Here is a 56,550-nt window from a genome sequence, read left to right as displayed (position 1 = left end):
GGGCAGGAAGAAGGCGACCGGGATGGCGACGACGATGCCAAAGATCGGCCCGAAGATCAGCGAGACCACCGCGAAGACGACGATGGCGGTGATGGCATAGGCAAGGATCATCGTATAGGGCGGAACGGCATCGCGCCCGAAGACCTGCGCCGCCTCGCTGGCGAGCGCGATATCACGTTCGGTGGCCCGCAACAGCGGCGCAGGCCAACGCACCGGCGCGCCCCAGACGAGCAGTCCCGCCGTCACCGCGCCGAGGGCGACCGTAAAGATCTGCAGAATGCTGATATTCATGGTTTCCCCCTTTGAGCAATTCCAGTAAAAGTGCGAAGCGGTTTTCCCAGGCAAAACGCAAAGCCCTTTTGACGGGAATTGCGTAAAATCAAAAGCTTAGAGCGGTTTTGCGCTTCCGCGGAAACCTGAACCGCTCTAGACGAACATATCGAGTTTCTTGATCTCGCCGTCTTCGCCGAACTCGACGAGCTCGGCGACGAAGCTCGGCAGGTAGCCGGTAAAGGCGTGCACCGCCTGTCCGCCGGCGCGGCCGACGAGATTGAAGATCGGCTCGACGATGACGAGGCCGGTATCCGGATCGATGCCGATCACCTCTGATATCTCGGTCACGGCGCGCCGCCCGTTCTCCAGGCGGTTCAATTGCACGACGAGCTCGACGGCCGCGACGATCTGCTGGCGGATCGCCATGACGGGCAGCGAGCTCTGGCCCTGCAGCACCATCACCTCCAGGCGGGTCATCATGTCCTGCGGCGTGTTGGCATGCGCCGTCGTCATCGAGCCGGCATGGCCGGTGTTCATCGCCTGCAGCATGTCGATCGCCTCGGCGCCGCGGCACTCGCCGACGATGATGCGGTCGGGTCGCATGCGCAGCGCATTGCGGACGAGGTCGCGAATGGTCACGCTGGTCTCGGATTCGGCCGTCTTCGGCCGCGATTGCAGATAGACGACATGGATGCCGTCCAGTTGCAGTTCGGACGTATCTTCGACGGCGACGACGCGCTCGCCGATGGGGATGAATTGTGACAGGCTGTTCAGGAGCGTCGTCTTACCGGAGCCGGTGCCGCCGGAGACGACGATATTCTTGCGGGAGCGGACGGCCGCCTCGAGGAAGGCGCGCATCGGCTCGCTGAGTGCGCCGGCGGTCACCAGCTTGCTGATGTCGAGCCGCGACTTGCCGCCAAATTTGCGGATGGTGAGGCAGGCGCCTCTCACCGCCAGCGGCGGAATGACGGCGTTGACGCGTGAACCGTCAGGCATGCGGAAATCCGCCATTGCCTCGCTTTCGTTGATCGAGCGGTTGGAATCGACGGCGATACGCTCGATCACCTTCATCAATTGCCGTTCATTCGCGAAGGCAAAAGGGTAGCGCTCCAGCAGACCGAATTTCTCGACATAGATTTCGTCGTAACGCGTCACCATGATTTCCGAGATGACATCGAGATCCATCAGTTCGGAGATCGTACCCCAGCGGTACATCAGCTCCTCGATGTTGGAGCGCAGGTGGCTGTGGGCGATTTCATAGCGATCGCCGGCGTTGAAGAGCGCCTGCCGGGCCTGGAATGCGGTTCCGAAGCGCGTGTCGAGCTGGGCGAAATCCGAGCGGGTGGATTCAAAGTTCAGCTTCAGCTGCAGGGCCGAGATCAGCGCCTTGCCGACGTCGAACAGGCGGCGATTGTCCTGCTCCTCGCGCGCGAGGCTTGCGATGTTCGACGAAGCATCGCGTCGCCCCGTACGGGCAATGCGTTTTGCCAGCCACCGATAAACGGCGTTTTTGATGACGAGGATGACCAGATCCTGAGGCGCATTGTCGAGCGCCTCCTTGATGAACATGTCGAGGCGTTCGCGGATGCGGCTTCGCGTCTCCTCGCGGCCGAAATCGGAGGACTTCACCAGACGATCGTATTGCGTGTCCTTCAGCAGGCGCTCGTGGATTTCCATCTGCAGCGCGAGCACGCGCTCCTGGTCGGGAAACTGCGTGACCGCTTCGGGGGCGGCGGTCGGCTCGACGAGTTCGATGGTGACGTTCGGCACCCAGATCGACATGCCGGCCGATATAGCAACGGGCATGCCGGCCCGAAGCGGCTGGTCGTCGACGCGCGTCGGGTTGCGGCCATGATGCTGCACCGACCATCCCTGGCCCGACTTCCGCAGCACGAATTGCGGCGAGGAGACGTGGCTGCCCCGCAGGCGAACGACGCCCGCGCCGGCGGGTAGCGTCAGCGTGCTGCTTTCGCCGACGAAATAGGTCTCGTTCGCCGAGAGCGGGATCACCTCCCGGCCGCTGCCATCCTCATAGGAAATCTTCAACAGCATGGCTTACTTCTCCCGCAACGCCTACATGCGCGTCCAGTTGATGCTCGGCAGTTCCTCGACACTGTTGTCGGCCGGATTGCGCAGCACGAGGTTCAGGCTGCCATTCGCCTGGCCCATGGCGAAGATCAGCATTTCGGCTTCCGCAGGCGTCACCTCGACGGTCACATGATTGTAGCTGCTGTTGGCCTTGGTGACGGCGCCTTCCGGCGTCGTTGCCGCGCCAACCGCCAGAACCTTGACGTTCTGCAGGAAGGTGCGGGTGACGACGCGGGTACGGGAGCTGATGCCGAGCTTATAGTCCTGTGCCTGCTTGCGATAGGCGTTGACGTCGTTCTCGTCAGCGCCGGGATATTGGGTGAGATAGTTCTTCAGCATCTGCTCCACGGGAGACTGCGGCTGGGTCGGGGCCGTTGGTTGTCCGGCCACAACAGGCGCCTGGCCGGGAGCGGCCGGTGTTTGGCCAGGGGTTCCAGGCTGGGCCGCGGCGGGAGGCGCCACGGGCTCGACCGGTTCGTCGACGGTGCCAAGGATATCGACATAGCTGCCCGGTTCGACGAAATGGCCGACTGCCTCGGCCGCGTTGACGGGTAGGGTGAGAGCGCGCTTGCCGGGCGCAATCATCGTCGTCAGGCGCCCGCCGTCGGTATCGTCGAAATACTGGAAGAGCAGCACGGAGCCTGCCGGAATATCGGCCGCAGCCGTCCTATCCTTCAGCCATTCCTGATAGGCGCTCGCCGCAGGCACGGCGAGTTTTGCCAGCGCCCCGAAGCTTTCCGGCAGCATGACCGGTTCGGCGAGCATGTCGGGCGTGATCGCCTGACCTCTCGTCACCTTCCGGTCGGGCTGGAGGCGCATGAAGGCATAAGCCACCTGCTCGTTCTTGACGCTCTCGGTCCAGAAGTAGAGCAGAACGCCCGTGATGAGCCCGACGATGACAGCCGCGATGAGCTTCCAGTTCATGGTGTTATTCCCCCACAAAGGGTTGCCTGATTTGAATGACCTCGACGGTACCGCCGTCGCTTTTGCTGCTTGTATAGAGAACATTCGCCTCGACGCTGCCGCGCCGGCCATAAAGGGCAGTAACGCCGCCACGCTGCACCGGCGGCGCCTCGATGGTGAAGCCGTCGCGGATGAGAAGATCGGCACGCGCATCCGACCAGCGCGTGGCCGACAGCGTGCCCTTAGAGACGACCGTGCGCGACATGTGGCCCGTGTCGTGGTCGCCGATATCGCTCAGCACCTCGACACCGGCCGGCGGGCGCAGCGATGGCGGCAGCTTGCTGACATCGGCGGGGGCCGCGAAGGCTGGCAACGTCGCAGCGACGTCGTCGAAGCGGGTCATCAGCACCTCGGTCATCGGCGCATCGGCGGGACGGCGGATCAGGATCGACACACCGGGGATGGGCGCCCGCGCCGAAGGGTGCGCCGGATCCTGCCGGCTGAGATAGTCAAGCGCGGCCTCGCCGTCGCCGTCAAAGAAACGCACGACCACGGCGAGATCGTCGCGGATGCGGCTCGTTTTCGGGACGATCAGCATGTTGGCGGCGATAACGGCAGTCAGTTCTTCCCTGTCGCTGCTCTTCGGCATTGCCGGTCGGGTATTGGCGGCCAGCACGCGCAGCCATTCGTCGGTGATATCGGAAATGCTGCGATCGCTCTGGTAGGGCGTAAATTCCAGCGGCTGGCCGTTAATGACGAGATCGCGCGGCGAGCGCTCCGGCGCGCCGAGAATGCCGGCCAGCATGGAATTCAGCGTCGCCCTGAAGTCCTTATAAACCTCGGCATGGCCCGGTTTGGCCATGATCGCGGCAGCAAGCCCAACGACGAGGGCGATGCCGGCGAGATGCAAGGAAATGCGCGCGCCCTTTCTCATCTCACTTCGCCCCCGGAAAGACGCCGTCGAAAAGGTCGCCGGAATCGTCGGCGACGTCGCGGATTTCGCGGCGGAGCGTCGGATCGTAGCCTCGGCGCGTGGTGTCGTTGTTATGGGAGGCAAAGAGCGTCGAATCGTCCACCGTGAACGCATCCTTCCAGCGGATGCTCCTGATGGTGTCGAGATCGTCGGAATCCCTGAACTTGTAGACGCGGTCGGCCGTCGCAGTGACGAGCTGCGGCTTTTCATTGGCGAGGTCGCCGACGATATCGCCGAAGTCGCGACCGTCGCTCTTGATGGTATTCTGCACGTCGTCCCAGACAAAGGTGCGCTGGGGATCGCCATCCCCCTCATGTGACGGCGTGCGCGAACAGTTCATGGCGTCCTGCCCCGGCAGGGCCGGCAAAGCCGGGATCGGGAAGACGTTCGAGAAGTCGGAGGTGCAGTTGAGCCCATTCGCCTCGGCGAAGGCGGCGTTGCGCATGGCGAGCATTGTTCCCACCTTTTTGGTGGAAATCCTGTTCGCGTGGATGACGAAAATCACGATCAGCAGGATGACCGGCGCGGCGAGCACGAATTCGATCGAGGCAAGACCGCGCCTGTCGCGGTGCAGCTTCATGAGCCAGCCGCCGGCCGGAGCGGAGCCGGCATGCTCAGTGTGTGTTGACGGCAGCCCAGGCATTGGCTCCTCCCTTGTCGAAGACGCGCGTCAGGCCGGTAAAACTGTCGGCGGCCGGGCTCTGCTTGATGGTGTTCGAAACCTCGCCGATATCGTCGGCAAGTGTCGCCGGGGCAAGCGATGCGAGCCAGTCCTGTGTGTAGAGATCGAAGGCCGAGTAGTTGTGAACCCAGCTCTGCGCCAGCGCATAGGCAGACGGCGTCTTGTCCTTGAACAGGCGAACCTGGAGCCTGGCACGCGGCGCGCGTGAAACAATTGCCAGTGTCTGGTAATCGGTAAGCTGGTCGCCTCCGAAGGGCGTGAAGTTGAAGGGGATGCGTCCCTTCAGCCAATAGGGCTTCGGCAAGGAGATTACAGGCAGGCCACCTATGGCGGAAATTGCACCACCTGCAGGGCCGCAGACCTGGTTCCAGATCATGTCGAACTTGCGGGTGAAGTCGTTCTCATCCTTTGTCTGCGAGTCGGAATAGCGCGGCGGCACGTCGATCGGCAGTTGGAAGGGATTGGTGATGCCGAAGCCGACGCCGAAGACCTTGTCCGCGATCCAGAAGCTGGCATCGAGCGCCAGTTCCTGCCACCAGCTCAGATCGCCGGCATACTGCTCGACAATCGCCTTGAACGGAACCTTGCTCAGATAGGCCGGGCCGAAGGCTTCATAGAAGATGTAGAACTCCACCAGCTGATTGTCGATGCCGCTCTTGTGATTGACCCAGTCGCGGATGTGGCTGCCGTCGACACCACCCGCCGTCAGCGGACCCTTGCCGTTGGGGAAGCCGCGATTGGCGAACTCACCGCGCATGAGGAGCGGGTCCTGTCCCTGAGTGCCATAAGACATGGCGAGGCACATTTCGGTATAGGCAGCGGCTGGATTGACGCCATCGCGATCGACCGGCAGGTTGCCGCCGGCGCCTTCTCCAGCCTGGCCGCAGGACTCGCACGGGGGATGGAAGACGACGTGATCCGACTTGTTCAGGCGCACCAGATGCAGGGCTTCGTTGCCGACCCGCTGCGGAAAGCTCTCGACGAGATAGTCGTTGAGATCGTTCATCGCATCGATGATCTCGCTGGACTTTTTGATGAGACCCAACGGATTATACTTGTATTCGGTGATGCCCACATAGGCGAGCGCCTTGGTGGCTTCCGTCGCCCGGAACCCCTGAAACGCCAGGCAAGCGCCATAGATGATGCCGCCGACGATCGGGACCTTTTGCCAGCCGGGGCAATAGGGCATCGGCGGGAGCGGCGGCAAAAGCGACGCCGGTCCGAAGCCTTCCGTGAAGGAATATTCGGCGAGTTTTGCCAGAATGGCGGCCGAACGCAGGGCCAGTTCCGCCGTGGTGAGCTGGAAGGCGACCGAGGTCGCCATGACGACGGTTGCCTGCGAGGAGGCGACGTTGTTCATCGCCATGATGTTGAGATAGCGTGCCTCCCAGTCGGCATGGACGAGCGCGGCAGCGTCGGCGGTATCCTGCGTGCGCTGCTTGTCGTAGATCATCTGCCCGGTGTTCAGGATCCAGACGATCATCAGCGCAAGCGCGATCGTCATGTAGAGGATGATCGGCGAAAGGAAGCCGCGTTGGTCGCGGTGCAGGCGTTTGATGAACGTCGGTGTCATAGCAGGTTCACCTCCGCGGTCGAGATCGTGTAATAGCGGCCGTCCTTCCTCTGGCCGCGGGCAAAGACCCAACCGGCATATTCGAGCAGTAGGAAGCGCGCTTCCACCTTTGCGGTAACAGGCACGTTCGGCGAGCGGTTGATGGCGGCATAGAGCGCCATCGGCGCCCGATCGACGGTGACGGTGACGTTCTGCGGATCAAACATGTAACGGGCCTGGTTGCGCATCGCGCGCCAGTTCTTCGAAAGGCCCGAGGCATCGGCAAGGTTCTTCAGCGCCTCTTCCGGCGGCTGGCAGGCGCCGACGCATTTCAGCTGATCGTAGGGCGCGGCCGGGATCAGCGCCAGGCGGGCGGCGAGATCGGCCTTGCCGGCGGCAGCATCGTCATCGCAAGTCTTCGCGTCGATTAGGCTCCGGATGGTGATCGGCAGGGCCGGGCAGAAATAGACGCGGGCGCTGCGGGCCGCCGCATAGGCGGCGTAATGGGTGAAGAGGTGGTTTTTCGCCAGGATCGTGAATTGGAAGACCACGAACATGAAGAAGACGAAGATCGGCGTGACGAGCACGAAATCCATCATCGTCGTGCTGCCTGAGCTATCGCCGTGCAGTTCCGATATCCGGCGCCGGCGGGCGGAAAGCCGCGGCAGCAACAGCATCGAAGCGAAGAGTATGAGGGCGATCGTAAAGGTACCGAGAAGAGCGCCATGATCCTGCGGAATCCAGAAGGTCCGTGAGTGCAGGATAGAACTCCAGAAGGCACCGTCGAAAGTGGGGCGTTCGAGTTCGGAGCGCATTGCCGTTACCTCACGAGGGCAAGAGGGGTGAAATCCGGTATGAATAGGCACCACAGAAGTCCGAGAGCGGCGGCAACGCCGAAGCGGACGGAATGATGTGTTTCGCGCGGCTTCAGCACTGAAGCGGCATCGCGGAAACCTGCAGGCAGGAGCAGGGCGAACAGTCCGACCGTTCGTGCCAGCACGTTCCACTGAACCCGCCGCGCCATCGAGAAGACGGCGATCATGCCGCCGACCATCAGCGATGCGAGTGTCACGTCGATGGCGGGCCAGAGGCCGAGAATGGCGCCGAGCGCCGCCATCAGCTTGACATCGCCGCCTCCGCAGCTTCCGGCTGCGAAGGCGATGATGAAAATCAGGCCTGAAGCAAGCAGGCCGGCGAAAGCAAGGCCAATCCCTGCCAGACCGCCGCTGATGGCTGCCAGCATGAAGCCGGTAAGCAAGCAGGGATAGGTCACGGCGTTCGGGATGTGACCATGGCGGTGATCGAGCACCGCCGCGGTCGTGGCGCAGGCGACGGCAAGAGCCGCCGCTGCAGGCATCTGGGTCAGATCGTAGGTCATATCCATGACACGGATCCGCTTATTGGCCCGGCTCAGGAATTCTCTCGGCGTCCGAGAGAGCCGTGTTCTTTTCGTTGAACCATTCGCCGATCTGTTTGCCGAATGCGAGCAGGAGCAGCATCAGCGGAATGACGATCAGCGCGACGGCCAGGACGATCTGGGCCATGTCGCCGCGTTCGTCCTTATGAAGTGCAATTGCGAGAGTCTTGAGTTTTCCAAACATCTGCGTATTCCTCGTTCCTAGGTTTGTTTCGGATCGAAGACCTTGGCGAAGATGAAGCAAGAATACGCTATCGTTTCGAACCGGCACGTTGCTCGTTTCAACGACGTTTTCTGCTTCGGTTTATCTTCCCCGGTGGCCAACGCTTGTTGAGCAACACCATTAAGACCCAAGAGTGCGCCCAAGGCCAGCCCTCCGTCAAGCAAACGAAACGAAGGGTTCCAATTGTCTTGGAGGCCCCGCCTGATGAAACCGAGTTGACGATGGGAATTCCTAGTTAACCATCTGAATATTCTAAAGTTTCACCCCGGTAATCGCCACGTGCGGCGGATTTGTCGACCAGCGTCTACTGCCCCATAATTGGTCAATTCTTTCAAAGCGATAGAATAGACGGAGCGACGCAGCCGCATCTCCGCTCGGCGCGGGACACACCCATGGCGTTGATTGGCGATCTGGATTAAGCTTCGCGGACGTATTGGGCATGACCCTTCAGTCGTTCCGGAGAAAGAACTATGGAAACGATGAGCAGCGTCTTGATACTTGCATTGGTCCTCATTCCACTGATGATGTTCTTCCCGACGGCAGTTCAGATGATGGTAACGCTGTTTGGAATGAGCACTGTTCTTGTCGGGATGCCGCTCTGATGAAAGCCGTTTCCGACGATGCCGCCGAACAGGCGACCTTGCAGGTCCTGACAAGGGCATTGGACAAGCTCTTGGGACCGATCCGTTTCCTTCTCGAGGACCCGAGTGTTTCCGAAATCCTGATCAATGGAACCTCCGACATCTTTGTCGAAAGGCGAGGAAAGCTGGAGCGCGCCGATACGCGTTTTGCCAGCCGCGAGGATCTGGAATCGGCTGCGCGCAGCATCGCGCAATTCTCGGGCAAGCGGCTGACGCCGGAAGAGCCGAGTATCGAGGCTCGCCTGCCGGATGGTTCGCGCGTCCAGATGATCCAGCCGCCGGCCGCCCGCACCGGGCTCTGCATCTCCATCCGCCGCTTTCTGAAAGAACATCGCAGCATCCGCGATCTCGTCACCCAGGGCAGCCTGACGGAGGAGTCGCTGTCGCTGCTGCAGGCGGCCGTCGGGCTTCAGAAGAACGTGATCATCTCCGGCGGCACCGGCACCGGCAAGACGACGATGCTGAACGCGCTGTCGGAAGCCTTTGCCGATCATGAGCGCGTCATCGTCATCGAAGACACCTCGGAACTGCAGATCCGCAAGGAACATGTCGTCTATCTCGAAGTGACGAAGCCCGACCGTTTCGGCCGCGGCGGCGCCAGCATTCGCGACCTGTTCCGCTCGTCGCTGCGCATGCGGCCCGACCGCATCATCGTCGGCGAGTGCCGCGGCGGCGAGGCGCTCGACATGATCCAGGCGATGACGTCGGGCCATAGCGGCAGCCTTTCGACGGTACATGCCAACACACCTTACGACGCCCTGCACCGGCTGGAGACCTTAGCGCTGATGTCCGACATCGACATGCCACTCCGGCCGCTCCGCGCCCAGATCGCTTCGGCAGTCGACGTCGTCGTGCAGATCGCCCGCTTCAAGCGCACCGGCAGACGCCGGGTGATCGAGATTTCCGAGATCAAGGGCCTGAACAATGACGGCCAGTACATCGTCGAGAGCATCTACAAACTTGAGGGCGACGGCCACTCCAATTCCGATGGCGCATTGCTATGGACCGGTGTCGTCCCGAGCTTCGCCACCGATGCGATCGAAGAGCTGCAAGGCGCCGAGCGCTCGGAGTGGATGAAGGCTGAAGCCGCCGCGCGGGCAACGGCTTGAACTCATTGGCGGACGCCACTTGGGAACTGTCTGCCCGACATGGCGCATTCGAGGGAAGGCAAACCTAGTTGCCTTCCCCGGTGTTTACTGGCGCTTCTTGCGCCAGGGCGCGTTCTTCTGCCAGTCGCCGGCCATGATGCTCCCGTAGGGGATCACCTCGTCGACCACTTCGGCGAGACCATAATGCTCGATCTGCGCCCGCACGTTCGCAGCACTCTTGTAGGCACTCGGCAGTTCCGACACGTCGGCGAAACCAGAGAAGAACCGCGCATCGAGACCGCTTGTTTCCTTCTCCAGAATGGCCGCGACGTTGTTCGGGCTGAGCCCTCGCGAATCCGCTCCATACTCCGCAGATAGCTGCCTCAAATGCGCGCTGCGCGAAAAGTTGCGACCGGCGCCATGCGGCGAGAAGCCGAGGCCATGGGCGGCGTTCGAGCCACGAACGATCAGGATCGGTTCCGCCATATTGAGCGGAATGATGGTTAGATCGGTCGCGTCATGCGCCCAGTTATCAAAGGCAGGGGTCGCACCCTTTCCGTGGTAGAACAGCCCATCCGACTTCCGGAAGACGAAATTGTGTTCGTTCCAGAAGCGGTCCGCGACCTTGGCCGAGAGCTTTTCCGCCGCCATGTCGTGAAGGACATAGTGGTTTTCCCTGGTCCACTGGCGGATTGTCTGCAACGCCGACCAGTAGAGGTCACCTTCCTCGGTATCGGCCGGAATCCAGGCATTTTCCCTATGCGTCTCAGGCGAGATGCGTTCCCGAAACCGGTTGGCGACCTTCATGCCCTTGTCGTAGAGGCGCGCCCCCGGTGCTCGCGATCCATGATGGGTCACAAGCGCGGTTTCGCCGGTCGACTTCATCGTCCCGACATAGGCGAAATGATTGCCGTCGCCCTGGGTCGCGAAATGCTCGATACCAGCGCTCAGCACGCCGTCGCGCAGATAAGGATTCTGCTCGAAGGCCGAAAGCGTCGCCTCGGAAGGCTTCAGCTGCGCGCCGCGCGGCCGGCCGCCGGGACCGAAATGCGTCACGGCATGCACGGCATCCAGAAGCGACTTCGGATCCACACCGGGAAAGATCGAGATCGCCATGGAGCAGCAGATGTCGGCCGAATGCATTCCGGGATGGATTGCTTCCGACGCCACCACTCCGCCGACTGGGATCGTTCCGACCGGGCCCGCCGGGCAAGCGTCCGGCATGATCGCTGCGGCCCGGACAACGGGTGTGCGCACCAGCGCCCGCATCGTCGCGTTGACCTTCTCGACATTGTCCTGCTCAAAGGCATTCTCGGCGCGGATGTTGGAATAGATCTCGATATCGTTATCGGCCCTCAAGGCAAGCGTCGGCCCGGGCTGGAAAGCTTTTGCCGCTTCCAGGGCATCTGTCACCGAGCCACCCTTGCTCAAAACCGCATTGGCCGCGTCGAGAGCCGGGCGAAACCACTTCCCCTGGCTCATGCCGGCATCGATCAAATCCTGTCCGCTCATTACCGCTATCATTGTCTTTTCTGCGTCTGCAGTCCTTCTTGTTCAGTTGCTTCTCTTCACACCACCTGGGCGACGAGCGTTGCCGGAGATCTATCTCGCCGCACGCATTCCATGATCATGGCGCGATGCGGCCCCTGTAGTCACCGGCAGCATTCGCCCAGGGCCTTACCATTGTCCCGGCGACGAGATTTGGCAGGACAGTTTACTGAGCTACACGCTCCTTTCGGAAGCGTGGGATGATTTGAACACCCGACCTGCCCGTCGGAAATCCGATGGGCCGCTCTTCCTTGTAGTCCTGCCGGCATTCGCCGAGTTATTCCGTCCCTGCGGAACAGGGATAGTGCATGCCATGCAGCGGCGACGAGGGTGGACGAAACCGGATGGCCCCGCTCGTGCCAGAGAGCGTATGCCCAGGAGGAGTCGAACCTGCCAGACCATCCAACGTGGCGGCTGTAGTTCCGTCCGGCATTCGCCACTGCAATTCCCACTATGGCGACAAATATCCGGGAAACAGCTTGCTCTACCAACTGAGCTACAGGACCAGGCCCTGGCGAGACTCGAACTCGCGACACAGATGTAGTTCCCCATGCATTCGCCATGTCATTCCATTCGTCCGTGACGACGAGGTGTGGTGAAACACCCTGCTCTATCCGCTGAGCTACGGGTCCATGAACTGAAGGACCCGACGGGATTCGAACCCGCGACCTGGAGATTAACGATCTGTAGTTTCATCCGGCATTCGTCACGGCCTCCCGCGCCATTCACGGCGGCGCGAGGGTATTACTTCCTGTGAGCCCGTCAGAGCTCGATTGCCTCGATGGCTTTCACCCAGCCATCCGCTCCCTTGCTATTGGCCGCGAAAGCCGTGATCACCCCATAGACGGCATCCGAGAAGCCACCGATGTTGAGCACGTCCTCCCGCGTCGGCGCCTGTGTGGTGGCATGGGGCTGGATGTCGAGGCAGACCAGCTTTGCAGCCGGGTTGACCCGCTTGATCCTGGCCCATTCCGTCATGACAGCCGTCGGCTGACCGCTCCGGCGCGCATCCACCCAGGACTCATTGTCCGAGATGAACACCACGAGATCGACCTTGGCCTTCTCGTTTGCCAGCCTCTTCAGCGGTGCGGAGCAATTGGTTCCGCCGCCGCCGATTTTCGCCAGCTTACCGGCATTGGTCATCACCGAATCCCGCTTGTTGAGGCTGACATGCACCACGTCATTCTCGAACGGCAGCACCCGCGCCTTCGGGTTGCGCTGCAGGAACGCCGCGGTCATCAGACCGGCAACATCGATGCAACGAACCGAGGACGTCGCGCCCTTCCGGTAACCGGTCACGGGCGAGCCCATGGAACCCGACACGTCGGGGCAGAGCACGACATTGCCCATCAGGGACGGCACGTTGGCGATGGCAATATCCATCGCGTCCTGAAGTGCATCCCGTACGACATCCGGAATCTGACCATCGACCATCTTCCACGCCATCATCAACTGATAGGGGAAGACCTTTGCCTTGCGGATTTCCTCCGGATCGGCAAGCCGCGCCGCCAGCGCCTCGGCAAAACCCTCGACTTCGAACACGCCGTTGCGTGCAAAGGTGTTGAGGTTCTGCCGTACCATCTGCCAGCCGCCCTTGCGGGCGATCTCGACCCAATGCTCCCGCGTCAGCGGCAGCGAGGTCAGCATCTGGAACGGGACATCAGGCACTGGCACCGTCTGGTCACGTCGGAATGCTTCCAATGCCTTGACGAGTTCAGGCAGTGCCGCATAGTCGTGCGGCTTGCCGATCGCCCAGGCATAAAGCGCCTTGCGGTCCTCTGTAGCCGGCTTCGGATGCACCATGCGGATCACGTCGGCGAGCGAAGGATCGTTTCCAACCATCGCACGCAGGATCTGCTCGGTGCTGGCCCGTTCAAGCCATCCCTGCACCGCCTTCTTCGGGCGTGTGCCGAGCGACTTACGCCCCGTGGCGCCAGAGCGCATGACCTGCACGAAGCCGCGCAGCATCTTGCCGCTCTTCACCACCCGCGGGAACACAAGGGCGAAGGCATCGCTCTGAAGGCTGGAGAGCATGGCAAGCAACGTCACCGGCATGTCCTTCATGTGACCCTTTTCAGCGGCGTAAACAGCCACCTTGGCGAGAAATTCCGGCTCGACCTGAAGGGCAAGCGTCTTTACCGCTTCGAGCTGCTCAGCCCCATCCGCATAGAAGGTGCCGTTGAAGGTGCCGGTAACAGCATATTGCGCCAGCGCCTCGCGCGGCGTCAGCTGGTAGGCCGGGGCCGCTTCATGATTTTTCGTATCCGTTCCCGGAAGCAGTTTCCCGAGGTAGGTTTTGAAGATTGCCTTGTTGACCATGACAGCACCTCTTGTTTGGTTCTGTCAGATACAATTCAAGACGCGTGCCAGTTTGGAAAAAGGAGTGAGAGACACACGAAATTTTCGCTCATCTCCCTGTTTTAAAAAGAGAAATTTTTATGCCTCATCGGAGGCAATCATGAATTGCGAAAATCCGCATCCCAATTATATTATCGCAGATTATAGTTTTTTATAATTTTGGATAAGACATGAAGCGCCGCGTCGCCATCAGCATATTGGGAACCACCCTGGATGCAGGGAAATGGGAAAATCGCTGGAGTCGCTGGCGGCCTAGCGTCGCGCTCTGCCAGCAACCGGGCCTCTTCATAGACCGGCTGGAACTGATCCACGACAACCACTCGCAAGCTCTCTGTCACCGCATCGTTGCCGACATCGAAACCGTGGCGCCGGCGACGGAGGTGAGGAGCAACGTCATCAACTTCCGGGACCCGTGGGATTTTTCGGAGGTCTATACGAGCCTCAGGGACTTTGCCCGCAACTACAACTTCGACCCCGAAACGGAAGATTATCTCGTCAATATCACCACCGGCACCCACGTCGCACAGATCTGCTGGTTCCTGCTAACCGAAGCCCGCATCATTCCCGGCCAGCTGTTGCAGCTCTCGCCGCCGCGCGACCGCGAGCCCGAGCAGGATTTCGCCGGCACGCATCGGATCATCGACCTCGACCTTTCCCGTTATGACGAGATCGCCAAGCGCTTCGCTTCCGAGCGAGAAGACGCCGCCTCTTTCCTGAAATCGGGGATTTCGACCCGCAGCACCGCCTTCAACAGAATGATCGACGAGATCGAAAGGGTGGTGATCCGCTCGACAGCGCCCGTTCTCCTGACCGGGCCAACCGGTGCCGGCAAATCGCAACTCGCCCGCAGGATCTACGAGTTGAAGAAGAGCCAGCGCAAGGTCAGTGGTCCGTTCATCGAGGTCAACTGCGCGACGCTACGCGGCGACCAGGCCATGTCCACCCTGTTCGGCCATGTGAAAGGAGCGTTTACCGGCGCTGCCGGCGAGCGTGCCGGCTTGCTCAAGTCCGCCGACAAAGGCGTGCTGTTCCTCGACGAGATTGGCGAACTTGGCCTTGACGAACAGGCCATGTGCCTGCGCGCAATCGAGGAAAAGAGGTTCCTGCCAGTGGGCGCTGATCGGGAGGCGTCCGCGGACTTTCAGCTGCTTGCCGGTACCAATCGCGATCTTGGCGAGGATGTTCGAAAGGGAAGGTTCCGCGAAGATCTGTATGCCCGCCTGAACCTCTGGACGTTCCAACTGCCGGCCCTGCGCGAGCGCAAGGAGGACATCGAGCCCAATCTCGACTTCGAGCTCAGGCGCTATCTGGAACGAGAAGGCGAAAATGTTACTTTCAACAAGGAAGCACGCCAACGCTATCTTGCTTTCGCAACTGGCCCGCAAGCCGTCTGGAGTGCCAATTTTCGCGACCTGTCGGCCTCGGTGACACGCATGGCGACGCTCGCGCCGCATGGGCGCATCACGACTGACGTCGTTGATGATGAAGTCCGTCGGCTGAATGCGTTTTGGCGCAGCTCAAGTGACGACGGCAGGGTAGATCTGATCATTGAAGAAGTACTGGGTGCAGAGATTGCTGCTGGCCTCGATCACTTTGACGCAGCACAGCTTGCCACTGTTCTTCATACCTGCCGCCAACATGCCACGGCAAGCGCGGCGGGCAGAGCCTTGTTTGCGATCTCGCGATTGGGGAAAAAGAGCAGCAACGACGCCGATCGCCTGAGTAAATATCTGGCGCGCTTCAGTCTCAGATTCGAAGACATCAAGAGACCCGGATAAGGGCTATGTCCTGGGCGCGAACGCCGGATGGCCTTTATGCGCCATCCTTTTCGGCGCTCGCCGCCATATGCGCGAGATCCTCCCAGAGACTTTCGGCGAAGCTGCGCAGGACCGTCAGCTCGAAGCTGTCATCGCCGGTCCGGACGATCTGCACGGAGAGATGGCCGACCATCGACATCACAGAATGGCCTTCCGGGAAGACGGACGGATCGAGATCGACGGCAGTGCCTTTCGACAGAAGCACCCGAGAAGAGTGGCCGGAAACGCCTATGCGGACACGCCCGTGGCTCTGGTCCATGACGTAGGCCTTTCCCGTCAGCGCTGCTGCGAGAGTCTCAAGGCCGGCAGGGACGAGCGGTTCGTCGCCGGCGACGAACCATTGGCGGAAGCCCGCCTTGCGGATCGAGCTTGTCGCAAAGCCTACCTTTGCCAATTCCGCAGCGAGCGCGGATGGCTCGATTGCGCCGAGCACATGCAGGAGATGGCCCTCCGGCAGGGCTTCCAGTCGGATGCCTGCCTCCGAGATGCCGGTATATCTAGTCCCGGCCAGAACCGGCTTGTGTTGCGGAAGATCAGGCATGGAGCTTCTCGTTTTCAGGATCGATGAAGACGGGATGGCACAGCACCGCATCGGTGAATTCGTTGCGCAGGCCGTTCCAGACCGTCACTTTTTCGCCGATGCGCTCCGGCCCGCGCCTGACGAGCGCCAGGCCGATCGTATGGCCGAGCCCCGGCGAAAAAGCGCTTGATGTCACGTAACCCTGGTCGTTTTCGAGCGTCGCGGCAACGCCGTCGGCAAGAATATGCGAGCCGGTGCGGAAGCCTCTTGCCGGATCGAGCGGCTTGACGCCGACGAGGCGCGGCCGTTCCGGATCCTGCAGGCCTTCACGGGCGAGCATCGCCTTGCCGATGAAATCCGGCTTGGTTGTTGAAACCATGCGTCCGAAACCGAGGTCGCCAGGTGTCACCGTGCCGTTGATTTCGGCGTGGGTAACATGACCCTTCTCGATGCGCATGACGCCAAGCGCTTCGGCGCCATAGGCGCAGATGCCATGCTTCTCGCCCGCCGCCATGATGGCGTCGGCAACGCCTTCGCCGTAGCCGGCTGGCACTGCCAACTCGTAAGCGAGTTCGCCGGAGAAGGAGATGCGGAAGAGCCGGCCTTCGAGCCTGCCGCCGAAGAGAGAGACCTTGCGGGCGCTCATAAAGGGGAAGGCGGCATCCGATATATCTTCATCGACGATCTCAGAGAGGATGGCGCGCGATTTCGGCCCGGCAACGGCCATCTGCGCCCATTGATCGGTCGAGGAGGCGAAGCAGACATCGAGCTCCGGCCAGAGCGTCTGGGCGCAGAATTCGAGATGGGTGAGCACGCCAGCGGCAAGTGCCGTCGTCGTCGTCATGAAGAAATGGTCGTCGCCGAACCGGCTGGTGGTGCCGTCGTCATAGATGAAGCCGTCCTCTCGCAGCATGATGCCGTAGCGCGCCTTGCCGACTGCGAGCTTGGCGAAGCCGTTGCAATAGATGCGATCGAGGAAGCTCGCGGCATCCTTCCCGACGATTTCGATTTTGCCGAGCGTGGAGACATCGCAGAGGCCGGCATTCTTCCGGATATTCAAAACTTCGCGGTCGACGCTTTCGCGCCACGTCGTCTCACCGGCGCGTGGGAACCAGGAGGAGCGATACCAGAGGCCGGTTTCGACGAAGACGGCGCCGTTCTTCTGAGCCCAGCCGTGCAGTGGCGATTTGCGCGCCGGCTGAAAATGTTTGCCGCGCGAGGCTCCGGTCAAAGCGCCGAAGGAAACCGGCGTATAAAAGGGCCGGAAGGTCGTCGTTCCCACCTCGGCGGGCGACACGCCGCGCGCCTCGGCGAGAATGCCGATAGCATTGATGTTGGAAAGCTTGCCCTGGTCAGTCGCCATGCCTGATGTGGTGTAGCGCTTGGCGAGTTCGACATGGCCGTAGCCTTCGCGCACGGCGAGACCGAGATCCTTGAGGTGCACATCGTTCTGATAATCGACGAAAGCCTTGCCCTTCGAGCCCTTGACCGACCAGAGCGGCTTGTCGCACTGAGCTGCCTCGGCGGCCGAAGCAAACGCCGGTTCCGCGGCGAAACCGATCGCCTTCAATGCGAGTGATGCCTTTGCGGCGCCATCGCCGAGACAGGTCGCGGTTTGCGCAAGGCCGGCGGCCGCGCCGGCAACGGCAAGACCGTCCCGTGCAGCCGGCGCCAGAAATGCCAACGCCTCGTCCGACCATTGCGGCTTGCCGCCGCGATGGCAGGCGAGATGGATGATCGGGCTCCAGCCGCCCGACATGGCAAGCGCGTCCGCTTCGATCCGGCGAACACCGCTTGCAGTCTCGACGCTGACGCCGCGCAGGCGTTTGCCGCCATGCGCATCGATGATGCGGGCGCCCTTCAGCACCTCGGCGCGGCCCTGCCAACTCCTGGTCCCATCGGCGCGGCTGTCGACGATCGCAGCGACGGCGAGGCCGGCAGCTTCCAGGTCGGCGGCGGTGTGGTAGCCGGCGTCGTTGGTGGTGAAGATCACCGTGCTTTGGCCTGGTGCGACGGCCTGCCGGTTGAGATAGCTGCGCATGGCGCCTGCCATCATCACACCGGGAATGTCGTTGCCGCCGAAGACGAGCGGCCGTTCCTCGGCCCCCGTCGCAAGGATCGCCTGGCGGGCGACGATGCGCCACAGCCGTTCGACCGGGCGATCCGGATCAGGCATCGCCACATGCTTCTGCACGCGTTCGACCGCGCCGAAGACATTGTCGTCGTACCAGCCGAACACCGTCATGCGCGGCAGGCGACGCACATTCTCCAACCCCTCCAGCTCGGCAAGCAGCTCGCTCAGAAGAGCGCTCGCTGGTTTGCCGTCGATAGTGCCGGTCTCAGAGAGCAGGCTACCGCCGAATTCGGGGCCTTCATCGGCGAGGATGACGCGGGCGCCGGCGCGGCCGGCGGTCAGCGCTGCGGCAAGACCGGCAGGGCCGGCGCCGATGACAAGCAGATCGCAATGCGCCCAGCATTTCTCATAGGTGTCGGGATCGGCCTCATAGGAGGCCCTGCCGAGGCCCGCTGCCTTGCGGATTATCGGCTCATAGAGTTTTTCCCAGAGGCCGGCCGGCCACATGAAAGTCTTGTAGTAGAAGCCGGCGCTGAGGAAGGGCGAAAGCAACCCGTTGACCGCACCGATATCGAAGCCGAGTGACGGCCAGCGGTTTTGGCTTTTTGCCGTCAGCCCCTGGTAAAGCTCGATCATCGTCGCGCGTGTGTTCGGTTCGGTGCGCCCGCCGCTGCCTGTCGTCACCAGCGCATTCGGTTCGGCAGCGCCCGCCGTCAGGATGCCGCGCGGGCGGTGATATTTAAAGCTGCGGCCGACGAGCTTGATACCGTTGGCAAGCAGCGCCGAAGCGAGTGTGTCGCCCGGATGGCCTTCGAGCGCCCTGCCGTCGAAGGTGAAGCCGAGCATGTTGGCACGGTCGATGCGGCCGCCGGAGGAAAGACGGAAGCTCGTCATGCCGGTTCTCCGCCGAGCTTGGACAGGGCGGCATCCCTGACGCCGTGGACCGCGTGAGTGACGGTATCGCGTTCGACGATAAGCCAGCGACGGCATCCCGACGAGTGGTGCCAGTATTCGCTATGCCGACCGCGCGGATTGTCGCGCAGATAGACATAATCGAACCAGGCATCCGCACCGGCATCCGGCGCCGGACGGGCAAGGTTCGCATCGCCGCGGATCGAGAATTCTTCTTTGGGCCGGGCGCCGCAATGGGGACATGAAATCAGGCTTGCCATGGTCGAATGTCCTCAGTGCAGATTGGGCTGGGCGCCAACGCCCTTTTCGTCGATCGGATAGCCGCGCGCGAAACGGTCGAGCCGGAAGGCCCGGGCAGTCTGATGCGGCGTGTTGCGGGCGATCAGATGGGCGTAGCAGAAGCCGGAGGCGGGCGTCGCCTTGAAGCCGCCGTAGCACCAGCCGGTATTGAGATAGAGATTGTCGATATGGGTTCGGTCGATGATCGGCGAGCCGTCCATGCTCATATCCATGACGCCGCCCCAGGAGCGCAGATAACGAACGCGCGACAATGATGGGATCATCGCGAGCCCGGCTTCGGCCACATGCTCGACCGAAGCAAGATTGCCGCGCTGGGCATAGGAATTGTAGCCATCGATATCGCCGCCAAAGACGAGGCCGCCCTTGTCCGACTGGGAGACGTAGAAATGCCCGGCGCCGAAGGTGACGACCGTGTCGATGAACGGCTTCAGCCCTTCGGAGACGAAGGCCTGCAGCACATGGCTTTCGATCGGGAGGCGCAACCCGGCCATATCGGCGACGACGGTGGAGTTGCCGGCCGCTGCCAGCGCCAGCTTGCCGCACCCGATAAAGCCCTTGCTGGTCTCGACACCGGTGACCTCACCGTTTTCAGTGCGGATGCCGGTGACTTCGCAATTGGTGATGATATCGACGCCGCGGCTGTCTGCGCCGCGGGCATATCCCCAGGCGACCGCATCGTGGCGCACAGTGCCACCGCGCGGGTGGAAGAGGCCGCCCATGATCGGGAAACGCGCATTGTCGAAATCGAGGAAGGGCAATTTCCGGCGCACCGCCTGCCGGTCGAGAAGCTCGGCATCGACGCCATGCAGCCGCATGGCGTTGCCGCGGCGCGTATAGGCGTCGCGCTGGGCGTCGGAATGGAAGAGGTTGAGCACGCCGCGCTGCGAGACCATGGCGTTGAAATTGAAATCCTGCTCCAGCCCCTCCCAGAGCTTCATCGACAGCTCGTAGAAGGGATTGTTGCCAGGCAGCAGGTAATTCGAGCGGATGATCGTCGTGTTCCGGCCGATATTGCCGGAGCCGAGATAACCCTTTTCGAGGACGGCGACATTGGTGACGCCGAATTCCTTGGCAAGGTAATAGGCCGTGGCAAGACCGTGACCGCCGCCGCCGACGATGATGACGTCGTAACGTGGCTTCGGCGCCGGATCGCGCCAGGCAGGCGCCCAATCTTTATTGCCGCGAAGGCCGTTCAAAAAAATCGAAAGAGCGGAATAGCGCATGGGTCACCCGGAATGAACAGGCCCATGATGCCAGAATGAGGTGAGCAGACTTGCACGATAGGGACTAAAATCGCTAAGAAAGAGACATGTCATCAATTGACAGCAAAAATATCCAGACGATCGGCTTCATCCTTATTCCAGGATTTGCGCTGATGTCCTATGCCTCGGCGACGGAGCCGTTGCGCGCGGCAAATCTTCTGGCCGGCCGCGAGATCTATCGGCTGCAGATCTTCTCGCCGGATGGCGCGCCAGCGCTCTCCTCCTCGGGCGTCCGCGTCCCTGCAGAACCTCTCCCCATCAGGGGCTCAGGGCTCGGAACGGCGTTCGTCTGCGCCGGCGGTTCACCGCGCGACTGGCGCTATCCTGGTGTGCTCGCCTGCTTGCGGCAGCTGTCGCGCGAAGGCGTGAGGATCGGCGGCATCTCGGGCGGCCCGTATCTGATGGCCGCCGCCGGACTGCTTGGCGGCCGCGACTTCACCATCCACTGGGAACATGCGGCGACCCTTCTCGAGGCGTTTCCAGAGCTCACGCCGCGCCAGGCGCGCTTCATGATCGACGGCAACCGCATCACCTGCGGCGGCGGCATCGCACCGCTCGACATGATGCATGTGCTGATCGGCGAGCGCATGGGACCGGACTTCGCCCGCCGGGTCAGCGACTGGTATCTTCATACAGAGGTCAACGAGCCTGCAGCGCCGCAGCGCGCCTCGCTGGCCGAGCGTTATGGCGTCCACCATCCCGGCCTGCTCAACGTTCTCGAACGCATGGAGGAAACGATCGAGATGCCGCTCGAGCGCGCCGCCATGGCGCGCATCGCCGGCGTCACCACCCGGCATCTCGACCGGCTCTTCTCGGTGCATCTCGGTATCACCTATCTCGATCAGTACCGCAGGATCAGGCTGCAGCATGCCCATCGCCTGCTGAAGCAGAGCCCGCTTTCCATCTCGGAAATCTCGGTCGCTACTGGTTTTTCCAGCCTCAGCCACTTTTCCCGCATGTTCCGCAGCGTCTACGGCATCGCTCCGCGTGATGCGCGGCGGGATTAGGTTTTCTTCACGGTTGAGGAAATTTCACTATGACGATAGCATCGCCCCGTGAACATACGATGGGGCGTCAGGGGAAAATTGATGAAAACCAAGGGTGAAGCAGCAGAGAAGCAGGAACACGCGCCCGGTGGACGCGCACCTTTTTCCCAGGACCCGCACGCCGTCCGGGAGCCGAAGGAAAACAACCTCGAAATGGCGATCGGCCATGAGGTGCGCGCCTACCGCAAGAAGCTCGGGATCACGGTGACCGATCTGGCGGCCGCGACCGGCATTTCGCTCGGCATGCTGTCGAAGATCGAGAACGGCAATATTTCGCCGTCGCTGACGACGCTGCAATCGCTGTCGCGGGCGCTCGGCGTGCCGCTGACAGCCTTCTTCCGCCGCTTTGAGGAGGCGCGCAATGCCGTCTTCGTCAAGGCGGGGCAGGGGGTCGAGCTCGAACGGCGCGGCACGCGCGCCGGCCATCAATATAATCTGCTCGGCCATATCGACAACAATACCAGCGGTGTCATCGTCGAGCCCTATCTCATCACGCTGACCGCCGATTCCGACATCTTCCCGACCTTCCAGCACGAGGGAATGGAGTTTCTCTATATGCTCGAGGGCGAGGTCATTTACCGCCACGGCGACCAGCTTTTCCAGATGCAGCCGGGCGACAGCCTGTTCTTCGATGCCGATGCGCCACATGGGCCGGAGCAGCTTATGAAGCTGCCGAGCAAGTACCTCTCGATCATCAGTTATCCCCAGCAGAGCTCCAAGGGCTGACTTGCCTTAGAAGAAAAGTTTATTCCTCCCAGTTGATGTCGATAAACAGACCTGCTAGTCCTTTCTCAACACGAAAGGAGCGCGGCTATGTGCGGCATTGTTGGACTGTTCCTCAAGGACAAGAGCCTTGAGTCCCAGCTGGGAAACCTGCTCTCGGATATGCTGATAACCATGACGGATCGCGGACCGGACTCGGCCGGCATCGCCATCTATGGGGGGTCTGCCGAGGGCAAGGCAAAAATCACCATCCAGTCCGGCAATCCAGGCGTGGATTTCGAAGGCCTCGCGGCTGACCTCGAGAAGGGCGGCATCAGAGCCCACGTGTGGGTCAAGAGCACGCACGCGGTCGTCGAGTTGGAAGCCTCCAAGCTTGATAATGTGCGCAAGGCGCTCGAAGAAATCCGCCCGGCAGTCCGTATCATGGGATCGGGTGAAAGCGTCGAAATCTACAAGGAGATCGGTCTTCCGAAAGACGTCGTTGCCCGGTTCGGCGTCCGCTCGATGAAGGGAACCCATGGCATCGGCCATACCCGCATGGCAACCGAATCCGCGGTCACCACGCTCGGGGCCCATCCATTCTCGACCGGCGCCGACCAGTGCCTCGTGCACAATGGCTCGCTGTCCAACCACAACAACCTGCGCCGCGAGCTGGTCCGCGAAGGCATGACCTTCGAGACACAGAACGATTCCGAAGTCGCCGCCGCCTATCTCACGGCCGAAATGGCCAAAGGCAAGGATCTCGGCCAGGCGCTGACGGGCGCCCTCGACGATCTCGACGGTTTCTTCACCTTCGTTGTCGGTACCAAGTCCGGCTTCGGCGTGGTGCGCGACCCTATCGCTTGCAAGCCCGCCGTCATGGCCGAGACGGACCAGTATGTCGCCTTCGGTTCGGAATACCGTGCGCTGGTCAACCTTCCGGGCATCGAGAATGCTCGCGTCTGGGAGCCGGAGCCGGCAACCGTCTACTTCTGGGATCACGACAAAGCCGCCTGAGGGACGCCTGAAAAGCAGAAGCCAGCTCAGACCGCCTCTCGGACCAACGAGGAATAAATGCCCACATTCGATCTTTCCAGCACGCCTCTTCGCGAACTGAACAGCGCGCTGCACGCCCTTTCCAAAGGTGCCAACGACACTGAATTCGAAGTCATCAACCCGCGCGGCAGCCATGCCGTTGCCGTTGGCATCGACAGCCCCGTTACGGTCGCCGTCAGAGGATCGGTTGGCTATTACTGCGCCGGCATGAATGACGGCGGCAGGGTGACGGTTCATGGTTCGGCCGGTCCGGGCGTTGCCGAAAACATGATGTCCGGCACCGTCGTCATCGAGGGCGACGCCAGCCAGTATGCCGGCGCCACCGGCCGAGGCGGCCTGCTCGTCATCAAGGGCAATGCGGCGTCGCGCTGCGGCATTTCGATGAAGGGGATCGACATCGTCGTTCATGGCAGCATCGGCCACATGTCGGCCTTCATGGGCCAGTCCGGCCATCTCGTCGTGCTAGGCGACGCCGGCGATGCGCTGGGAGATTCGCTCTACGAGGCCAAGCTGTTCGTCCGCGGCGAGGTGAAGAGCCTTGGCTCCGACTGCATCGAGAAAGAGATGCGGCCGGAACATCTGGACAAGCTAGCCGAACTGCTCGAGCGCGCTGGGGTCACGGGCGTCAGGCCCGAAGAGTTCAAGCGCTATGGCTCCGCCCGCAAGCTCTACAATTTCAACATCGACAACGCCGACGCGTACTGAGGCGAGGGAACCCTATGAGCTATCACAACCCTTATACCCCGCCACGCAAGTCCGCGACCTTCGATGACTATACGCTCGCCGAAATCCGCCGCGCGGCCGCGACCGGTATCTATGACATCCGCGGCGCCGGCACCAAGCGCAAGGTTCCGCATTTCGACGATCTGCTGTTTCTCGGCGCCTCGATCTCGCGTTATCCGCTCGAAGGCTACCGCGAGAAGTGCGACACGACAGTGGTGCTCGGCTCACGTTTTGCCAAGAAACCCATCACGCTGAAGACGCCGATCACCATTGCCGGCATGAGCTTTGGCGCGCTTTCCGGCAATGCCAAGGAAGCGCTCGGTCGCGGCGCCACGATCGCTGGCACATCGACCACGACAGGCGACGGCGGCATGACGGATGAGGAACGCGGCCATTCGCAAACGCTGGTCTACCAATATCTGCCCTCCCGCTACGGCATGAATCCGAAGGACCTGCGCCGCGCCGACGCGATCGAAGTCGTCGTCGGCCAGGGCGCCAAACCCGGCGGCGGTGGCATGCTGCTCGGCCAGAAGATCTCCGACCGCGTCGCCAATATGCGCAACCTGCCAAAGGGTATCGACCAGCGCTCTGCCTGCCGCCATCCTGATTGGACCGGCCCCGATGATCTGGAAATCAAGATCATGGAACTGCGCGAGATCACCGACTGGGAAAAGCCGATCTACGTCAAGGTCGGCGGCGCGCGTCCGTATTACGACACCGCTCTTGCCGTGAAAGCAGGTGCTGACGTCGTCGTGCTCGACGGCATGCAGGGCGGCACGGCGGCAACGCAGGACGTCTTCATCGAGAATGTCGGCATGCCAACACTCGCCTGCATTCGTCCGGCTGTCCAGGCGCTGCAGGACCTCGGCATGCATCGAAAGGTGCAGCTCATTGTTTCCGGCGGCATCCGCTCCGGTGCCGACGTTGCCAAGGCGCTGGCGCTCGGCGCCGATGCGGTGGCGATCGGCACGGCGGCGCTCGTCGCCATCGGCGATAACGATCCGCACTGGGAAGAGGAATATCAGAAGCTCGGCACCACTGCCGGCGCCTATGACGATTGGCATGAAGGCAAGGATCCGGCCGGCATCACCACCCAGGATCCGGAGCTTGCAAAACGCCTCGACCCGGTTGCGGCCGGCCGCCGCCTCGCCAACTACCTCAAGGTCATGACGCTGGAGGCCCAGACCATCGCGCGTGCCTGCGGCAAGAACCACCTGCACAACCTCGAGCCGGAAGACCTCGTCGCACTGACGATCGAGGCATCGGCCATGGCGCAGGTGCCGCTTGCCGGCACCAACTGGATTCCCGGCAAGGGAGGCTTCTGATTTCTACCGGCCGGGCAAGCGTCCCGGCCGTTTCATATCCATAACCAAAGTGTCTCCAAGAAATCCAAAGGGGAACGAGAATGACACTGGACCTTGCTGCTTTTGCCAGAGACAAAGGCATCAAATATTTCATGATCAGCTATACCGACCTGTTCGGCGGCCAACGCGCCAAGCTGGTTCCCGCCGAAGCCATCGCCGACATGCAGAAAGATGGCGCGGGCTTTGCGGGCTTTGCAACCTGGCTCGATCTGACGCCTGCCCACCCGGACCTGTTTGCGGTTCCCGATGCTTCCTCCGTCATCCAGCTACCCTGGAAGAAAGACGTCGCGTGGGTCGCGGCCGACTGCGTCATGGACGACCAACCTGTCGAACAGGCACCGCGTGTGGTGCTGAAACGACTGGTCGCCGAAGCTGCGAAAGAAGGGCTCCGGGTGAAAACCGGCGTCGAGCCCGAATTCTTTCTGATCTCCGCTGATGGTTCGGTGATTTCAGACCAGTTCGATACCGCCGAGAAGCCTTGCTACGATCAGCAGGCGGTGATGCGTCGGTATGACGTGATCGCCGAGATCTGCGACTACATGCTCGAACTCGGCTGGAAGCCCTATCAGAACGACCACGAGGACGCGAACGGCCAGTTCGAGATGAACTGGGAATATGACGATGTTCTGAAGACGGCGGACAAGCACTCCTTCTTCAAGTTCATGGTCAAGTCGGTCGCCGAAAAGCACGGCCTTCGCGCCACCTTCATGCCGAAGCCGTTCAAAGGCCTGACCGGAAACGGGTGCCATGCCCATATTTCGGTCTGGGACATCGATGGCAAGGTCAACGCCTTCGCAGACAAGGAAATGGCCTTCGGGCTCTCCGCTCAGGGTAAAACCTTCCTCGGCGGCATCATGAAGCACGCCTCGGCGCTGGCCGCGATCACCAACCCGACGGTCAATTCCTACAAGCGCATCAATGCGCCGCGCACCACATCGGGCGCCACCTGGTCACCAAACACCGTGACGTGGACGGGCAACAACCGCACCCACATGGTGCGCGTGCCGGGGCCGGGACGCTTCGAGCTGCGCCTACCGGACGGTGCGGTCAACCCCTACCTGCTACAGGCGATCATCATCGCGGCCGGCCTCGACGGCATCCGCAGCCAGGCGGATCCCGGCCGCCATTACGATATCGACATGTACGCCGAGGGCCACCTGGTGAAGGACGCGCCGCGCCTGCCACTCAACCTGCTTGACGCGCTGCGCGCCTATGATGCCGACGAGGGCTTGAAGGCGGCGATCGGAGCCGAGTTTTCCGCCGCCTATCTCAAGCTCAAGCATCGGGAATGGAATGCCTATTGCTCGCATTTCACCCAGTGGGAACGCGACAGCACGCTGGATATCTGAGCGCCCGGACCGATGTCTTCGACAACCGACATGCCGGGTTGGACAGCTCCCGGCGTGATCGGATTCTCTGCACCTAAAAGGGCCAAGGAAGAGACAGCATGAAGAACTTCGTACTCACCGTATCCTGCAAATCGACGCGCGGCATCGTGGCGGCGATTTCGAGCTATCTGGCCGACAAGGGCTGCAACATCATCGACAGTTCGCAGTTCGACGATCTCGATACCGGCAAGTTCTTCATGCGCGTCAGCTTCATTTCCGAAGAAGGCCTTTCCGGCGCCGAGATCGGTGCTGATTTTTCAGCCGTCGCCGCCCCCTTCGAAATGGATTACGAATTCCACGACAGCGAAAAGCGCATGAAGGTGCTGCTGATGGTGTCGCGCTTCGGCCATTGTCTCAACGACCTGCTCTACCGCTGGAAGATCGGCGCATTGCCGATCGACATCGTCGGCGTCGTCTCCAACCATTTCGACTACCAGAAGGTCGTGGTCAACCACGACATCCCGTTCCACCACATCCCGGTCACCAAGGCCAACAAGGTGCAGGCCGAGGCCCGCATCATGGAAGTCGCCGAGCAGACCGGTACCGAACTGATCGTGCTCGCCCGCTACATGCAGATCCTGTCGGACGAGATGTGCCAGAAGATGTCGGGCAAAATCATCAACATCCACCATTCCTTCCTGCCGAGCTTCAAGGGCGCCAACCCCTACAAGCAGGCCTACGGCCGCGGCGTCAAGCTGATCGGGGCGACGGCGCATTATGTCACCGCCGATCTCGACGAAGGCCCGATCATCGAGCAGGACACGGCGCGCATCACCCATGCGCAGTCGCCCGACGACTATGTCTCGATCGGCCGCGACGTCGAAAGCCAGGTGCTGGCGCGTGCCATCCACGCCCATATCCATCACCGCACCTTCATCAACGGCAACCGCACCGTGGTCTTCCCGGCAAGCCCCGGAAGCTACGCATCCGAACGCATGGGTTGAGCGCGGCCCGACCTCGCATCTCTTTTGCTGGCGCATGACAATCTCCCGTTGCCTGCCAGCGGCAAGTACTTGATTATCGCGTCCAATAGATAATCGAATCATGCTGCGGGGGGTGTCATGACCGACGAGGCGCTTGTTGATCGCATGGCGCTGCCGCGTCCCGACGTCACCGTCGCGGACGCGGAAGAGATTCTCCTTGCCCATTACAGCCTATCCGGCACGCTCACCGAACTCGGCAGCCAGCAGGATCGAAACTATCGCGTCGACACCGATCGCGGCCGCTATGTCCTGAAGATCTGCCATGCCGCCTACGAGACCCGGGAACTCGAAGCGCAGAATGCGGCGATTCATCACCTGAAAAGTAAGCAGGACGCGCCGCGTGTCCCGGATGTGATCGCCACCAATGAAGGGCGGGAGATCGTCGTCCTAACCGTGCGCGGGCAGGGCTATCAGGTCCGATTGCTGCGATATCTCGAAGGCCGAGGGCTGGCGGAACTGAGATATGTGGCGCCGGCTTCGGTCGCAGCGCTCGGCGCGCTTTGCGCAAGGCTGGCGCAGGCGCTTGCCGATTTCAACCATCCCGGTCTCGACCGCAGCCTGCAATGGGATCTTCGGCGCGCCGGACCGGTCGCCGTGCAGCTGCTTTCCGCCATCACCGATAGCGCCGCGCGCGACCGCATCGCCAAGACCATGGTGATGGCCGTTCGCCGCATCCAGCCCCTAGCGCCGTCGCTTCGGCTGCAGGCCGTGCATCACGACGTCACCGGCGACAATGTCGTCGGCCATCGCGACGCCCATGGCCACACGCTCCCCGACGGGGTGATCGATTTCGGCGACATCATTCGCGGCTGGCTGGTCGGCGACCTCGCCGTCACATGCGCTTCGCTGCTGCATCAGGCCGACGGCGACCCTTTTCACATCCTGCCCGCCGTCACCGCCTATCAGGCGATCTATCCGCTGACGGACGAGGAATTGAAGGCGCTCTGGCCATTGGTCGTCGCCCGCGCGGTCATTCTCGTCGCCAGCAGCGAGCAGCAGATTTCGATCGATCCCGAGAATGACTACGTCCGCGGCAATCTCCACCACGAGTGGGCGATCTTCGATACGGCGATGTCCGTCCCCTTCGAACTCATGGAAGCGGCGATCCTCAAGGCGGCGGGCGCCGATGTCGCCGCTCCGGAAACATCGGGATGGCTGCCGTTGCTGCCCGACATCGATCCAGACGGGATCGCCTATGTCGATCTCGGGGTGCGAAGCCCACATTTTTCCGCCGGCAACTGGCTGAATGCCGACATGGACTGGCGGCTGCTTGCGCGTGCCGCAAGCGAAAACGGCACGGCGGCGACGCGCTACGGTGAATATCGCCTTTCCCGCGCCGGCCTCGGCACCGCCAAGGCGCAGGCGACCTGCGCCCTGCATGTCGACATATGCCTTGCCGCGGGAAGCGCGATTACCGCCCCCTTTGCCGGCCGCATTGGTTGGAAGGATCAGCATCTGACACTCGCCGGCGAAAACATGACCTTGCATCTCGACGGGCTCCACGCTGCGATCGAGGATGGGGCCGAGGTCGCCGCCGGCGATCCGCTCGGTGCGGTTTTCGGCGAAGCATCCTCGCTCGGCGGGTTACGGGTGCAGCTTTGCAGCATCGCAGGCCTCGAGCCGCCGCTCTTTGCCACGCCGCGCGAGGCGGCGGCCTGGTTGGTGCTCTGCCCCTCGCCCTCTCCGCTTCTCGGCCGGGATGCAGATGCGCCGCAGCCGGCGACTGCCGAGTTGTTCGCCAGGCGACAGGCGCATCTCGCGGCGCCGCAGAAGAACTATTACGCGGCCCCGCCTCAGATCGAACGTGGTTGGAGGGAGCATTTGTTCGATGTCGAGGGCCGCGCCTATCTCGACATGGTCAACAACGTGACCATTCTCGGCCATGGGCATCCGAGACTCGCGGCGGCGGTCAACGCGCAATGGCTGCGGCTCAACACCAATTCCCGTTTTCACTATGCCGTGATCACCGAGTTTTCCGAACGTCTCGCGGCGCTCGCGCCGGACGGGCTCGACGCGGTCTTCCTCGTCAACAGCGGCTCGGAGGCGAACGATCTGGCAATCCGGCTGGCGCAGGCCCATAGCGGCGCGCGCAACATGCTCTGCCTGCTCGAGGCCTATCATGGCTGGTCGGCGGCGAGTGACGCCGTCTCCACCTCGATCGCCGACAATCCGCGGGCGCTGAGCACCCGGCCGGATTGGGTGCACGCCGTCGTGTCGCCGAATACCTATCGCGGCGAGTTCCGCGGCCCCGATACGGCGGTGAGCTATCTCGACGCTGCTGCGCCGGTGCTGGAAGCGATTGACGCCGGCGGCAAAGGCCTTGCCGGCTTCATCTGCGAATCAGTCTACGGCAATGCCGGCGGCATTCCGCTGCCGGAAGGTTATCTCAGGGAGATTTACGCACAGGTGCGCGCCCGCGGCGGCCTATGCATCGCCGATGAAGTGCAGGTCGGTTATGGCAGGCTCGGGCATTATTTCTGGGGCTTTGAGCAGCAAGGGGTCGTGCCCGATATCATCACCGTCGCCAAGGGCATGGGCAACGGCCATCCGCTCGGCGCCGTCATCACCACGCGCGAGATCGCACAATCGCTGCAGAAGGAGGGCACGTTCTTTTCCTCCACCGGCGGCAGCCCGGTCAGCTGCATCGCCGGCATGACGGTGCTCGACATCATGGCCGAGGAAAAGTTGCAGGAAAATGCCCGGACGGTCGGCGATCATCTGAAAGCGCGGCTTGCGGCGCTGATCGACCGCCATCCGATCGCCGGCGCCGTACACGGCATGGGGCTTTATCTCGGCCTCGAATTCGTCCGCGACAGAACGACGCTCACGCCGGCGACGGAAGAGACGGCTGCGATCTGCGACCGGCTTCTCGAACTCGGCGTCATCATGCAGCCGACCGGCGATCACCAAAATGTGCTGAAGATCAAACCGCCGCTCTGCCTCAGCATCGAAAGTGCGGATTTCTTCGCCGACATGCTGGAAAAGGTGCTTGACGAAGGCTGGTGAAGCAGGACTTGCGGCGTTAACTAAATCGGTCATTTCGCGGCATTTCGATTTTTGATGATGAGGCCTATTGCCTGAATCAGGCGAGCTTCCTATCTCTGCCGCGATGATCGATCGATTGTGATTCTGTCATGCGAATTTTACGAAGAGCTGATATGTTTCTTTCTGCAAGTTCGGCTGAGACGGAATGAATTTTTTCGGATCGTCGATATTTTGACACGTTTCGGAATATGTTTCTGACAGGCTATCGGGTAATCTCTACTAAGTTAGTAGATATTGAAGACAGCCATCACCGGCCCCGGGCTTTTCCGGGACCCTTCAAGCGCAACGCCAACGCAAGGAACGAGACATGACAGACATCGATATTCTCGCCGATCTCCTTGGGCGATCTGTGCTTGGCAATGACCGTCCGGGCGCCCTCTCCCGCCCGAACTGTCGAATGTGACGTTCGTCCTCCTTTCAACGGTACCAGACAAGTCAATTCGCCATGGCTGTGCATGTCGCGCGGCAGGAGTTCTATCTATGAAGAAGCAAGTTATCGAATATGCAGGCGTTCCCGTTGGGATCGTCATTCCCGATGAAGACCGGCTGAAGTTCATCGCCGTGAAATTCCATGTTCACGACCTCGACGAGCAGCGTTTCCGTTCGCCCGACGAGGTGCGGCTGGCCATCCATGACCTGATGACCCGCCGTCATCCGAAGCCGCTTCATGCCTGACGGCATGAGGCCGCCCCCGACTTTCGCGGCTTTTCCCGATGTTCGACCGGTCCTGCCACAGGGGCCGGTCTTGTTTTTTGAGGGCAATTGCAGTCCTATCGGCCGGCTTGCCGCCACCAGGATCAGCCCTTGCCCGATCTTCTCAATATGCTCACCGACATCGAAGGCGTTTCCGTCGGCCATGCCACCGACCTCGTGCTCGGTTCCGGCGTCACCGCAATCGTCTTCGACGAACCGGCCGTCGCCTCCGGTACGGTGCTCGGGGGCGCGCCGGGCGGGCGTGATACGAGCCTGCTCGACCCGTCAACCGAGTACACATATGCCAACGACCAAAACCATTGCCGAGCGCATCATAGAAATCCCACCTCTCGCAGCATAACGCTGTCTCCTACTGTATAATTTCTTGAATCGGAATTATGCAGCAATTCAAAGTGCTGCGGAAATTCGTGAACAACTGTAGCGGCGAAAATCGAGACCGCAATGCGGCCCCGATTTCCCACCCTACCGATCGGCCGCTATGCCCCAATTGTAAACGCAGCGGTCGAGACCAATGGCGATTTCGAGCACGAGGACGTCGTGATCGATGGCCGCTCCCTTCTTGGGCTGAGAGCGGTAGCGCTGCGGAAAATCCGTCCGCCGCGAGATCGAGCAAACCTCCATCCACTTGTCGCCATTGTCGACTTCGATATCCATCGTCACCTCGGAATAGGCAGGCAGCCTGTCCGATGGCACGACCCGGGTCGGCAAATAGATCAGCGACGCGATCATGCGGCGCACCGGCTCTAGGCAGGCTGCGTGATAGTCGTTGCCGCTATCGGCCGTGAAGGCGCATTGGAATTCGAGCTGCCAGAATTCCTTCAGCCGCATGTGTTTCGTCGGCTGCTCCTGCTCGCGTCGATAGGACCTGCCCGCCTGCCAGACGCAGAGCGGCAGCCGCGTCTTCGAGTGATTTCCGAGAATATGCTGCATATAGACATAGGTCGACGGCGTGGTCTCCGGCCTCAGCACCAGCGCGGTATCGCCGGCCGAAAGCTGCTCCTGGACCCAGATGTCTGCATTGGAATAGGCGCTTGAAACCAAAGCCCGCGGCATCAGCGCCGGCGCCTCGACCCTTCTGACATCCCAGGCCGGATTGACGGATCTGAGAAAGCTGCGGATCTCTTCGGAGAAGAAGCTGATCATATGATCGCGCAGATGGATTTCGCGCTCCTCCCAATGGACGAGCGAATTGACATGATAAAGATTGAGCACGGTGCCTGTCTCCCTGGCAACCTTGATTGGCGTGGTGAAGGGGCTTTACGTCCAGCAGCGCGCCGGACGCTGACAGCGCCCGCACGTCACAGCAGGACGCAGAGACCTCGTCCGCCAAGAGCGCGCACGACCGCAGCCTGCAAGCAGGTGCTGATGGGACGGGAGAAGGGCGCGCGCTTCATGCTCATGATGAATTCTCTACGTGCACCGCACATCATTGTCAAAACCGAAGAAGATGGGACAAAAGCAATCGGCTGTGGATGATCTGTTTTTATTGCCCCCTGTCCTTCTTTTCGTCACAAACCTTCTCGATGCGCTACAATCAAGTGAACGGCTCATTCGACCATCCAAACGATAGAGACAGCAACATTGATGACCAAGACGACACCCAGGCTGCTTGCCGCCGCCCTCTCATCCGCCTTCCTGCTCGGCGGTTTCACGCTGGCTGCGGCGGGCCAGGCAAGTTTCGTCGTGGATGTGCAGTCCGGCCAGGTCCTTGAAGCCTCCAATCAGGACGAGCTGAACTATCCTGCCTCGCTGACCAAGATGATGACGCTCTATCTCGCGTTCCAGGCCCTCCATGAAGGGCGCCTGACGTGGGATCAGAAGCTCACCATGTCGGAAAATGCCGAGAGCAAGGAGCCCTTCAAGCTTGCCGTCGGCGCCGGACGCAAGGTGACGCTCCGTGAAGCTGTGGAATCGATTGTCGTGCTCTCCGCCAATGATGCGGCTGTTGCAATCGCCGAACAGCTCGGCGGTTCCGAAGACGTCTTTGCCAAGGCGATGACCGACAAGGCGCATCAGCTCGGCATGAAGGATACGGTTTTCAGGAATCCTTCGGGCCTTCCCGATCCCGAGCAGGTCACCACGGCGCGTGATATGGCCACCCTCGGCGTTTCGCTGATGCGGGATTTCCCGGAGGAGTTCAAACTCTTCTCCATGCGCGGCTTCCAGTTCCGCGGCATGAAGCTGCGCGGCCACAACAATCTTATGTATCGCTATGACGGGGTCGACGGCATCAAGACCGGTTACACCGATGCATCGGGCTATAATGTCGTGACATCAGCCCTGAAGGACGGCCGCCGCGTGGTCGGTGTCGTCATGGGCGAAAAGACCGCGAGCATCCGCGACGACAAGATGGCAGGCCTGCTGGACAGCTATCTGCCCTCGTCGACATCAGCTACCGCCACAGCAGCCAGCCAGCCGGGAGCAACGATGACCGATACTCAGCCTACGAAATAAGCGCCGTCCCGGCCTATCTGAAAGCCACTTCCAGATGTTGCCGGTCTTGCGAGATCACCCTGCAATTCGTCTCGAACCCTTCCCCCTTGATGGCGAGGATGAATTCGGGAGGGATGCCCGTCGTATTCGAGACTGAAAGGCCGGCACTCTCCGAACCGATGGATTTGACGGTGCAGTCGATTGTCGAGCGTCGTTCGTTGAACATGATCGAACCCGCCTTCAGCACCCGCCGTCGAGCGCCGATGGCGTGATCGGCGTGGATAGCGCTCCACGATACGCAACGATTCCGCCCGCCGTGCTTTGCCTGATACATTGCCGCATCCGCCTGGGCGAGCAGCGTCTCGATGTCCTTGCTGACGATCGAAAGAGCCGATGTTCCGAGGCTGGCCGTGACTTTCAGAGCACCATGATCGCCGACAATGGGCTGAGAGGCGATGGCAGCCCGGAGCTTTTCGGCGACCGCGACCGCACCGTCCCGATCGACATGCGGAAGCACGATGGCGAATTCCTCGCCTCCGATACGGCCAAACAGATCGCCGACGCGAAGGGTGGACCTGCAGATCGATGCGACCGCCCTGAGAACCTCGTCGCCCGCGGCATGCCCATGCGTGTCGTTCACCTGCTTGAAATGATCGATATCGAAGACGATGCACGACAGGTCATGCTGGTGCCGCAATGCGAGCGAAATCAGCTGATCGGCTTCCTGCTTGAAGGCGCGCCGCGTCATCGCCTCGGTCAGGCCGTCGGTGGCGGCAGACTGCATGAGCTCGATGCGATCCATCGCCGCTCCCGCCAGTTCTTCAAGAATGCCAAGGTCTCTGTTGCCGAAGGATCTCGGCAGACGATCGATCGCGCATACCGTTCCGATCATATGCCCGGCCTTCGTTCTGAGCGGCACGCCGGCATAAAAGCGGATATGCTCTTCACCCGTCACCGAAGGATGTTTTAAAAAGCGAAAATCCTTGGTGGCATCCTGCACGATCACAGGCTCGTCACAATCCACCACGCAGCGGCAGAACGTATCTTCGAGCGATACCTCGTCCGCTGACAGGCCGGAACAGGCCTTGTACCATTGCCGGTGCGCATCGATCAGCGATACGATGCCGATGTCGACGGAAAAGATCTGCTTTATCAGGCGCACGATCCGCTCGAAGCCTTCATCCCTCGGCGTGTCGAGGAGATCGAACTGCTGCAGCGCCGCCAGCCGATCATTTTCGCGCTGGATAGCCTCCGGTGACGATTTCCCGAATACTCGTGCAACCACCATGCCTCATTCTCCTGAAATGGGACCCCATGATGGGTTCCACAAATTCATGAAGAATTTGAATACGATGGCGGCCTCGCAGCCACGGGGTAAAATATTTTTAAACTCGACAACCCTCGATATTAACGCGGCGATCGTGGAATTCGAGTTCAGATTGTGCGCAGCGTCCAGCTGACGATCTCGGAGGCGACCGTGGAGAAAGCGCGGTCGAGCCCCTTGACGAAGCCGTCATTGCCGCCGCCAGCCGGCGCCATGGCGCTAAACACCTTCTGAGCGCGCACCGAGCCGTTCCGGTCATTGAGGATCTTGGCAGAGATTTCGACCACCGCCTGGTTTCCCTTGGAGGCGTCGATCTCGAAGGAGCGGATATCGGTGACGACCTGGTAGTCGATTGCCAGTCCCTGCCCCGGCATGCCGACACCGCCGAGCTTGCCGGAGTTCTCGAAGGCCTCCACCAGCTTGGACTGCACCATGCGCGGCAGCTTGTCTCCCCATTGCGCCCGCGAGAGATACTGTATTTCCGAGGAGGACACGCGGATGACGATCTGCTCGCTGTCGAGCGCCCTCAGCGCCGTCGGGCCGGCGATCAGGATCTGGCGGGATTTGGCCGCAGGTCCATCGCCGTCCACGGCGGCGGACAGGTCGTAGGTGTCGTTCTTGGCCGACGTGCCGCATCCGGAAAGGATCAGCGCTGTCAGCGGCAGCGCGATCACCGTTCCCCTGATCCATGAACGGCGCGACAACAGATGCGATGCGACCATTAGGCTACCTCTGACTTCCCCTGTTAGCGCCGCGTCCGGCCGTCATACTGCTTCACCGTGTCCCCGCCGAAGATCAGGCGTTGCGGGTTGCGGTCGAAGTTGGTGATCGTATCGTTCAGATTGCTCACGGTTCCGCGCATATCGTTGACGAGCGTCTGTACGTCGCGCAGGCCGCCGCTCGAGAACTTCTGCAGATTGTCGGCAATCGGCCCGATGCGCGAATTCAGATTGTCGGCGACCTTCTTAAACGATTCGAGCGTATCGCGCGCCTCGGTAAACAGCGACTGCGTGTTGTCGGTGCCGAGAAGCGCGTCGACCTTGATGAGAATGCCGTCGATGCGGGTCGAGGCCGAGTTCAGCTTGTTGGCAAGCTGCGACACGTCCTGGATCGTCTGGTCGATATCTTTCTGGCGTGCCGAAACCGTGTTGGCGACGTCGCGGATCGAGGCGACGGCGGCGCGCGCATCCTTGGTCGCCTGCGAGATATCGTCGACCGAGCCCTTGATCTTGGCCGGGTCGATCTGGGCGACGAGCGTGTCGACGCGGTCGAGCGTTGCCTGCGCCTGCTTGCCGAAATCGTTGAAGGTCGTGGCCGTCTCGTCGAACTTCTGGATCGCGCCCTTGAGGTCGCCGGAAGCGTCGGCGACATTGGCGGTGATCTTCTCGGCATTGGAGACGATATTGTTGATCTTCTCAGCGTCCACCGCTTTGACCAGCGATTCCACAGCCTGCAGCGTCGAGTCGACACGGCCGGAGACTGCCTTCACCGTATTGGAGAGTTCGCCGACGCTCTGCAGGAACGAATCGATATTGTCGGAATTCTTGGCGAGCGCATCCGAGAAGGTCTCGGCATTCTTGAAGGTCTCGGTCAGCGGCCCGCGCGAATCCTGGATGAAGCCCTGAAGATCGCCGACCGCATCGTTGGCGCGGTCGAGGATCTTGTCAGCGGTCGCCAGAAGATTAGTGACGCTCGACTGGTCGGCGACGATGACGGCGCGTTTGCCGTTGTCGATCGCATGTTGGAGAATGCTTTCCTCGCCCTTGCGGCCGCCAGACAGTTCGATATAGGCAGCGCCCGTCAGGCCCTGGATTTCAAGGGCAGCCTTGGTCGAGGGATAGATCGGCGCATCGGTGCGCACCTGGGTGAAAGCCAGCGAATATTGCGGATCGTCGGCATCGATCGACAGCGTCTGCACCGAGCCCACCTGGATACCGTTGAAGCGCACCGGCGAGCCGACGCTGAGGCCGTTGGCGGAGCCCGGAATGCGCACGATCAGCTCCGTCATCGGGCCGCCGCGGCCATATTCGGCCATCCAGTAGACGAAGCCGAAGGCCGCCGCGATCACCAGCAGCGTGAAAAAACCGACAATCGTATAATTGGCTTTGGTTTCCATCTTATCCGGTCACTTCCCGCTCACGCCGTGCTGCGCGCCATCGCCCTGCGGCACGATCGCCCGCGCCCGCTTGCCCTTGAAGTAGGCCTGCACCCAGGGATCGTCATAAGCCAGCATATCGTCGATTGTGCCTTCCACCATTACTCGCTTCTTTCCGAGCACGGCAATACGGTCGCAGACTGAAAACAGGCTGTCGAGGTCATGCGTCACCATATACACGGTCAGTCCCAGACTATCGCGCAGGTTGGCGATCAGTTCATCGAATTCGGCCGCGCCGATGGGATCGAGACCCGAGGTCGGCTCGTCCAGGAAGACGAGTTCCGGATCGAGTGCCAGCGCGCGGGCAAGGGCTGCGCGCTTGATCATGCCGCCCGACAGTTCGGATGGGTACTTATCGGCGGCGTCAGCCGCCAGCCCCACCATGCGGATCTTCAGATGCGCCAATTCGTCCATCAGCGAGCGCGGCAGGTCGAGATATTCGCGCATCGGGACCTGGATGTTTTCCTTCACCGTCAGCGACGAGAACAGCGCGCCCTGCTGGAACAGCACGCCGAGCCGCATGTCGAGCGCATTGCGCTGCGGTTCGTCGAGTTCGTCGAAATCCTGGCCGAGAATTTTGATCGTGCCGGAGCGGCGCGGCAAAAGCCGCAGCACCGTGCGCATCAGCACCGATTTGCCGGTGCCCGAGGCGCCGACGAATCCGAGGATCTCGCCGCGATAGATATCGAGGTTCAGATTGTCGAGCACCACTTTCGAACCGAAAGCAACGGTGACGTCGCGCGCCGAAAGCACGACATCCCTGCCCTGTCCTTCGCTTTCGATCGGTTGCTGGTTCACGCCGTCCGCCATGCTAGAAGTCGATCGCTGCATAGAACATCGCAAAAAGCCCGTCCATCAGGATAACGACGAAAATCGCCTTCACCACAGCGGCCGTCACGTGTTGGCCGAGCGATTCCGCACTGCCGCCGACCTTCAGCCCTTCGACGGCGGCGACGATACCGATGACCAGCGCCATGAACGGTGCCTTGATCATGCCCGACAGGACCGTGGACAGAGTCACCGCTTCGTGCAGGCGCGACAGGAAGTTGGCGAAGGTGATGCCGGAGTAACCCCAGGCAACGGCGGCAGCCCCCGCCAGAGAGGCGAAATTCGCCAGCACTGTCAGAAGCGGCAGCGCGATGGTCAGCGCCACCAGCCGCGGGAAAATCAGCACGCCGATCGGGTTCAACCCCATCACTTTCAGCGCGTCGATCTCCTCGCGCATCTTCATCGAGCCGATCTCGGCGGTGATCGCGCTGCCGGAGCGGCCAGCGATCATGATCGAGGTCAGAAGCACGCCGATTTCGCGCAATTGCAGAATGCCGACGAGATCGACGACGAAGACCTCCGCCCCGAAATAACGCAGCTGGAAGGCACCCTGCTGGGCGATGATCGCTCCGATCAGAAACGACATCAGCAGGATGATCGGAACGGCGCGAACGCCCATGCGGTCGATCTGGTTGACGATCGAAGCCGGCGAAACGCCACTGCCGCGGCCAAACTTCATCTGCGCGCCGCGCACCGCCGAACCGAGGATATACATGGCGGCGGCAAAATTATCCCAGACGTCGTAGGTCATCTTGCCCACAGGCGCGAAAATGCGCGCGACAAGCGAGACCTTCTCTTTCTGCTCCGGCTCCGCTTTAGCCTGTTCCTCGGAAAACATCTCCAGCATTTCGTCGATATGCGGATTGGTGCCGACGAAGCGAACCGTGCGCCCGGCCGCCTCCTCTTCCTTTTTCAGCCGGCACAGGAGCCAGATGCCGGCGGTGTCGATGTCTGCTATATCGGAGAGGTCGACCGTCAGGTCGCCGGCCTTCTGATGCAGCAGCTTTTCGAAATCCCGCAGCACGAAATGTACATAGGCGCTGCGCCAGTTGCCGCGAAGACGCACATGCTGCCCCGAACCATCGGCATGGTCGTCCACGTCAAGTGAGGCGGCGTTGCGATTCTCGGCGTTCAAGATACTTCTGTCTCTCAAGGCTTATAGTGACATTGCCGAATCGCGAAACCGATCGTTCTTCGTCCGGCGCGTCAATATACAGAAGCAACGTCCAATTTCCATGCTCGCAGGACAGCAATAATGCCGCGCACCCTTGATATCCAGATGAATTCCTTTCCGATTGCCGGAACCTTCACCATCTCGCGCGGGGCAAAGACCGAAGCGGAAGTCATCACCTGCACGCTCGCCGAAGACGGGGCGCGGGGGCTTGGCGAATGCGTGCCCTACCGCCGCTACGGCGAGACCATGGAGAGCGTCTTTGCCCAGATCGAGGCCGCCCGCCCGCTTGTCGAAGCCGGCATCTCGCGCGGCGATCTCTTGTCGGCGATGCCGCCGGGCGCGGCCCGCAACGCCGTCGATTGCGCGCTCTGGGATCTCGAAGCCAAGATGACAGGTCAAAGCGTTGCGGCACGTCTCGGCCTTGCCGATCTGAAGCCGCTCACGACAGCCTACACCATCTCGCTCGGCGAGCCGGAGGTGATGGCCGCCCAGGCGCGCGAACATGCCGGCCGCGCGCTGCTCAAGGTCAAAGTCGGAACCGGCGACGATGAAAGCCGCATCCGCGCCGTCCGCGCTGCTGCGCCCGATGCAGCCATCATACTCGACGCCAATGAGGGCTGGCCGGAGGCGGTGCTAGAACGTCACCTCCATATCGCGGCGCAAGCGGGTGTCGCCCTCGTCGAGCAGCCGCTGCCTGCCGGCTGCGATGCACTGCTTGCCGAGATCCGCCGCCCGCTCCTCGTCTGCGCCGACGAAAGCGTCCACCACACCGGCGATCTCGCAAGCCTTGCCGACCGCTACGACGCGATCAACATCAAGCTCGACAAGACGGGCGGGCTGACGGAAGCATTGGCGATGAAGGCCGAAGCCGAGCGGCTGGGTTTTTCCATCATGATCGGCTGCATGGTCGGCACCTCGCTCGCCATGGCGCCGGCCGTGCTGCTCGCCCAGAATGCCGATTTCGTCGATCTCGACGGGCCGCTGCTGCTTGCCCGCGACCGCGAGCCCGGCCTGCGCTACGCCGCTTCCCTGGTTTTTCCGCCGGAAAGCAGCCTCTGGGGCTGAAGGTAATAAGCAGAGATGACGAGGCCGAGACCGGAAAGCGCAATCAGCGCCATGACGTAATAGCTGACGACGCCGAGCCAGGCGTAGAGATAGCCCGACGCGATGGTCATCAGCCCCATCGCCATGCCGACATAGAAGAAATAGGCGCCCTGCGCCGAGGATTCCCGCGTCTCCTGCACCGTCGCCACGATCCGCCGCTGCACGCCGGTATGCACGAAGGCATAGGTGAAGCCATGGAAGCATTGCAGCAGGAAGAACCCGGCAAAGCCCGCATTCATCGGAAACAGGATCCAGCGGCAGACGCTCATTGCGCAGCCGAAGCGAATCAGCGTCCAAGCGTCGAAGCGCCGGTTGAGCCGCTTCGACAGAAAAAACACCGTCACCTCCGAAGCGACGCCGGCGCTCCAGAGCAGGCCGACCTCGGTGCCGGAAAAGCCGAGCTGATGCCAATAGATCGAGGAAAAAGCGTTGAGCACGGCATGGCTCGACTGCTGGATGGCGACACCGATCAAAAGCATTAGCAAATGGGGCTCGCGCAAGCCGCTGCCGGTGGCCGCGGGAAGGTCGATCGGCTGGCCGCGCCGCCGCGTCGGCCCGATGCGCGGACAGAAGATCGCCATGACGACGGTCATGCCAAAGCCGAACACCATGACGGCAAGCACCATTCCGCCGCCCCACCGGCTGATCAGTTGGCCGCCGACGAGCGTCGAGACAATGAAGGCAATCGAGCCCCAGACGCGCATCGACCCGTAATCGAGCCCCCAGCGGCGCACGCCCGAAATGACGATCGATTCGACGACGGGCAGATAGGGCGCGAAGGTGGCGCCCTGCAGCGCAAAGACGATCGTCACGGGCCAGAAGGTCGTCGTCCAGTAGAGTGCCACCGCCGTCAGCAGCGACAGGCCGCCCGACCAGAGCAGCACGTCGGCGCGCTCCTTCAGGCGGTCTGCGATCATCGCCACGACAGGCGCCACAAGCACGCGCACCACCATCGGTATCGCAAGGATGATGCCGATCTCGTGGTCGCTGAAGCTGTGGGCTGCGAGCCAGACGGGGAAGAACGGCAGGACGACGCCGTTGACGAGCAGCGGCGCGCAATAGGAAAGCGCGCTGAGCAGCCGGAAGCGCGGCGGCGCTCCCTCACCCGGGGAATGTTGAGCGGGAATCATGGGTGGACCTGAAGGAAACTACGTGTTGCCTAACACGCCACCCCGAGGGACGACTATTGCGAGAAATAGCCTTCCCGAAACGTTTTAAGAAATAAATGGGGCCTGTCGCCTGATGGCAACGGCTAAATTGCTGAAGTGCCGCCGCAGATGCGCCGGCGCCGAAATCAAGCGGCCAAAGTCAGGCAGCCTGGGGGGCGAGTTCGCCCTCGTCATGCATTTCGATGGCGGCAACCGCCGGCACGGCGCTGGCAAGTGCGCGCCAGGTGATTAGTTCGAATGTGCCGTCCTCATGTTCGGCCACCGCCGTGCAGCTTTCCACCCAGTCGCCGGTATTGATGTAGCGGATGCCTTCCATGTCCTGGATGACGGCATGGTGGATATGGCCGCAGATCACGCCGTCGGCGCCGCTCTTGCGGGCCTCTTCGGCGACAACGCGCTCGAATTCGCCAATGAAGTTGACTGCATGTTTGACCTGCAGCTTGGCCCAGGCCGAGAACGACCAGTAGGGCATGCCGAGGCGGCGGCGGACGGCCGCAAGCAGGATATTGATGCGGATCGCCGTGTCGTAGGCCCAGTCGCCGAGATAGGCGAGCAGCCGGGCATTGCGGACGACGACGTCGAATTCGTCGCCGTGCAGGATCAGGTATTTCTTGCCGTCGGCGCCGTCATGCATCATCCGCTCGACGACCTCGATGCCGCCGAAATGCATGCCCGGGAAGTCGCGCAGGAATTCGTCATGATTGCCGGGAATGTAGACGACGCGCGTGCCCTTGCGCGCCTTGCGCAGCAGCTTCTGGACGACGTCGTTGCAGACCTGCGGCCAGTACCAGCTGCGCTTCAGGCGCCAGCCGTCGACGATGTCGCCGACGAGCACGATCGTATCGGCTTCGTGGTAGCGCAGGAAATCCAGAAGGAAGTCGGCCTTCGCGGCCTTCGAGCCGAGATGGACATCGGAAATGAAGAGCGTGCGGAAATGTTTGGGTTCCATCATGTCTGTCACGAGCAGCCGCTCATGTCCCATCTTTCATCTAGCCTTCCAAAACCAGACTCGTGTTTCAGGAAGATGACAAGGTGGGGAAAAGCCCAGCAAACCTGTTCATTCCGCGTGGCAATCATGGCCGGATTCGGCCGTCCGTGAAGCTTGCGGCACCAATGACCGGCGATCCGATCGTCTTATTAGGTTCAGATCTTTCCCGCATAACGAGAATCAAATTAACAGCAGATGCCGATCAAGGCTAAATTGGGGGATTGATGATGCGCGCCCGCACCGCAACGATAATGATTTCACTTGCACTGCTTGCAGGCTGCGTACCGACGCAGCAGGATTACGATGCGGCCGTCACGCTGCTGCAGGGCAGCGCAAGAGCGAGAAACGAGGTTGTCAGAGACTGCTCAAAGGGTTTCGATGCCAATGACCGTCGTGTCGCCGGTATCGTGACAAACGTCTCGGATAAGGACGCTCCGAAGGTTGCCTGCCAGCGGTATTTGTCGGCCATGGTCTCCGGTCGCGTCACTTATCAAGATTTCCTCGACATCAAGGCTCACCGGTTCTCGCCAAAGCTCATCAAGATCTTCCAGGGCCGCTGATCTCTCGCTTCGTTAATTTGGAACCGAATCCTCCCGAGCGCTTTGATGTTTAAGCCTCGGGAGAATGAAAATGGACGAAGACACCGTTGAGCGGTTGAACTCGATCAGCTGGGATCTGCACACAAGGGCCTTGGCGCTTATGACAGCCACGCAGGATCGGGATATGGCAATGATCATGTCGGCGCTTGCTGTGACGATGGAAGCTGTTCAATCCATCGATGCGACCGTGAACAAGATCGACGGACCGTGCGGATTGGGGGCGAGCGGCGACTAGGCGCTTCCCCTCCCACCCCGCTGGCGAGGTTGCCCTGTGGATCAAGCGCGTTCATGATGACTGCGATTCCATATCCGACAAAGCGGGATGGCTGATGCGTCTCTTTCTCGTTCGCCACGGCGAATCCCTCGGCAATCTCAATGAACAGGCCTATCGCCAATTCGGCGATCACAACGTGCCGCTGACACAATGGGGTTATCGCCAGGCGACCGAAGCCGGCGGCGCGATCGCCTCCTATCTCAAGGGATTGCCGAGCCCAGGCTTTCAGAAGCTGCACATCTGGTACTCGCCGTTTCTGCGCACCCGCCAGAGCAAGGATGCACTGCTCGAAGCCCTGCCTGAAAATTTCGTCGGCGATGTCACGGAGGATTATCTGCTGCGCGAGCAGGATTTCGGTCTCTTCACCGAAATCTACGACCATGCCGAGCAGAAACAGAAATTCCCCGAGGAATTCGAAAAATGGGCAAGGCTGCGCAGCAACAGCGGCAAGTTCTACGCTCGGCCGCCGGATGGCGAAAGCCGGGCGGATGTGGCCCAGCGGGTGCGCCTGTTCCTTCAAACCGTCATGCGTGATGCCGAAAGCAGCGACCATAATGTCGCAATCGTCGGCCACGGCGTCACCAACCGGGCGGTCGAAATGAACTTTCTGCACCGCCCCGTGGAGTGGTTCGAGCGCTCCGATAATCCTGGAAATGCCGACATCACGCTGATCGAGGGGACACGGTCGCAAGGATATGAGTCGATCCTGCTGCATCAGGCAGCCGACCGGCAGCCGGGACAGGAAGGCGAACTGCGCGATGCCTATGGCGCCGACGTGACGATCACGCCGAAGGCCGGCGGATAAATCTCTGGCGGGTTGCGTAAAGGCAACCCTCCGACGACACGGCTCTGCTTAAGGAATTGATCCTACTCACCGAAAGGTGACAGGCGGCAGGATTGTCATCGCCGGGTGCGTAACAGGTGATGAAAACTAGCGCCCTTGCCCAACTCCGACCCGGTATGCATCCTCCAGGCTGCGTTGCAGCACATAGGGGAATTCATCCCGCGTGACGCCCCAGCCGACGACATCCGCTATTTTGGAAAGAATGAGCTCTACCTTCGCATAAGCATAATTGCAGGCGGCGGTGTCTGGCCGCTGAAAGTATTCCAGCTGTGAGAGGCAATCGATCATATCGTAGTCAGCCCCAGATCGCTTCAAGGAGCTTGAAACGTCTTCGGCCATCGAATCGATGTATGGTTTTGCAGGGCGTTCAAACCGAAGAGGAGATTTGTCGCTTGTGAAGTCCTCGACGATTGAACGAACAGCCGCGCTGTCAGAGATTTTGATCTTGGGAAGACGGGTTTGGCCTTGGGCGAGGATAATCACCATGGCGCCTGTACGGCATGCGGGATGATCGATATTATTTAAAACCCTAAGCGCCGTTGCACATCTAAAGAAAGCCCCTCGCTCCGGCGAAAGCTTTTTAAGCGCATCGTTCAACCCCCTATTTTCGTCCGCCGCCACGACATTTGCCGCGACAAAAAAGATTGAGAAAATGGCGACGAATGCCGATTGCTGCTTCATTTTAATGTGCCCGCGATGATCCATGATCCGCAACTTACCAATCACAGCGAGGCGCCGTGGTTAGTTTAGCTCTAAACCGGAAATATTTGGACGCAAGACGTTAAGGAAGAAGCGACAAACTCCTGAACTGTTTGTTTTTCATGCACAATGCTCTGGTTGGTCGGAGAACGAAGTACGAAGAACGTTCCAACTCTCTGAATCCACGACCACATCCCGCGCCCAAGTGATCCCGCCTGAGCGCGGGATGATCCGTCTAGGCAGCCCGCACGGCCGCCATCGGCTTCACGTTCTGGTTCATGCGGAACAGATTGTTCGGATCGTAGCGCAGCTTGATTTCGGCAAGGCGGTGGTAATTGGCGCCGTAAGCGGTTTCGACCCGATCGGTCTCGTCCTCCGGCATGAAGTTGATATAGGCGGTTCCCACTGCATGCGGCTTGGTTGCCTCGAAGAGCTCGCGCGCCCAGCCGATGCAGCTTGCGTCCATCCCGGTTTCCCGCCAGCGCGCATGCACGTTCATGACGAAATGCGAGCTGCGCTGTGGAAATGCGGTGGCTTCGGTTGGCACGCGGCCGGCCGCGCCGCCGACATGGCCGATGAAGATCTCGCATTCCGGCCCCGGCAATTTGCCCACTGCCTTAAGCAGCACGTCGATCGCCGCATCGGAAAGCGAGGCGAAATCCTGGCTCTTCCAGTAGTTGCGCGCACCGGGCGTCAGAAGCGGGTCGAACGCCTGCTGCCAGCCGGTGAACGGCACTGGGCCGACGACGTCGGCGATCGGCTTTCCAATCCCGCGCAGTCTGGCCGCTGCCTTTTCGCCCGCCGCGATATCTCCGCAATAGCACATGGCGAGCACCACGATCTCCTTGCCGTGCCATTCGGCCGGCAGGAACGGCAACGGCGGCGCCTGGCGCATCACCACCCAGCAGGTCAGTTCGTCGGGGGCGGCTTCCAGCGCCTGCCGATATTCCCTCAGCACTTTCTCCGCATCAGCGAAAGGATGCACCACCAGTCCGGCAAAAACCTCTTCCTTGAGAGGATTGAGCTTGAATTCGAAAGAGGTCACGACGCCGAAATTGCCGCCGCCGCCGCGCAGCGCCCAGAAGAGATCCGGCTTTTCGGTCTCGCTCGCCTTGACCAACTCGCCATCGGCCGTCACCACATCAACCGAAAGCAGATTGTCGAGCGTCAGCCCGAATTTGCGGGTCAGCCAACCGAAACCGCCGCCGAGCGTCAGCCCGGCAATGCCGGTCGTGGAGTTGATGCCGGTCGGCAGCACCAGCCCGAAGGCCATCGTTTCCTTGTCGACGTCGCCAAGTGTGGCGCCCGGCTCGATCCTCGCGCGGCGCGTCTGGGCATCCACCCGCACCGATTTCATCGCCGACAGGTCGATGACGACGCCGCCTTCGCAGACCGCATTGCCGGCAATACCGTGGCCGCCGCCGCGCACCGAAACGAGCAGATTGTTGTCGCGCGCAAAACGCACGGCGCGCATGACATCGGCTGCACCGGCGCAGCGCGCGATCAGGCCAGGCCGGCGATCGATCATCGCATTCCAGATCGCCCGCGCGTCGTTGTAATCCATGTCTTTGTTGGTCAGGAGACTGCCGCGAAATCCGGCGGCAAACGCATCCATGGCCGCATCATTGACCATCGTCTGACCCTTTTGCAGGGTTGTGAGGTTCAAATTGTCCATGATTTCCTCCATGCGACCGGCGCCCCGCACCGTCGCGGCGGCATTTTGCGCTTGCTGGGGCCGCCAAACAAGTTCCGAAAAGGATTAGCTCCCTGCGGCTGCAAGACAGGAACGGCATTCCATTGACTTCACGTCGGAAATTGGTGTTCGCGGACGGCAATCCCTGCCGAGAGCCGACAGATATCTAACCCCGCAGCCCGCGCGCGATCGCATCGATGACCGCGCCGATCCGCCCCGGCACGAACCGACGCGATGGATGGACGGCATGGATCGGCAGCACCAGTTTTCGCCAGCCGGAGAGAACCTCGACAAGCCTTCCATCGGCTATGTCTTCCGCAACGAGATCGACGGGGATGTAGATGATGCCTGCGCCGGCGAGCGCGGCCATCCTGAGTGCCTCACCGTTGTCGATCTCGATGTTGCCGCGCGCCTCGACCGTGAAACTCTCTCCGTCCTCCGTCTCGAACGGCCATTCGTCGCGCGGAACGAGATTGAGATTGAGGATGCAGCGGCCGAGGCGAAGATCCTCCGGCCGCTCCGGCGCAGCAAATCGTTCTAGATAGGCCGGAGAGGCGCAGCAAACGAAATGATAGCTGCCGACCCGGCGCGCAATCAGGGAAGATGGCTTCAATTCGCCGATCCTGATCGCCAGATCGTAACCCTCGGCCACGAGATCGACATTGCGGTCGCTGAGATTGAGCTCGACGGAAAGTGCCGGATGCCGCTCCGCGAGCTCGGCCATGACAGGCGCGAGCCGCTTGATCCCCAGTGTCGTCGGGGCGCTGACACGCAGGCGTCCAGACAGAGCCTCGGCATCCGGGCGGGAGATGTCGTTGAGCTCCTCCAGCTCGTCGATGATCCTGTTTGCCTTGAGGAGGAAGCGAGACCCGATCTCGGTCAACCGCTGCGTGCGCGTGGTGCGTTCGATCAGCTTGACTCCGTACTCCTGCTCCAGCGCCTGGATGCGCCGGCCAACCATCGCAGGCGAAATGCCAAGCCGCTTCGCCGCTCCGGCAAAGCTTCCCGATGTCGCGGCGGCAATGAGGGTCTGCAGGTTCAAAAGATCGGGCATTCGATACTTTTATGCAGTTCTGTTATCGCAATCAATGCAATTCACGAATGGATTGCTCGGATGTATCTCTTTGTTATCCCCTCGGATCACAGGAGAAAGCACAATGAAAACAGCAATTATCGGCATCGGAAACATGGGCAAGGGTCTGGCCGCGCGTCTTGCCGGCAAGACTGATCTCGTTATTGCCGGCCGCAACGATACGGCTGCATGCAGCCTTGCCGAAAGCCTCGGCGTCGAGAGCGCCCCCATTACCGAGGCGATCGCCGCCGCCGGGATCGTCGTCCTTGCCGTTCCCTATGCGAGCGCGCTTGAAATTGCCGCTTTGCCGTCACTCGCAGGCAAGATCGTCGTCGATATCAGCAATCCGCTGAAACCTGATTTCTCCGGCCTGCTCTTCGGCCATGAGACTTCCGCCGCCGAGAAAATCCAAAAGGCCGCCGCCGGCGCCAAGGTCGTCAAGGCCTTCAACACCATCTTCGCCGAACTCTTCAACACGCCCCGCGACGCCACGGCGAAAGTGCCGGTATTCGTCGCCGGAAATGATGACGACGCCGTGGAAAAGGTTTCCCGTCTGGTCGTCGACTCCGGATTTGCCGTCGAAAAGTCCGGCGGCCTTGACGCTGCGACACTTCTGGAACCGCTCGGCATGCTCAACATCCGCCTCGGCTACGGCCTCGGCCGGGGAACCGCCATCGCGCCCGCCTGGGTCAACATCGCCGCCTGAGGGCTTACCGCCGATAGCCAAGATGAGCATCCCGTCCGTGAGGCCGGGATGTTTTTGCCGTTCGATCGAAAACTTCTTCCTTCCCCCCATTTCCATACTGTCGCCCGTATCCGATTGATGTATGGAGGGAACTCCCAAAAAGACGTGCACGGAGGCGGCAATGGATCACCAGGATAAATCCAAGACGGACAAGAACCTGCCAGGCGGCGATCTCGACGAGCAGGCGCTCTTCTTCCACCGCTATCCCCGCCCCGGTAAGCTGGAGATCCAGGCGACCAAGCCGCTCGGCAACCAGCGCGACCTGGCGCTCGCCTATTCGCCGGGCGTTGCCGCTCCCTGCCTTGCCATCCGCGACAATCCGGAGATGGCGGCCGAATATACCTCGCGCGCCAATCTCGTCGCCGTCATCTCCAACGGTACGGCCGTGCTCGGCCTCGGCAACATCGGCCCGCTGGCTTCCAAGCCGGTTATGGAGGGCAAGGCCGTACTCTTCAAGAAGTTCGCCGGCATCGACGTCTTCGACATCGAGATTGATGCGGCCAGCGTCGACCAGATGGTCTCCACCGTCTCCTCGCTGGAGCCGACCTTCGGCGGCATCAACCTGGAAGACATCAAGGCGCCGGAATGTTTCGAGGTCGAGCGGCGCCTGCGCGAAAAGATGAAGATCCCGGTCTTCCACGACGACCAGCACGGCACGGCGATCATCGTCGCCGCCGCGATCCTGAACGGGCTGGAACTTGCTGGGAAGAAAATCGAGAACGTCAAGATCGTCGCCTCCGGCGCCGGTGCCGCCGCTCTCGCCTGCCTCAACCTGCTTGTTACCCTCGGGGCGAAGCGGGAAAACATCTGGGTCCACGATCTCGAAGGCCTCGTCTATGAAGGCCGCGTCGAACTAATGGACGAGTGGAAGTCCGTCTATGCCCAGAAGAGCGATACGCGCACGCTCGCTGAAAACATCGGCGGCGCCGACGTCTTCCTCGGCCTGTCGGCCGCCGGCGTCCTGAAGCCGGAGCTGCTGGCGCAGATGGCCGAAAAGCCGCTGATCATGGCGCTCGCCAATCCGACGCCGGAGATCATGCCGGATCTCGCCCGCGCCGCCCGTCCCGATGCGATGATCTGCACCGGCCGTTCCGATTTCGCCAACCAGGTCAACAACGTCCTCTGCTTCCCCTATATCTTCCGCGGCGCGCTCGATTGCGGCGCCGAGACGATCAACGAGGAAATGAAGATGGCGGCCGTGCGCGCCATCGCGGCGCTTGCCCGCGAGGAGCCGTCCGATGTTGCCGCCCGCGCCTATTCCGGCGAGACGCCGGTCTTCGGCCCCGATTACCTGATCCCCTCGCCCTTCGATCCGCGCCTGATTTTGCGCATCGCGCCGGCCGTCGCAAAAGCCGCCGAACAGAGCGGCGTGGCGCGCCGTCCGATCCAGGATTTCGACGCCTATCTCGACCAGTTGAACCGCTTCGTCTTCCGCTCCGGCTTCATCATGAAGCCGATCTTCACGGCGGCAAAGACGGCAGAGCGCAAGCGCGTCATCTTCTCCGAAGGCGAAGACGAGCGGGTGCTGCGCGCCGCTCAAGTTCTGATCGAGGAAGGCATCGCCGAACCGATCATCATCGGCCGTCCCCAGGTCATCGAAACGCGCCTCAAGCGCTACGGCCTGCGCATCCGTCCGCTGCAGGATTTCGAGGTCATCAATCCGGAAGACGATCCGCGCTTCCGCGAATATGTCGATCTCTATTTCTCGCTCGTCGGCCGGCGCGGCGTCATCCCGGAAGCCGCCCGTACCATCGTGCGCACCAACACCACAGTCATCGGCGCGCTGGCGCTGCGACGCGGCGAGGCCGACGCGCTGATCTGTGGCCTCGAAGGCCGCTACGAGAAGCATCTGCGGGACGTCCGCCAGATCATCGGCAAGCGCAAGGACGTCCGCGATTTCTCCGCGCTCAGCCTGATGATCTCGCAGCGTGGCGCCACTTTCTTCACCGACACCTACGTCACCTTCAATCCGACTGCCGAAGAAATTGCCGAGTCGACGGTGCTTGCAGCCGAGGAAATCCGCCGCTTCGGCATCACGCCGCGCGCTGCCCTCGTCTCGCATTCGAACTTCGGCTCACGCGAATCCGAAAGCGCCACGAAGATGCGCAACGCCCTCCAGCTCGTGCGCGAGACCGCCCCCGATCTCGAAGTCGACGGCGAAATGCACGGCGAGAGCGCCATCACCGAAGCTCTGCGCAAGCGCGTCATGCCGCACACCACGCTGCACGATGAGGCGAACCTGCTGGTTTTCCCCAACCTCGACGCCGCCAACATCACGCTCGGCGTGGTCAAGTCGATGACCGATGGCCTGCATGTCGGCCCGATCCTGCTCGGCGCCGCCATGCCCGCCCACATCCTCGCCCCCTCGGTCACCTCCCGCGGCGTCGTCAACATGGCCGCATTGGCAGTCGTCGAGGCCTCGCAGCCGGCGTGAGGGGACTCAGGCCTACTCCTCTTTCGTCATGCTCGGGCTTGTCCCGAGCATCTACATCGGGTGCAGCAGATCCTCGGCGCAAGGCCGAGGAAGACGCCGAGTCACCCTCCCCGCAACGACAGACGTCCCCTATCCGCAAGCGCATCCGCACGCTCGTTGCCTGATATGCCGGAATGGCCCTTGCACCAGACAATTGTCACCAGCGGATTCTGGGACAGCTGAAGATCGACCGCTTTCCAAAGTTCCGCATTGACGATCGTGCGGCTTCGGCCGTTCCCGTTCGGGCTGCTTTTCTTCCAGCCATTGTTCTTCCAGATATGCCGCCGCTCATTGCAACCTTTGATGGCGTATATGGAATCCGACCAGATCGTCGCAGGTTCGCCCGTCGCTTCGCGATTGATCCATAATGCCGCCTTGAGCACGGCGGTCAATTCCATCGAATTATTGGCGGAATCTTCGACGCCACCGAAGCCGGAGGCGATTTCAACGGCATTGCGGTAGGCGACAAAGGCCCATCCTCCCTGCGCGGAGCCGGGCTCATAACAACCGTCCACGAACACGTGGAGGCCATGTTGGGCTTCCGGTATTCCGGCCGTCGTCGCGAGCGAGCGTAGCTCGTTGGAAATGCCTGTCATTGTCTCCCTGCCACACATGCGATCTGCGACGGCATGCCCGTCTCAAGACGGACATTGGAATTGCATCTTCCGTTGAGTCAACCATTGACGTCAGCGGCCGCAGCAGTGCCTATTGCAGGCGGACAATGATGGGCAGCGTGGGTCATGGACAATCCGTTGAGCAGTGCCGGCAAGCGCGATCATGCCATAACCGTTCGCCGTATTCTCAAGGTCAATCACGCCGGCGAGTTCGGAGCAATTCGCATCTATGGGGCGCAGATCTGGATGGCCCGTCGGCTGTTTCCTGAAATCGTGCCCGCTCTTCGCGAAATGCGCGACGACGAGATCGAGCATTGCCGCCTGTTTCGCGAAGCGATGCCATCCAGGAATGCCAGGCCATGCCGTGTCATGGCATTCTGGAGCCTCGGCGGTTATCTGCTCGGTTTCCTGACGGCCCTCGGCGGGCGCAACATGGTCTGGATCTGCACCGAGGCGGTCGAAAGCACGGTTCACCGTCACCTGGAAGATCAATTGGCTTTCCTCAAGGCCCGTGATCCAGAGCTTCATGGCCTCATTGCCTCAATTCAGGAAGAGGAATTGGCTCATCTCAGGGAAGCCGAGAAAAACCAGACAACACGCGGCGTCGGCCACGCCCTGCTTCTGCCTGTCGTTGCCGCACTCACCGACCTGATGATCTGGCTCTCGACATGGGGAGACTCAAGCTGGATGCGCGCCGAAATGGCGCGCTCCAGACGGGCTTAGTGGTCTGGCGGCCGCTTCTGGTGCCCATTCAGTCATCACCGGTCTCCGCTTGGCCCAAAGCAGCCATGGCTCTGGGCCGAAGGTTTAATCGTCTGTAGATGGCGACGGCGAAGTCAGTTGTTCGCAAATCGCTTGGGAGGCTCAGCCAGGTTGATCCGGTTGCCCTCGTCGTCGAATAGCTGAGCCACGGCCCCAAAGTCGCCTTCGATTTTCTTGGCGAGTTGCAAGCCCAGGCGCGAAAGTCTTTCAAGCTCAACCTCGAGCGCGGGGACGACGATCGTTATGATTCCGTTGCCAGCGCGCTCGTCATCCTTCCAGACCTGCAGACCGGCGCCGCCCATGTTGCGCCATTGAGCCATGCCCGGGATCGGTTTGCTATCTGCGGGGCGTCCCATGAGCTTCTCGTACCAGACGAGTGCCTTGTCAAAGTTGGAAACGGTGGCGGAAGCGAAGATGCTCTGGACAGTTATTGAAGTGTTGGTCATGTCGTTCTCCTTGGTTCGGCAAATGGATGTCGTGCCAGAGTTCTCGATTTCGACAGGCGCCGCGAAAAAACTTCGCGGTCAACACAAAACTCTTGAGCGCTGGTCTTCGAGGTGGCGTCGTTCTGCGTCCGACCAGCACAATCCGATGGCGACTGTGAAGGCTGCCGCCGCCTCGACATGTCTCCCTAGATCGGCGCAAATCTGCGCGCGGCCCGTCCAGTAGGGCAGGTAGTCGGCCATCCGCGGATCGCCGGCAAGCGCATGTATGTCATCAAGAGCCGCGTCTGCTTGCCCTATCCGCATGAGCGCCACGGACCGATTGAGTGTCACGACGGGCGACGGAGCAATCCTGCCCAGCACGTCATAGAGGGAAACAACGGCGTGCCAGTTTGAGATGCCGCTCAAACGGCGCGCGACATGGGCAGACTGGATGGCCGCCTCGATCTGGTAGCGGCCAGTCGGACCGTTTCCGTTTGCCTCTCGCAAGAGACCTTCGGCGGCGCGCAACAGCTCATGATCCCAAAGTCCGACATCCTGGCTGTCCAGCGGTACGAATGCACCATCAAGACCCCTTCGGGAGGATCGCCGCGCCTCCGAATAAAGCATCAGCGCGAGAAGACCCTTCGGCTCCGGCTCCTGCGGAAGCAGGGATACGACCACGCTTGCAAGCCAGATCGCCTCTTGTCCAAGCGCTTGCGCCCCCTCGATGTCCATCCACCCGCTCGTATAGGCAGCGTAGATGGAGGTGAGTACCGGTGGCAAGCGCTGCGACAGTTCCTCCTTTTCCGGGACGAGGAACGGAATTTTCTCATCCCTGATCCTTGCCTTGGCTCTGACAAGCCTCTGACCCATGGCCCTCGGAGAGACGAGAAACCGCGCGGCGATATCTGCCGCGGTCAGGCCCAGCACGGTCTGGAGGATCAGCGGCGTTCGCGCCGAGACATCGATGTCAGGATGTGCGCAGGCAAACATGAGCGCCAGTCGCCTGTCCGCAATTTCCTCATTCATCTCAGCCGCTGCCGAGAGTTCCTCGGTGATGAGAGCGAGATGATCGGCGCTCCTCGCCTTGACTTTGTCCTTGCGCCAATCGTCGAGCTTGCGTCTCCGGGCGATGGTCAGCAGCCAGGCATCGGGGTTGTCAGGCACGCCATCGACAGGCCATTTTTCGAGAGCCGTGAGGAAAGCCGCCGCGAGCGCATCCTCGGCGGACGCGAGATCACCCAAGCGCCCACCGAGATAAGCGACGAGGCGGCCATAGCTCTCGCGCGCCACCCGCTCTGCTACACCTCGGGCAGTTGAACCTGAACCGTCATCCTGCATATTCCGACGCATCCCTGATACGACGAACCTCAACCGTTCCCCAGGTCGCAGCCGGACAGCGTGCCGCCCATTTGTTGGCTTCGTCCATATCGGCAACGTTGATGATAAAGTAACCGCCGAACTGTTCGCGAACATCGGCATAAGGGCCGTCCAGAACGCTGACCTCATTTCCCTGAACGCGAACGAGACTGGCCTCGGAGGAACTGACGAGCGCGTTGCTGGCGACGAATGCTGCCGCTTTCTCCAGCGCTTGTTGATAGGCATACATCTGGCCCATGAAGCGCGCCATGTCCTCGGGCGCTATCGCCTTCCCGGCAGCTTCGTCCGCATGCAGCATCAGCATGTAGCGCATTTGCTTTATCCTCAGTGAAAGCCAATTCCCCGCAGCAGCGAGCGGCAAGAATAACAATTCAGGTGAAGAAGGGAACTGCCGTTGATGGCTGCAGTGTCGCGCTTCCAGCGCAAAGCCAACGTCGACTTCCCCCAACGTAAGATTGCCCGCATCCGCTGGATAAAATCCCAAAAATACGTTAGAAATTCATCCAAGCTTATTAAGAGAGACACGCTAAGAAACAATGCGCGGCGGATGGACGCCGCCTTTGACCGATCGACACTTTCTCATTCCCGGACGACGCCGTGAAACGCCGAAACCTGTCTCTTGCTCTTCTCCTTGCGCTGGCATCGCCTGCCGCCGCACAGAGCAGCGCTATTTGCAATGATCTGCGCGGTCGTCTGGCCGACCTGCCACGATCGATCGGCAACAATAACGGGCCGGAAGCGCGCCAATATGCCAGCGCCATGGCCGAGCAGAACCTCGAGCTGCGCAAGGTCCGCAACGACCTGCGCAGTTTCGGCTGCACCTCGGGCAGCATGGTCGTGATCGGCGGCGAGAATGGAGATTATTGCGCCGAGCTCTCGCAGGCCGAAGCACGGATGATCGACAATGTCCGTTATCTCCAGGATCGCCGCGATGAGCTGCGCAACCAGGCTGACGGCGATGACGACGCGCGCCGCGAGCTGACGGCCGCTCTCGAGCGCAATGGCTGCAACAGCGATAATTTCTATGCGCCGTCCGAACGCAGCGCCAACGACCCCGCCCCCAGCGTCGAGGAACAGGCGATGCGCACCGATACGTTCATTCCGCTCGGCGGCGATGAACAGCTTGACCCGTATTACGGCCTGCCGCGCGCCGAGACGCTCTCGCCCGTCAGCACCATGTGCGTGCGCAGTTGCGACGGGGGTTTCTTCCCGATCAGCTCGAACGCCACCTCTGTCGATTTCGGCCGTGATGCCCAGACCTGCGCCAGAATGTGCCCCGGCATCGAGACCCAGCTCTTCTATCGCGACGTGACGAGCACCGAAGCCTCGAACATGATATCGGTCGCGACGGGCACGCCCTACAGCGCGATGAAGAACGCCTTTGCCTACAAGAACCGCGCGCCCGGCGAAAAGAACGCCTGCGCCTGCAATCTCAACGCCTATTACGATGAGATGCGTGGCAAGCAGGCCGTGAGCGAACCGCCGCAGCAAGGCTCGATCACATCAATCCGCACCAATCCACCGGCGAAAGATGCAGCAGCAGCCGTCCCGCAGCCATCCGCTCCGGAGCGCCCCTACGATCCCACGCAGAAGGTCCGCCAGGTCGGCCCGCAATTCCTCGCCGGCGACCAGGGCTCGATCGATCTTGCCAACCCCGCCAGCCCGGGTCCGCAACCGCAGCAGTGAATGCCTGGTCCGGTTTGCGCAAGGCGCTCTATCGCTCGCTTTGCCCCCATCCATCGTGAAAGACGAGGTCTTCGAGCGGCAGCCGCTGCCGCCAGCCTTTGACTGAGAGTTCCGGTTCGTCATAAAGCCGGTCGACGAAGCCGGCGCAGAGCCAGGCGACCACCTCGATATGCTCGGGTATGCCGAGAATGGCTTTCAAGTCGCCTTCGCGGAAAATGCTGACCCAGCCGATACCGACCCCTTCGGCCCGCGCCGCAAGCCAGAGATTCTGGATGGCGCAGACTGTGGAATAGCTATCCATCCGCGGATTGTGCGTTCGCCCCAGCACCACGCTGCCGCTGCGCGTGGGATCTGAGGTCACGCAGATGCCGAGCGGCGCTTCGACAATGCCTTCAAGCTTGAGCGAACGGTAGGCCTGCCGCCGTTCGCCTTCGAACATCTGCGCCGCCTCTTCGTT

52 protein-coding genes and 1 pseudogene (2 of these 53 cut by a window edge) are annotated in these 56,550 nt (G+C 61.4%); 22 read left to right on the top strand and 31 right to left on the bottom strand.

The genetic code is table 11. The features are described 5' to 3' along the window. The 9 genes from EFQ99_RS01690 to EFQ99_RS01650 form a co-directional block, all read right to left on the bottom strand. On the bottom strand, positions 1-291 hold the start of the coding sequence (locus EFQ99_RS01690) for a type II secretion system F family protein (protein ID WP_126918924.1). The gene continues 573 nt to the left of window position 1, outside the view; 291 of the gene's 864 nt are visible here — the first part of the coding sequence; the start codon lies at positions 289-291; its stop codon lies off the left edge, out of view. Positions 292-426: 135 nt separating this feature from the next. After that, a complete protein-coding gene (locus EFQ99_RS01685) occupies positions 427-2,325 on the bottom strand; it encodes a TadA family conjugal transfer-associated ATPase (RefSeq protein ID WP_126918923.1) in 1,899 nt (632 codons plus the stop codon). A gap of 21 nt (positions 2,326-2,346) precedes the next feature. Further along, a complete protein-coding gene (gene cpaB / locus EFQ99_RS01680) occupies positions 2,347-3,285 on the bottom strand; it encodes a Flp pilus assembly protein CpaB (protein WP_126918922.1) in 939 nt (312 codons plus the stop codon). Between the two features lie 4 nt (positions 3,286-3,289). Then, complete coding sequence (locus EFQ99_RS01675) at positions 3,290-4,198, bottom strand: hypothetical protein (protein ID WP_126918921.1); 909 nt, start codon at positions 4,196-4,198, stop codon at positions 3,290-3,292. A 1-nt stretch (position 4,199) separates the two neighbouring features. After that, entirely contained in the window at positions 4,200-4,880 is a 681-nt protein-coding gene (locus EFQ99_RS01670) for a TadE/TadG family type IV pilus assembly protein (RefSeq protein WP_126918920.1), read from the bottom strand. Further along, entirely contained in the window at positions 4,852-6,492 is a 1,641-nt protein-coding gene (locus EFQ99_RS01665; protein WP_126918919.1) for a TadE/TadG family type IV pilus assembly protein, read from the bottom strand. The genes EFQ99_RS01670 and EFQ99_RS01665 overlap by 29 nt, the downstream gene beginning before the upstream one ends. Continuing rightward, complete coding sequence (locus EFQ99_RS01660) at positions 6,489-7,286, bottom strand: TadE/TadG family type IV pilus assembly protein (RefSeq protein WP_126918918.1); 798 nt, start codon at positions 7,284-7,286, stop codon at positions 6,489-6,491. The genes EFQ99_RS01665 and EFQ99_RS01660 overlap by 4 nt, the downstream gene beginning before the upstream one ends. 5 nt (positions 7,287-7,291) lie before the next feature. Then, entirely contained in the window at positions 7,292-7,855 is a 564-nt protein-coding gene (locus tag EFQ99_RS01655) for an A24 family peptidase (protein WP_126918917.1), read from the bottom strand. Positions 7,856-7,868: 13 nt separating this feature from the next. Beyond that, positions 7,869-8,072: a hypothetical protein gene (locus tag EFQ99_RS01650; protein WP_018246152.1), complete on the bottom strand. Its 204-nt coding sequence runs from the start codon at positions 8,070-8,072 to the stop codon at positions 7,869-7,871. A gap of 509 nt (positions 8,073-8,581) precedes the next feature. On the opposite strand from EFQ99_RS01650, the gene EFQ99_RS35965 reads away from it, so the two are divergent. Together EFQ99_RS35965 and EFQ99_RS01640 are read left to right on the top strand one after the other, a co-directional pair. After that, a complete protein-coding gene (locus tag EFQ99_RS35965; RefSeq protein ID WP_008531424.1) occupies positions 8,582-8,713 on the top strand; it encodes a hypothetical protein in 132 nt (43 codons plus the stop codon). Next, on the top strand, positions 8,713-9,861 hold the full coding sequence (locus tag EFQ99_RS01640; protein WP_245441422.1) for a TadA family conjugal transfer-associated ATPase: 1,149 nt from the start codon (positions 8,713-8,715) through the stop codon (positions 9,859-9,861). Before EFQ99_RS35965 ends, EFQ99_RS01640 begins: the two co-directional genes overlap by 1 nt. Before the next feature lie 84 nt (positions 9,862-9,945). On the opposite strand, the gene EFQ99_RS01635 is transcribed toward EFQ99_RS01640, so the two are convergent. Together EFQ99_RS01635 and EFQ99_RS01630 are read right to left on the bottom strand one after the other, a co-directional pair. Continuing rightward, entirely contained in the window at positions 9,946-11,352 is a 1,407-nt protein-coding gene (locus EFQ99_RS01635; RefSeq protein ID WP_126918914.1) for an RtcB family protein, read from the bottom strand. 798 nt (positions 11,353-12,150) lie between these two features. Then, positions 12,151-13,707 (bottom strand): RNA-binding protein, encoded by a 1,557-nt coding sequence (locus EFQ99_RS01630; RefSeq protein WP_126918913.1) that lies wholly within the window; start codon positions 13,705-13,707, stop codon positions 12,151-12,153. A gap of 209 nt (positions 13,708-13,916) precedes the next feature. Here EFQ99_RS01630 and rtcR point away from each other — a divergent pair, with 209 nt between their 5' ends. Further along, positions 13,917-15,524: an RNA repair transcriptional activator RtcR gene (gene rtcR, locus EFQ99_RS01625; protein WP_126918912.1), complete on the top strand. Its 1,608-nt coding sequence runs from the start codon at positions 13,917-13,919 to the stop codon at positions 15,522-15,524. Between the two features lie 34 nt (positions 15,525-15,558). On the opposite strand, the gene EFQ99_RS01620 is transcribed toward rtcR, so the two are convergent. Genes EFQ99_RS01620 through EFQ99_RS01605 form a run of 4 tightly spaced genes read right to left on the bottom strand, consistent with a single transcriptional unit; the run spans position 15,559 to position 20,592 of the window. After that, the gene (locus EFQ99_RS01620) at positions 15,559-16,104 is read right to left on the bottom strand and encodes a sarcosine oxidase subunit gamma family protein (protein ID WP_126918911.1); all 546 of its coding nucleotides are present in this window, start codon (positions 16,102-16,104) and stop codon (positions 15,559-15,561) included. Beyond that, on the bottom strand, positions 16,097-19,051 hold the full coding sequence (locus tag EFQ99_RS01615; protein WP_126918910.1) for a sarcosine oxidase subunit alpha family protein: 2,955 nt from the start codon (positions 19,049-19,051) through the stop codon (positions 16,097-16,099). Before EFQ99_RS01615 ends, EFQ99_RS01620 begins: the two co-directional genes overlap by 8 nt. Continuing rightward, positions 19,048-19,329 carry a sarcosine oxidase subunit delta gene (locus EFQ99_RS01610; protein WP_126918909.1) on the bottom strand — a complete coding sequence of 94 codons (282 nt, stop codon included), beginning with the start codon at positions 19,327-19,329 and terminating at the stop codon, positions 19,048-19,050. Before EFQ99_RS01610 ends, EFQ99_RS01615 begins: the two co-directional genes overlap by 4 nt. A 12-nt stretch (positions 19,330-19,341) precedes the next feature. After that, positions 19,342-20,592 carry a sarcosine oxidase subunit beta family protein gene (locus EFQ99_RS01605; protein WP_126918908.1) on the bottom strand — a complete coding sequence of 417 codons (1,251 nt, stop codon included), beginning with the start codon at positions 20,590-20,592 and terminating at the stop codon, positions 19,342-19,344. A gap of 86 nt (positions 20,593-20,678) precedes the next feature. Here EFQ99_RS01605 and EFQ99_RS01600 point away from each other — a divergent pair, with 86 nt between their 5' ends. The 10 genes and pseudogenes from EFQ99_RS01600 to EFQ99_RS01555 all read left to right on the top strand — a co-directional run. Continuing rightward, positions 20,679-21,638 carry a GlxA family transcriptional regulator gene (locus EFQ99_RS01600; RefSeq protein WP_126918907.1) on the top strand — a complete coding sequence of 320 codons (960 nt, stop codon included), beginning with the start codon at positions 20,679-20,681 and terminating at the stop codon, positions 21,636-21,638. Positions 21,639-21,719: 81 nt separating this feature from the next. After that, positions 21,720-22,403 (top strand): helix-turn-helix domain-containing protein, encoded by a 684-nt coding sequence (locus tag EFQ99_RS01595; RefSeq protein WP_126918906.1) that lies wholly within the window; start codon positions 21,720-21,722, stop codon positions 22,401-22,403. Between the two features lie 87 nt (positions 22,404-22,490). Continuing rightward, a complete protein-coding gene (locus tag EFQ99_RS01590) occupies positions 22,491-23,396 on the top strand; it encodes a class II glutamine amidotransferase (protein ID WP_126918905.1) in 906 nt (301 codons plus the stop codon). Positions 23,397-23,453: 57 nt separating this feature from the next. Then, complete coding sequence (locus EFQ99_RS01585) at positions 23,454-24,140, top strand: GltB/FmdC/FwdC-like GXGXG domain-containing protein (RefSeq protein WP_126918904.1); 687 nt, start codon at positions 23,454-23,456, stop codon at positions 24,138-24,140. A 14-nt stretch (positions 24,141-24,154) separates the two neighbouring features. Then, entirely contained in the window at positions 24,155-25,483 is a 1,329-nt protein-coding gene (locus EFQ99_RS01580) for an FMN-binding glutamate synthase family protein (protein ID WP_088683612.1), read from the top strand. 80 nt (positions 25,484-25,563) lie between these two features. Next, a complete protein-coding gene (gene glnT / locus EFQ99_RS01575) occupies positions 25,564-26,871 on the top strand; it encodes a type III glutamate--ammonia ligase (protein ID WP_126918903.1) in 1,308 nt (435 codons plus the stop codon). A 98-nt stretch (positions 26,872-26,969) separates the two neighbouring features. Beyond that, positions 26,970-27,854: a formyltetrahydrofolate deformylase gene (gene purU, locus EFQ99_RS01570; protein ID WP_126918902.1), complete on the top strand. Its 885-nt coding sequence runs from the start codon at positions 26,970-26,972 to the stop codon at positions 27,852-27,854. Between the two features lie 117 nt (positions 27,855-27,971). Then, positions 27,972-30,899: an aminotransferase gene (locus EFQ99_RS01565; protein ID WP_126918901.1), complete on the top strand. Its 2,928-nt coding sequence runs from the start codon at positions 27,972-27,974 to the stop codon at positions 30,897-30,899. Between the two features lie 519 nt (positions 30,900-31,418). Further along, the gene (locus tag EFQ99_RS01560) at positions 31,419-31,613 is read left to right on the top strand and encodes a hypothetical protein (RefSeq protein ID WP_008525170.1); all 195 of its coding nucleotides are present in this window, start codon (positions 31,419-31,421) and stop codon (positions 31,611-31,613) included. A gap of 129 nt (positions 31,614-31,742) precedes the next feature. Further along, positions 31,743-31,919 (top strand): annotated as a pseudogene (locus tag EFQ99_RS01555) (P1 family peptidase); the annotation flags it as partial. 195 nt (positions 31,920-32,114) lie between these two features. Here EFQ99_RS01555 and EFQ99_RS01550 read toward each other — a convergent pair. Then, positions 32,115-32,864: an aminoacyl--tRNA ligase-related protein gene (locus EFQ99_RS01550; protein WP_126918900.1), complete on the bottom strand. Its 750-nt coding sequence runs from the start codon at positions 32,862-32,864 to the stop codon at positions 32,115-32,117. Between the two features lie 372 nt (positions 32,865-33,236). Here EFQ99_RS01550 and EFQ99_RS01545 point away from each other — a divergent pair, with 372 nt between their 5' ends. Beyond that, complete coding sequence (locus EFQ99_RS01545; protein WP_126918899.1) at positions 33,237-34,106, top strand: D-alanyl-D-alanine carboxypeptidase family protein; 870 nt, start codon at positions 33,237-33,239, stop codon at positions 34,104-34,106. 13 nt (positions 34,107-34,119) lie between these two features. On the opposite strand, the gene EFQ99_RS01540 is transcribed toward EFQ99_RS01545, so the two are convergent. The 5 genes from EFQ99_RS01540 to EFQ99_RS01520 all read right to left on the bottom strand — a co-directional run bounded on the left by EFQ99_RS01540 (position 34,120) and on the right by EFQ99_RS01520 (position 39,545). Next, the gene (locus tag EFQ99_RS01540) at positions 34,120-35,373 is read right to left on the bottom strand and encodes a sensor domain-containing diguanylate cyclase (RefSeq protein ID WP_126918898.1); all 1,254 of its coding nucleotides are present in this window, start codon (positions 35,371-35,373) and stop codon (positions 34,120-34,122) included. A gap of 146 nt (positions 35,374-35,519) precedes the next feature. Further along, positions 35,520-36,131: an ABC-type transport auxiliary lipoprotein family protein gene (locus tag EFQ99_RS01535; protein ID WP_126918897.1), complete on the bottom strand. Its 612-nt coding sequence runs from the start codon at positions 36,129-36,131 to the stop codon at positions 35,520-35,522. A 23-nt stretch (positions 36,132-36,154) separates the two neighbouring features. Beyond that, on the bottom strand, positions 36,155-37,525 hold the full coding sequence (locus EFQ99_RS01530; RefSeq protein ID WP_126918896.1) for an MlaD family protein: 1,371 nt from the start codon (positions 37,523-37,525) through the stop codon (positions 36,155-36,157). Between the two features lie 9 nt (positions 37,526-37,534). Beyond that, positions 37,535-38,374: an ABC transporter ATP-binding protein gene (locus EFQ99_RS01525; RefSeq protein WP_126918895.1), complete on the bottom strand. Its 840-nt coding sequence runs from the start codon at positions 38,372-38,374 to the stop codon at positions 37,535-37,537. A 1-nt stretch (position 38,375) separates the two neighbouring features. Beyond that, entirely contained in the window at positions 38,376-39,545 is a 1,170-nt protein-coding gene (locus tag EFQ99_RS01520; RefSeq protein ID WP_208722708.1) for an MlaE family lipid ABC transporter permease subunit, read from the bottom strand. A gap of 102 nt (positions 39,546-39,647) precedes the next feature. Between EFQ99_RS01520 and dgcA the strand changes: the two genes are divergently transcribed. Further along, a complete protein-coding gene (gene dgcA, locus EFQ99_RS01515) occupies positions 39,648-40,631 on the top strand; it encodes an N-acetyl-D-Glu racemase DgcA (RefSeq protein ID WP_126918893.1) in 984 nt (327 codons plus the stop codon). Here dgcA and EFQ99_RS01510 read toward each other — a convergent pair. Continuing rightward, positions 40,583-41,800, bottom strand: a complete 1,218-nt coding sequence (locus EFQ99_RS01510; protein WP_126918892.1) for an MFS transporter — start codon at positions 41,798-41,800, stop codon at positions 40,583-40,585. The two genes, dgcA and EFQ99_RS01510, sit on opposite strands and share 49 nt — an antisense overlap. Positions 41,801-41,978: 178 nt before the next feature. After that, the gene (locus EFQ99_RS01505) at positions 41,979-42,821 is read right to left on the bottom strand and encodes a UDP-2,3-diacylglucosamine diphosphatase (RefSeq protein ID WP_126918891.1); all 843 of its coding nucleotides are present in this window, start codon (positions 42,819-42,821) and stop codon (positions 41,979-41,981) included. Positions 42,822-43,054: 233 nt separating this feature from the next. Here EFQ99_RS01505 and EFQ99_RS01500 point away from each other — a divergent pair, with 233 nt between their 5' ends. The 3 genes from EFQ99_RS01500 to EFQ99_RS01490 all read left to right on the top strand — a co-directional run bounded on the left by EFQ99_RS01500 (position 43,055) and on the right by EFQ99_RS01490 (position 44,505). Further along, positions 43,055-43,387 carry a hypothetical protein gene (locus EFQ99_RS01500; protein WP_126919571.1) on the top strand — a complete coding sequence of 111 codons (333 nt, stop codon included), beginning with the start codon at positions 43,055-43,057 and terminating at the stop codon, positions 43,385-43,387. Between the two features lie 70 nt (positions 43,388-43,457). Then, positions 43,458-43,661, top strand: coding sequence for a hypothetical protein (locus tag EFQ99_RS01495; protein WP_126918890.1), 204 nt, complete (start codon positions 43,458-43,460; stop codon positions 43,659-43,661). Between the two features lie 94 nt (positions 43,662-43,755). Further along, on the top strand, positions 43,756-44,505 hold the full coding sequence (locus EFQ99_RS01490) for a histidine phosphatase family protein (protein WP_126918889.1): 750 nt from the start codon (positions 43,756-43,758) through the stop codon (positions 44,503-44,505). Positions 44,506-44,631: 126 nt separating this feature from the next. Here EFQ99_RS01490 and EFQ99_RS01485 read toward each other — a convergent pair whose 3' ends face one another. From EFQ99_RS01485 to EFQ99_RS01475, 3 genes are all read right to left on the bottom strand, one after another. Continuing rightward, a complete protein-coding gene (locus EFQ99_RS01485; protein WP_245441421.1) occupies positions 44,632-45,225 on the bottom strand; it encodes a hypothetical protein in 594 nt (197 codons plus the stop codon). A 253-nt stretch (positions 45,226-45,478) separates the two neighbouring features. Continuing rightward, positions 45,479-46,918, bottom strand: a complete 1,440-nt coding sequence (locus EFQ99_RS01480; protein ID WP_126918888.1) for an FAD-binding oxidoreductase — start codon at positions 46,916-46,918, stop codon at positions 45,479-45,481. A 184-nt stretch (positions 46,919-47,102) separates the two neighbouring features. Next, a complete protein-coding gene (locus tag EFQ99_RS01475) occupies positions 47,103-47,990 on the bottom strand; it encodes a LysR family transcriptional regulator (RefSeq protein ID WP_126918887.1) in 888 nt (295 codons plus the stop codon). A 103-nt stretch (positions 47,991-48,093) separates the two neighbouring features. On the opposite strand from EFQ99_RS01475, the gene EFQ99_RS01470 reads away from it, so the two are divergent. Together EFQ99_RS01470 and EFQ99_RS01465 are read left to right on the top strand one after the other, a co-directional pair. Beyond that, positions 48,094-48,714 carry an NADPH-dependent F420 reductase gene (locus EFQ99_RS01470; protein ID WP_126918886.1) on the top strand — a complete coding sequence of 207 codons (621 nt, stop codon included), beginning with the start codon at positions 48,094-48,096 and terminating at the stop codon, positions 48,712-48,714. A gap of 160 nt (positions 48,715-48,874) precedes the next feature. Beyond that, the gene (locus EFQ99_RS01465) at positions 48,875-51,187 is read left to right on the top strand and encodes an NADP-dependent malic enzyme (protein WP_126918885.1); all 2,313 of its coding nucleotides are present in this window, start codon (positions 48,875-48,877) and stop codon (positions 51,185-51,187) included. Positions 51,188-51,288: 101 nt separating this feature from the next. On the opposite strand, the gene EFQ99_RS01455 is transcribed toward EFQ99_RS01465, so the two are convergent. Beyond that, positions 51,289-51,822, bottom strand: a complete 534-nt coding sequence (locus EFQ99_RS01455) for a ribonuclease H family protein (RefSeq protein ID WP_126918883.1) — start codon at positions 51,820-51,822, stop codon at positions 51,289-51,291. A 144-nt stretch (positions 51,823-51,966) separates the two neighbouring features. Between EFQ99_RS01455 and EFQ99_RS01450 the strand changes: the two genes are divergently transcribed. After that, positions 51,967-52,563, top strand: coding sequence for a demethoxyubiquinone hydroxylase family protein (locus EFQ99_RS01450; protein WP_126918882.1), 597 nt, complete (start codon positions 51,967-51,969; stop codon positions 52,561-52,563). A gap of 113 nt (positions 52,564-52,676) precedes the next feature. Here EFQ99_RS01450 and EFQ99_RS01445 read toward each other — a convergent pair whose 3' ends face one another. From EFQ99_RS01445 to EFQ99_RS01435, 3 genes are all read right to left on the bottom strand, one after another. Further along, a complete protein-coding gene (locus EFQ99_RS01445; RefSeq protein ID WP_126918881.1) occupies positions 52,677-53,048 on the bottom strand; it encodes a VOC family protein in 372 nt (123 codons plus the stop codon). A gap of 78 nt (positions 53,049-53,126) precedes the next feature. Beyond that, entirely contained in the window at positions 53,127-54,368 is a 1,242-nt protein-coding gene (locus EFQ99_RS01440) for an RNA polymerase sigma factor (protein WP_126918880.1), read from the bottom strand. After that, positions 54,358-54,855, bottom strand: coding sequence for a YciI family protein (locus tag EFQ99_RS01435; protein ID WP_245441420.1), 498 nt, complete (start codon positions 54,853-54,855; stop codon positions 54,358-54,360). The genes EFQ99_RS01440 and EFQ99_RS01435 overlap by 11 nt, the downstream gene beginning before the upstream one ends. A gap of 149 nt (positions 54,856-55,004) precedes the next feature. Here EFQ99_RS01435 and EFQ99_RS01430 point away from each other — a divergent pair, with 149 nt between their 5' ends. Further along, positions 55,005-56,093, top strand: a complete 1,089-nt coding sequence (locus EFQ99_RS01430) for a DUF2865 domain-containing protein (protein ID WP_126918879.1) — start codon at positions 55,005-55,007, stop codon at positions 56,091-56,093. A 28-nt stretch (positions 56,094-56,121) separates the two neighbouring features. Here EFQ99_RS01430 and bluB read toward each other — a convergent pair whose 3' ends face one another. Beyond that, positions 56,122-56,550: the 3' portion of a 5,6-dimethylbenzimidazole synthase gene (bluB, locus tag EFQ99_RS01425; protein WP_126918878.1), read on the bottom strand. The gene runs 261 nt beyond the window's last position; the window shows 429 of its 690 coding nt (coding positions 262-690); its start codon lies off the right edge, out of view; the stop codon is at positions 56,122-56,124.

It is taken from the genome of Rhizobium vallis (genome assembly GCF_003985155.1).
Lineage (GTDB): Bacteria > Pseudomonadota > Alphaproteobacteria > Rhizobiales > Rhizobiaceae > Rhizobium > Rhizobium vallis.
This window is presented reverse-complemented; position numbering and strand designations above follow the sequence as displayed.

Excerpts from the sequence above, each read along its gene's own strand:
- EFQ99_RS01475 (WP_126918887.1), bottom strand. The coding sequence starts at position 47,990 with ATGCCCGATCTTTTGAACCTGCAGACCCTCATTGCCGCCGCGACATCG.
- EFQ99_RS01540 (WP_126918898.1), bottom strand. The coding sequence starts at position 35,373 with ATGGTGGTTGCACGAGTATTCGGGAAATCGTCACCGGAGGCTATCCAG.
- EFQ99_RS01660 (WP_126918918.1), bottom strand. The coding sequence starts at position 7,286 with ATGCGCTCCGAACTCGAACGCCCCACTTTCGACGGTGCCTTCTGGAGT.
- EFQ99_RS01510 (WP_126918892.1), bottom strand. The coding sequence starts at position 41,800 with ATGATTCCCGCTCAACATTCCCCGGGTGAGGGAGCGCCGCCGCGCTTC.
- EFQ99_RS01580 (WP_088683612.1), top strand. The coding sequence starts at position 24,155 with ATGAGCTATCACAACCCTTATACCCCGCCACGCAAGTCCGCGACCTTC.
- EFQ99_RS01560 (WP_008525170.1), top strand. The coding sequence starts at position 31,419 with ATGAAGAAGCAAGTTATCGAATATGCAGGCGTTCCCGTTGGGATCGTC.
- EFQ99_RS01640 (WP_245441422.1), top strand. The coding sequence starts at position 8,713 with ATGAAAGCCGTTTCCGACGATGCCGCCGAACAGGCGACCTTGCAGGTC.
- EFQ99_RS01655 (WP_126918917.1), bottom strand. The coding sequence starts at position 7,855 with ATGGATATGACCTACGATCTGACCCAGATGCCTGCAGCGGCGGCTCTT.
- EFQ99_RS01685 (WP_126918923.1), bottom strand. The coding sequence starts at position 2,325 with ATGCTGTTGAAGATTTCCTATGAGGATGGCAGCGGCCGGGAGGTGATC.
- EFQ99_RS01610 (WP_126918909.1), bottom strand. The coding sequence starts at position 19,329 with ATGGCAAGCCTGATTTCATGTCCCCATTGCGGCGCCCGGCCCAAAGAA.
- EFQ99_RS01455 (WP_126918883.1), bottom strand. The coding sequence starts at position 51,822 with ATGACAGGCATTTCCAACGAGCTACGCTCGCTCGCGACGACGGCCGGA.
- EFQ99_RS01595 (WP_126918906.1), top strand. The coding sequence starts at position 21,720 with ATGAAAACCAAGGGTGAAGCAGCAGAGAAGCAGGAACACGCGCCCGGT.
- EFQ99_RS01565 (WP_126918901.1), top strand. The coding sequence starts at position 27,972 with ATGACCGACGAGGCGCTTGTTGATCGCATGGCGCTGCCGCGTCCCGAC.
- EFQ99_RS01665 (WP_126918919.1), bottom strand. The coding sequence starts at position 6,492 with ATGACACCGACGTTCATCAAACGCCTGCACCGCGACCAACGCGGCTTC.
- EFQ99_RS35965 (WP_008531424.1), top strand. The coding sequence starts at position 8,582 with ATGGAAACGATGAGCAGCGTCTTGATACTTGCATTGGTCCTCATTCCA.
- EFQ99_RS01525 (WP_126918895.1), bottom strand. The coding sequence starts at position 38,374 with ATGGCGGACGGCGTGAACCAGCAACCGATCGAAAGCGAAGGACAGGGC.
- EFQ99_RS01635 (WP_126918914.1), bottom strand. The coding sequence starts at position 11,352 with ATGAGCGGACAGGATTTGATCGATGCCGGCATGAGCCAGGGGAAGTGG.
- EFQ99_RS01620 (WP_126918911.1), bottom strand. The coding sequence starts at position 16,104 with ATGCCTGATCTTCCGCAACACAAGCCGGTTCTGGCCGGGACTAGATAT.
- EFQ99_RS01585 (WP_126918904.1), top strand. The coding sequence starts at position 23,454 with ATGCCCACATTCGATCTTTCCAGCACGCCTCTTCGCGAACTGAACAGC.
- EFQ99_RS01530 (WP_126918896.1), bottom strand. The coding sequence starts at position 37,525 with ATGGAAACCAAAGCCAATTATACGATTGTCGGTTTTTTCACGCTGCTG.
- EFQ99_RS01505 (WP_126918891.1), bottom strand. The coding sequence starts at position 42,821 with ATGGGACATGAGCGGCTGCTCGTGACAGACATGATGGAACCCAAACAT.
- EFQ99_RS01490 (WP_126918889.1), top strand. The coding sequence starts at position 43,756 with ATGCGTCTCTTTCTCGTTCGCCACGGCGAATCCCTCGGCAATCTCAAT.
- EFQ99_RS01600 (WP_126918907.1), top strand. The coding sequence starts at position 20,679 with ATGTCATCAATTGACAGCAAAAATATCCAGACGATCGGCTTCATCCTT.
- EFQ99_RS01630 (WP_126918913.1), bottom strand. The coding sequence starts at position 13,707 with ATGGTCAACAAGGCAATCTTCAAAACCTACCTCGGGAAACTGCTTCCG.
- EFQ99_RS01650 (WP_018246152.1), bottom strand. The coding sequence starts at position 8,072 with ATGTTTGGAAAACTCAAGACTCTCGCAATTGCACTTCATAAGGACGAA.
- EFQ99_RS01605 (WP_126918908.1), bottom strand. The coding sequence starts at position 20,592 with ATGCGCTATTCCGCTCTTTCGATTTTTTTGAACGGCCTTCGCGGCAAT.
- EFQ99_RS01440 (WP_126918880.1), bottom strand. The coding sequence starts at position 54,368 with ATGCAGGATGACGGTTCAGGTTCAACTGCCCGAGGTGTAGCAGAGCGG.
- cpaB (WP_126918922.1), bottom strand. The coding sequence starts at position 3,285 with ATGAACTGGAAGCTCATCGCGGCTGTCATCGTCGGGCTCATCACGGGC.
- EFQ99_RS01495 (WP_126918890.1), top strand. The coding sequence starts at position 43,458 with ATGGACGAAGACACCGTTGAGCGGTTGAACTCGATCAGCTGGGATCTG.
- EFQ99_RS01500 (WP_126919571.1), top strand. The coding sequence starts at position 43,055 with ATGCGCGCCCGCACCGCAACGATAATGATTTCACTTGCACTGCTTGCA.
- dgcA (WP_126918893.1), top strand. The coding sequence starts at position 39,648 with ATGCCGCGCACCCTTGATATCCAGATGAATTCCTTTCCGATTGCCGGA.
- EFQ99_RS01465 (WP_126918885.1), top strand. The coding sequence starts at position 48,875 with ATGGATCACCAGGATAAATCCAAGACGGACAAGAACCTGCCAGGCGGC.
- EFQ99_RS01590 (WP_126918905.1), top strand. The coding sequence starts at position 22,491 with ATGTGCGGCATTGTTGGACTGTTCCTCAAGGACAAGAGCCTTGAGTCC.
- EFQ99_RS01545 (WP_126918899.1), top strand. The coding sequence starts at position 33,237 with ATGACCAAGACGACACCCAGGCTGCTTGCCGCCGCCCTCTCATCCGCC.
- rtcR (WP_126918912.1), top strand. The coding sequence starts at position 13,917 with ATGAAGCGCCGCGTCGCCATCAGCATATTGGGAACCACCCTGGATGCA.
- EFQ99_RS01675 (WP_126918921.1), bottom strand. The coding sequence starts at position 4,198 with ATGAGAAAGGGCGCGCGCATTTCCTTGCATCTCGCCGGCATCGCCCTC.
- EFQ99_RS01470 (WP_126918886.1), top strand. The coding sequence starts at position 48,094 with ATGAAAACAGCAATTATCGGCATCGGAAACATGGGCAAGGGTCTGGCC.
- EFQ99_RS01670 (WP_126918920.1), bottom strand. The coding sequence starts at position 4,880 with ATGCCTGGGCTGCCGTCAACACACACTGAGCATGCCGGCTCCGCTCCG.
- EFQ99_RS01450 (WP_126918882.1), top strand. The coding sequence starts at position 51,967 with ATGGACAATCCGTTGAGCAGTGCCGGCAAGCGCGATCATGCCATAACC.
- EFQ99_RS01485 (WP_245441421.1), bottom strand. The coding sequence starts at position 45,225 with ATGAAGCAGCAATCGGCATTCGTCGCCATTTTCTCAATCTTTTTTGTC.
- purU (WP_126918902.1), top strand. The coding sequence starts at position 26,970 with ATGAAGAACTTCGTACTCACCGTATCCTGCAAATCGACGCGCGGCATC.
- glnT (WP_126918903.1), top strand. The coding sequence starts at position 25,564 with ATGACACTGGACCTTGCTGCTTTTGCCAGAGACAAAGGCATCAAATAT.
- EFQ99_RS01615 (WP_126918910.1), bottom strand. The coding sequence starts at position 19,051 with ATGACGAGCTTCCGTCTTTCCTCCGGCGGCCGCATCGACCGTGCCAAC.
- EFQ99_RS01445 (WP_126918881.1), bottom strand. The coding sequence starts at position 53,048 with ATGACCAACACTTCAATAACTGTCCAGAGCATCTTCGCTTCCGCCACC.
- EFQ99_RS01480 (WP_126918888.1), bottom strand. The coding sequence starts at position 46,918 with ATGGACAATTTGAACCTCACAACCCTGCAAAAGGGTCAGACGATGGTC.
- EFQ99_RS01535 (WP_126918897.1), bottom strand. The coding sequence starts at position 36,131 with ATGGTCGCATCGCATCTGTTGTCGCGCCGTTCATGGATCAGGGGAACG.